The sequence below is a fragment of the Kitasatospora sp. NPDC059599 genome, from assembly GCF_042735125.1.
GTDB lineage: Bacteria > Actinomycetota > Actinomycetes > Streptomycetales > Streptomycetaceae > Kitasatospora.
The window spans coordinates 57672-114605 of sequence record NZ_JBHWCL010000011.1; the positions used below are offsets into that span (position 1 = coordinate 57672).

Genomic DNA, 56934 nt, shown 5'->3' on the forward strand with positions numbered 1-56934 from the left:
AGGCGAAGGCAGCGTCCGAGCTCGAGTTCGGTCTTGTAGAAGTTGGTCTTGAGCCAGTCCAGGGCGTCCTGGTCGAGCTGTCCGGAGCGCAGAGTGTCGGCGAGCGGGCCGGCGATGACCGCGCCGGGTGTCAGAACGGCTTGGTAGTCGGCCAGGACCGTGGGGTCGGAGATGTGGGTGTAGGTCATCGACATGCCAGGGCTCTTGTGGCCGAGAACCTTCATGATGGTCTGCACACGGGCGCCTCTCTCGGCGAGTTGGGTGCCCAGGGTGTGCCGGAAGCGATGTGGGTGGATGGCGGGGGCTTACCGACGCCGTTGAGGATGCCGAGCTCCTGGCAGATTGCGCGGAGCGGGTTGGCGAACAGGTAATCGGGCCCGGCGAGGCCGCCATTGCGCAGGAACAGGTAGCGCACCGGGCGTCCGAGGTCGGAGTCGTGGATGCCTCGGTCGTGCTGCACTTGCCACAGCGCGACAAGCGCACGGATGGCGTCGGCGGCTTCCTCGTGGAGTGGGACGGTGCGTTCCTTGAGGGCCTTGCCGGCAGCGAGCCGCAGTCGTGGTGTGCCGTCCGGGTAGGCGTCGAGACAGTCGAGGTGGAGCTTGCGGATCTCGGTGCGGCGGGCGCCGTTCCACCGGGCGACCAGCAGCGCACACCGTTGCAACGGGCATTCCAGAGACCGGACTTGGTCCATGACTGGTCCAAGCTGGTCTTCGGGGATGAACCGGGGGACGCGTTCGACCACGCGGGGCACGTCGGCATGCGTGATCAGGGGGCGAGCCGGGACGTCGTCCCATTCGGCGACGGCGGCGTGCCGGAAGAACACAGCGACGGTCGAGATGATGCCGGCCCGGTAGGCCCGGCTGAGTGGCTCGTCGGGCTGCTTGATCTTGCGAAGCCGGTGGACCGACTCCATAAACGCGACCAGGTCAGCGCGGTTGAGCTGGTCGAGGCGGTCGATATGTGGGCGCTCGGTGTCCAGCCAGAGTCCAAAGCGCCGCAGCCCGCCGCGGACGCTGGACATGGTCTCGGGCCGCAGGACCAGAGCACGTTCGGCAAGGAAGCGTTCGGCCTGGTCGTCACCTCCCGCCCCTCCCGTGCCTGGACGCCGGCGGAGTTCACCGAAGCGGTGCACTGGACGGGTCCGCTGCGCGTGCCGGGGCTTCGGGTGCTGTTCGCCGCGCTGATCGGCACCGGCGTCGCGCTCGGCGCGGTCAACGTCCTGGCGCTGTCTGCCGCCGAGCGCCACCACGCCGGGTGGCTGGCCGGGGTGATGCCGGCCGCGCTGTCCCTGGGCAGCATGCTCGGCGGCCTCGCCTACGGCCGCCACGCCTGGCCCGGCGCCCCCTCCCGGCACCTGGTCGCCGCCTCCATCGGCTTCGCGGCCGGATGGCTGCCGCTGCTGCCCGACCCCGCGCCCGCCGTCGCCGTCCTGGGCGCCGTGCTGCCCGGCACCTTCCTTGCGCCGCTGCTGACCGCCGCGTTCCTCACCGTCGACCGCCTCGCCCCCGAGGGGGAATCGACCGAGGCGTTCGCCTGGCTGATCGCCTGCATCGGCGTCGGCCAGGCCGCCGGCACCGCCCTGGCCGCCCTCGCGGACACGACCGGCCCGCTGCTCGTCGCCGCCGTCCCGCTCGCCGGCGCCGCCTTCGCGCTGTGGCTACTGCGCCGCTTCAACGGCCTCCTCTCCTCCTGACCACCACGCCCATCCCGAAGGACACCGCCGTGAACACCACCCTCTTCGCCGCCGCAACTCCCGCCATCCGCATGCACGTGGTCTGGGACTGGAACGGAACGGTCAAGGACGACCTCGACGCCCACGTCGCCGCGCTCAACGCGACCCTGCCCGCCCTCGGCGGCGAGCTGGTCGACCGGGAGACCTACCGGGCCAAGCACACCGTGCCGATCCCCAACTTCTACGCCCGTCTGCTCGGCCGCACCATCACCGGACAGGAGTGGATCTCCAGCGACAACGCCTTCCTGGAGCACCTGCGCGCCCAGCCGGTGCGCGTGCGCGAGGGCGCCGTCGAGCTGATGACCGCCCTGCGCGAGGCCGGCCACACCCAGTCGCTCCTGTCGCTGTGCCCGCACGACACCCTCGTGCGCGAGGTCGAACAGGCCGACATCGGCCACTTCTTCACCCGGATCGACGGCCGCACCGGGCCCTCCGGCGGCACCAAGGCCGCCCCGCTCACCGCCCACCTCGAAGCCCTCGGCCTCGCCGAGCAGGCGCACCGGGTGCTGCTGGTCGGCGACGCCGTCGACGACGCCGACGCTGCCCACGCCAACGGCGCCCACGCGGTGCTGCACACCGGCGGGCTGCACCACCCCGCCAAGCTCGCCGCCACCGGCCACCCGCTCACCGACACCCTCACCAGCGCCGTCGCCCTCGGCCTGCGCCTCGTACAGGACCGTGGCACGCAACTGGCTTGCGCCTAGGGGCTGTTCAAGGTTCGGATCGTGTGGTTGAGGCCAGGGACTTCAATCACATGATTAATACGCGGAGGTGCAGGCCTGCCGTGTAGCTTTCCGGGCTCTTGTCGTATCGGGTGGCCAGGCCAGGGTGCCGGGTCGCACCGGCGTCTCGCGCAGCGGCTCGCCGACGTGCAGCGGGATGCCCGAGAACACCTCCGCCAGCCCCACCCTCGACACGAAACCGGACATCGTACCCCGCCGAGCCCGGCGGCAGCAGCCTGGTGGCGAACGCGAGCATCTCGTCGGGCCCGGTCACGTCCAGCGCGTCGATCCCCTCGAAGACCGGGATCACCACGAGGCGCGGGAGGAGTGGGAGCTGGCTCATGCCCCCGCCTCGCCTGCGAATGGCCGGGGCGACAATGACGGGACCGCGCCGGAGCCGGGCACCGGGGCAACGGCGCTCCGAAGATCCCGCCCGGTCCGGGACGAGGACGGCGGTCAGGGGCAGGTCTGGCGGTAGGACACGCCGGCGGGGACGTACTGGTGCCACTCCTCGCGGGTCATCGAGCGGCCGGCGATGGCACAGGCCCTGCCGATGAGGGCGTCGAGGTCGGTGTACATCCCGGTGTCCCACAGGCGCACCGTCGTGTCTTCGCCGTTCGTGGCCAGGCGTTTTCCGTCCGGGCTGAACAGCGCGGACCACACGTTGCCCGTGTGGCCGGTGAGGAGCGCCACCTGGCTCCGCGTCCGGACGTCCCACAGCCGCACGGTGGCGTCCTGGCTGCTGCTGGCTAGCGTGTTTCCGTCCGGGCTGAACGACACGGACCACACGATGTCGGCGTGACCCGTCAGGACGGCCACCTGGCTCCGCGTCCGCACGTCCCACAGCCGCACCGTGGCGTCCCGGCCGCCGCTCGCGAGGGTGCTGCCGTCCGGGCTGAACGCCACCGACTGGGTAAGACCGGTGTGGCCGGTGAGGACGGCTACCTGGTCGTGGGTGCGCACGTCCCACAGCCGCACCGTGCCGTCCCAGCTGCCAGTGGCCAGGAGGGTTCCGTCCGGGCTGAACGCCACCGAGCCCACCAGGCCCTTGTGGCCGCCGAGGACGGCCAGCTGGTCGTGGGTACGCACGTCCCACAACTTCGCCGTCGACGCGGTGGTGCCGCCTCCCGTGGCGAGGGTGTTGCCGTCCGGACTGAAGACCACGGGACTCGACGTGCCCGTGAGGGTCGCCAGCGGGCTGTGGGACACCACGCCCCACAGCCGCACCGTCTGGTCGACGTAGCTGGCGGTGGCGAGCGTTCGTCCGTTCGGGCTGAAGGCCAACGCGCCCACCAGCCCGGTGTGGCCGGTGAGGGTGGCGAGTTCGCGGTGGGTCGCGGTGTCCCACAGCGACGCCGTCCCGTCGTCGCTCGCGGTGGCCAGGGTCTTCCCGTCCGGACTGAACGCCAACGTGAGCAGCGTGCCTCCCCGGCCCGTGAGGACGGCCGACTGGCGGTGCGTCTGCACGTCCCACAGCCGCGCCGCCTGGTCATGGCCCCCGGTGGCCAGCGTCCGGCCGTCCGGGCTGAACGCCACCGGGCGCATCGCACCGCCCTGCCCGGCGAACATGGCCAGCGGACGGCCTGCGCGCATGTCCCACAGCCGTACCGTGCTGTCCTCACCGGCGCTCGCCAGGGTGCTTCCGTCCGGGCTGAACGCCACCGCATTGACGTCGCGCGTATGGCCGTTGAGCGTCACCAGAGCCCGGCGTGTCGGCACGTCCCACAGGCGCACCGTCCAGTCCCGACCGGCGGTGGCCAAGGTCTGCCCGTCCGGACTGAACGCCGCCGCCTGCACCGCACCCCTGTGGCCGGTGAGAGTCGCCAGCGCCTGGCGGCTCCGCACGTCCCACAGCCGCACTGTGGCATCACCGCCGGTGCTGACGAGGGTGCTGCCGTCGGGGCTGAAGGCCACGGACGTCACCTGGCCCGTGTGGCCGGTGAGGACGGCCAGCTGGTCGTGGGTCCGCACGTCCCACAACCGCACCTCCTGGTCGGCGCCGCCGCCGACGGCGAGCGTCGTCCCGTCCGGGCTGAACGCCGCCGAGATCGGCCACGAACCGTTGACACCTGTGAGTGTGGCCAGCTGATGGCGGGTCTCCACGTCCCACAGCTGCACCGACCCAAGGGCGTCGCCGAGACCTCCGGTGGCCAGGATCCGTCCGTCGGGGCTGAAGCCCAGGGGTTGCGCCGCACCGGCGAGATCACCGACCGGGCCGAGTGTGCGGGCGTTCCACAGCCGCCCCCCTTGGTCCGGGTAGTCGAAGGTCGCCAAGGTCCCGCCGTCCGGGCTGAACACCACCGTGTCGAGATTCCGGCCGGGCAGGGTGCTCACCTCGCGGCGTGCGGCCACGTCCCACAACCGCGCCGTTTCGTCCTCGCTGCCAGTGACCAGGCCCTTCCCGTCCGGACTGAACACCACCGATCTGACCGGGCCGGTATGCCCGATGAGCGTGCTGATCAAGGGTGAGCCGGCGGCGGAGAGTAGCCGCGCCCGGGTGTCTGCCGTCGGGTGGATGCGCTGCGCGGCCAGGGCCAGACGGGCGGCCATGGCGGGGTCGGCGGCGGTCAGGCTCGCGCTCCGGGCGGTCAGCTGCCGGCTCGCGGCCAGGTCCCGCTGCTCGCTGCCCGCCCGGGCGTTGACGAGGGCGAGGCCGGAGGCGATGAGGACAAGGACGGCGAGGAGGGCGAAGCCGCCCCGGACGATCCGGCGTCGACGGGCAAGACGTTGCTGGGCCCGGGCGCCGGCGGCGACGAAGTCGGCCTCCTCGGAAGGGACTTCGTCCGCCCGCTCGGCGATCCACCGCTTCGCCTCCTCGACCTCGCGTCGCCCGAGGAGGAGTTCGGCCGGTCGTCCCTGTTCCTGCCAGGCACGGAGCGCACGGCGCAGCCGCTCCTGCCAGGTGCGGAAGGCCCGGTTGGCCTCGACCCAGCGCCGCAGCCGCGGCCAGCTCCCCACCAGCGCCTGGTGGGCGAGTTCGACCGTGTCCGGTCCGTTCGGGCGGCGGGTCACGACGACCAGCCGGGTGCTGGCCAGCCGGTGGAGCAACGACCAGTCCCGGTCGGAGAACTGGGTGCGGTCGGCGACCCTGCGGGTGTCGGGGCCACGCTCCCCCGCGTCCAGCTGCTCGGCCGGGCGGACCAGTTGGATGAAGATCCGTTCCAACGCCTCGCGTTCGGACTCGTCCGCCCATCCCCAAAGGGTGCGCTCCGCGTTGCCGACCAGCGCTCCTTCGACCCCGCCGAGCTCCTGATAGGCGACGGCGGTGAGGATGCCGTGGGCCTGCTGCTCCCACAGCTGGCTCAGGGTGTACTCCAGCATCGGCAGTGCGGCCGCGCCGAGCGGTGTGTCGCGGAGCAGCTGCTCGACCAGGCCGTCGGCGAAGCGGACTCCGCCGTGCGCCTCCAGGGGTCGGGTGATGGCCGCATGCAGCTGGTCGCGGGTCATCGGCGGCACGACGACGTGCGTCGCTTCCCAGGCCGCGCGCAGGACGGGAAGCTGCTCGATCTGGGAGAGGAAGTCGATCCGGGCGACGACGACGGCCTGAGCCGGCCTACTGCCGTCGGTGCGCCGCGCGGTCAGGACACCCAGCATCGCGTCCAGCTTGCGTGCCGTTTCGGGCGCATCCGCGAGCAGGGTCTCGAACTGGTCGACGACGAGGAGGAGTTTGGCGTGTCTGCCGTGGCCGGCCAAGGTCTGTTCGAGTGCCGTGCGCAGTCCGTCTTCGCCGCCGGCCAGCTGACGGGCCAGGGCGGTCCATCGGTCGTGCCACTGGGCCGTGCTCGGGTCCGCGTCACCGACCGAGGCGAGCGCCCAGGCGAGGAGTTCCTCGGCGGTGAGCCGCAGCCCGTGGGGCACGCGGGCGATCATGTGGGCCCGGTCATCGAGCCCGGCCAGGAGGCCGGCGCTGACAAGTGAGGACTTGCCGACCCCGGAGGCACCGAGCACCGGCAGCACCGGCACCTGCTGCTCTCCGAGGAGTTCGAGCAGTCGGCGCGTCTCGTGACCGCGCCCGTGGAACACCGCCTCGTCCTGTTCGGTGAACGCCAGCAGCTCGCGGAAGGGACTGTCGGCCAGCAGTCGGACGCGTAGTTCCGGCCATTCACGGGCCAGCGACTCGACGGTCAGCGCATAGCCCGTGCGCCGCCGCTGGTCCCCTTCGACGGCGACTACGACACCGACGACGCCCTGGAACTCCTCGTCCCACACCGGCGCCCCGCTGAACCCGCCGGCCAGCGGGAACCCGGCGTGCTCGTCACAGGTCAGCTGCCACCAGCCAGTGCCCTCGCGGCCCTCGATCGTGCCGGTGGTCCAGATTCCGGCGTCCTTGCTGCCACCCGGCCCGGCGTACCGGGGGAACCCGAACGCCCGCCAACGGTGTCCGGCCAGCTGGTCCGACTCCAGAATCCGCAGGGGAACGGCGCCCTCCGGCGGCGTGTCGGAAAGGCGCAGGACAGCGACGTCACCACTGTTGTCGGCCGCCACCGGAACGCTGACGTGGACCGTGGCCGATGCCGTAGGGCAGCCGGGAAGCAGCGGAAAGTCGACGGTCACGGGGAAGTCCGCCGGGAGGGGATGGTCGTCCGGGATGCCCGCGACGGCGGCGACGACGTGCGAGCAGGTGAGCATGAGCCGTCCAGGGATCAGGAACGCGGCCCCGACCGGCCGTCCGTCGTGGAGAACGCGGGCCGTCCCGCGCTCCCAGGCCGGGGGCCGGCTCATGCCTCACTCTCGTGGCGGCTCCATTCCAGCTCCAGGGTGAAATGCGCGTCGCCGGACGCCTTGGCCACGACGAGCCCCGCCTCGGCTGTGATCTTGATCCCGAACTCGGCCCGGATGTGGTCGGGTTTGCGGGGTAGGTCGGCCAGCCGCACCAACAGGGCAGCGGCGACCTGCCGTACCCGGGCCAGGCCGGACTCGAAGGTCTCGGCTGAGGACTCGACCAGCGCATCTCCCCGAGCCGCCCGGAGCACGCCGGAACCCTCCCCTTCGGACAGTTCCACGACGAACGCTTGGCCATCGTCGAAGGGAACGCTCAGGAACATGCGACCACCCCTATATCGTGTCAGTAAGTCTCTGAACTCGCCTGCCAGTTGACTGTTACGCAGCACCGCTGGTCCCGCCACGCCAGGTCGGGGCGCCGGGTCGAGCGGGAGAACAATGGAGTTGTACCCCAAATCGTGATGTGGCCATGCCGTCACTTAACAGGACTCAGCCGTTCCTCAAGGGCTCCAAGCCGAACGCAGCCGCCGACCGCCGCATCACCGCGGTGATCCCGGAGCGGGCGGACCAGATGGCGAATCGGAAACAGAAGGGCTCCGGCGGCCGCCCGGTTGCCTTCGACCCCGACCGCTGCAAGCGGCGCAACCACGTCGAACGGTGCTTCCAGAAGATCAAGTCCCGGCGCGGGTGTCCTCGCCGATCTCGCCCTCGATGAGGACGAGCTTGAGCGGGGGCTCAGTGATGGCGAAGTTCGCGTAGCCGGGGCGACGCTTGGCCGGCTCGGCGCCGAACAGCTTGGAGTAGAAGGCGATCGAGCCTTCGAGGTCGGCGACGCGCAGGGCGAGCTGAACACGGAGCATGGCGGTCTCCCCGATCCGAGGTCTTGTTTCGACCTCTGCCAATACAGCGAGCTTGGCGTGGTCCGCGAACCCTTGGGCGAGGAAGCCGCCGCCGACCTGGCGAAGATGTTCAAGGCCCTGTCGGACCCGGTGCGGCTTCGACTGCTGTCGCTGATCGCCTCGCACGAGGGCGGGGAGGCGTGCGTCTGCGACCTGACCGGGCCGTTCGACGTCTCCCAGCCGACCATCTCCCACCACCTGAAGGTGCTGCGCGAGGCCGGCCTGGTCGGCTCCGAGCGGCGCGGGACCTGGGTCTACTACTGGGTGCTGCCCGCCGCTCTGGCCCGGCTTTCCTCCCTGCTCCAGGCCCCGACCGCCGCCGCCACCCAGACCGCCGGGGAGGCGAGATGACCGCAAGAGCTCCGCTCGGGCTCCGGGCCGCGGTCGAACTCGTCGGCACCGGCGCCCTGGCGGGAGGACCTTGCAGTACCAACACGGGAGCGGCCAGGTGGCTTTCCGCCGGCGTACTCTCCACCGACGAGAGTAGGCCAGCGGGGAGTGGACGGGACCTGGACGAAGCTGCTGGGACATGTCCGGGTCCGCGACGACGCGGTGGGGCGGGTGGAGTGGACCGTCGCCGTCGACTTCACGGTCAACCGGACCCACCAGCACGCCGCGGGCGCTCACAAATAAGGGGGCACGGACGGGGACGAACTGGATGATCCGGGCCGCCCCCGGCTCGCCAGGCCCTCGGCCGATCCCGGGGCGGGCTGACCACCCAAGGTCCACCTCGCCGTCGACGGCCGGGGCCGGCCACTGTCGGCCGAACGGACAGCGGAGGCGACCGCGGCGGAGGCGACCGCGGCGGACGCACCTGCGGCCTGGTGTTCCTCCTGTTGAACCCGAGCTCAGCGGTGCGAGGTGGTTCGCGAATTGCCGCCGCCGATGGAAGCGTCGTGCCCGCGACCCCGGTGTCGGGGGCGCGGGCACCAGGGCTCACACGTACGGCGGGTAGGTCGGCTGACCTCCGTCGCCGCCGCCGATGGCGTCCAGGTCCCCGTCGCTGATCTCCTCGTCGACCTCCGTGCCCGCCACGACGGCGGTGTCCTCGGTGCCGGTGTTCCGGAAGGTGTCGTCCTTCATGGTGGTGAACTCCTCTGGTGGTGTTTCGTGGCTGTGCCTGGCAGTGGTCAACTGACAGCTGTGGGAACCTCGTTGTAGCCGATGACCTGGACCTTCGACCCCGAGGCGGCGGTCGGGACGTACGTCAGGAACATCTGCAGCCGGCTGATGGTGAACCGGCTCGCCGTCGCGCCGCCGGGCTTGCCCAACTGCGCGGCGTCACTGCTCTTCGGGCCCAGGGAGACGGTGCCGTCAGCCTGGACCGGGGTCAGCGTGTCGGTGACGACGTCGGAGGTGAACGCGAGCACGCCGCCGTCCTCGGTCCGCAGGGCGTAGGTCTCGGGGAGCGTTCGAGTCAGCGCCCGGGACAGGGTCGTGCCGCGACCGCTCAGAGCCTTCGTGCCGGCGGCGAACCCGTTGGAGAGGTTGTCGTCCAGCGGGGTGCTGTAGGAGAACTTGTCCTTGCCGGCGAGGTTCTGCTGGTAGTGGGCGAGGATCTCGGCCGCCAGGGAGTCCGGGGGCGTCAGCAGACCGTCCGGGCTCGCGACGGCGGTGGCGGTGCCCGCAGCGTCGACGGCGACCTTCGGCACCGGCCCGCTGGCCGTGAGCGAGTACGCGGCCAGGTAGGGCGCTCCGGGCCCCGCCTGCACGAAGACGCGGTACGTCGGGCCGGGGAAGGGCATGCCTCCCTGTGCCCGGCTGGACACGGCCAGGAACCAGTGGGGGTAGGCCGAGCCCGCCGTGGCGTGGATGGTGATGCCCTGGTCGCTGATCGGGGCGACCGCCTGGTTCAGTTCCTTGCTGATGCGCATCCAGGCGACGTCCGCGGTGAGCAGCGGCTCGGTCTCGATGCCGGGCAGGCCCGTGCTGTCGAGGGCCCCGTTCACCTGGTTGTTCGCGTCGTCGTAGCGGCTGACCGCGGCCGACGCGTCCGCCTGGGAGATGACCGCCTCCGGCGCCGACGCCTGGGCGGCGGTGTCGCCGCTGCGCGCCGTACCGCAGCCGGCCGTACCGCCGAGCCCCAGCAGGATGGTTGCCGCGGCGGCCTGCAGACGGAGTCTTCTCCTCCTGCGATTCATGTCATCGCTCCTTCTGATTCGTGCATCTGCCTGCGCACCAACTGGTGGAAGAGGCTCGTGGGGTCGCCGAGCAGGTCGAAGGGAGGTCCGCATTCGGCGACCCGGCCCTCGGCGAGGACGACGACCTTGTCGGCGTCGAGGACGGTGGAGAGCCGGTGCGCGATGACGACCCGGGTCGCGTTCAGGCGCTGGGTGCTCTCCGTGACGATCCGTTGGGTCTCGTTGTCCAACGCGCTGGTGGCCTCGTCGAAGAACAGGATCCTGGGGCGGCGGATCAGGGCATGCGCGATGGCGAGGCGCTGCCGCTGGCCGCCGGAGAAGGTGCCGCTGTCGCTCACCAGCGTGTGCATCCCCATGGGCATGGCGCGGATGTCCGCAGCGATGCCCGCCAGTTCGGCGGCGGCCCACGCGTCGTCGTGGCTGTAGTTGAGGGTGCCGGTGATGGCTTGGAAGACGGTGCCGGCGAACGGCTTCGTCTGCTGCAGGACGACGCCGCACTGCCTGCGCACCGCGGCGCTGTCCATTGTCGCCAGGTCCTGACCGTCGTACAGGACGTTGCCGCTGGACGGGCGTTCGAAGCCCAGTAGCAATCGCAGCAGGGTGGACTTGCCGCATCCGCTGGGGCCGACGATCGCCACGAACTCGCCCGGCCGCATGCTCAGGGACACGTTGTCGAGGACCGGTGGGCTGTTCTCGTCGTAACGGAACGTCACCCGGTTGACCTCGATCTCCCCCGTCAGTTCGCCGGGAACCGTGTGCGCTTCCGAGGCCTCCGGCAACTCGGCGAGCAGCGGCTTCATGCGTTTGAACATGGGGATCACGGCGAAGGCCGAGGAAAGGGAGTTGGTCACCTGGATCACGGCCGCGAGGACGATGCCCAGGGCCGCGTTGAACGACAGGAACCGGGTCATCGACAGCGTTCCGCGAGCCGGCCCGCTGATGACCGCGAAGGTGAGCAGCACGCAGATGAGCGGGTAGACGGCGTTGAACGTGGCTGCCGCGTTCTGGTACCTGCCGATGCGCTTCTGGAGCTCCTTCTGCTGCGCGAACTCGTTGGCCCAGGCCGCGAAGGCGCGGTTCTCGGCGCCCGCCACCCGCAGCTTGGGGAGCCCCCGCAACCTCTGGTACACCCGGTTCGCGAGCTTGTGCTCCAGGTCCAGCGACTGGGTCTGCCACTTCATCTGCCGCGCGCCCAGCACGAGGAAGAACACCAAGCCGACCAGCACGTAGAGCCCGGTCAGCAGGGCCAGCGGCACGCTGAACCAGAACATCACGGCGAAGTTCACCACCGCGACCACGCTGGAGTAGAGCACCACGTAGCCCACGTTCGTCAGCACCGTGCGGATGTTCTTCACCCCCAGTGCCGCACTGGCCAGTTCACCCGTGGAGTAGCGGCGGAAGAACGGTGCCGGCAGGCGCAGCAGCCGGTCCCAGACGGCGGCCTGCAGGGTGGCCTCGAAGCGACCCCCGACACGCAGCAGCGCCAGGTTCTCCAACACCGCGAAGACTGCCGACGCGAGGGCGGCCACCAGGGTCAGGACGCACACCTGCACGATGAGGCTCGTCTCGGCGTACGGGACGAACGTGCCCAGGACCAGCCCGGTGCTGATGGGCACCGTGGTGCCGACGGCCACCGCGATCAGGGTGAAGGCGATCAGGTTGCGGATGTCCCGTCCGCTGCCCTTCAGGCCGAACAGGATCAGCCGTCCCGTTCCGATCGGCCGTTCCGGCAGGGGCGGGTAGAACAGCACCCCCGTGTCGTCGAACTCCCCCGCCGTCCGCTCCCGCACCGGGCTCTGCTCGCCGGTGACGGGGTCCCAGGCCACGTACCGTCCGCGCCGCCAGACGAAGGCCACCGGCTCGCCGGACTCGGCGCGGCGCCCGACGAACGGCCCGATGTTGGTGCGCCACCAGCGCGCGTCCAGGTCCACCGCGCGGATGCGGAAGCGCGAGCGCACCGCGATCGCCTCGATCGGGCCCGTCCGGCCGCCGGCGGCGGAGCCGCGCGCGGGCAGGACGGGGATGCCCAGTTCGTCGGCCACGATCCGGCAGGCCGCCTCGGTGGCGTCCTCGCTGTGGACGGGGCCGCTGCGCGAGACGTGCTCGGCCGGCTGGAGCACCGCCTGGAGGACCCGGTTGGCCTTGTCGGTGAGCGCGTCCTCCATGTCGCGCACCGCCCGGATCCGGGACTCGACCTGCTCCGCCTCGGCGGCGATGACCCGGTCGGCCATCCGCAGCAGGCGCCCGTTCACCTCGGCCAGGCGGTCCCACCACCGGCCGTCGGCCAGCAGGTCACCGGTCGAGCAGGTGGTGAACGAGGCCGTGGGGTCGCCCTGGACGGTGCTGCCCTCGGTGACCACGAACGTGTCGCCGCGGGAGAGCCACTCGCCGCTGTCGGGCGTTCCGACCCGCAGCCGACCGGCGAGGACCTCGATCCAGACCAGTCCCCCGGCCGCGCGCCCGGATTCCCCTTCCGCCAGTTCGCCCCGGCTTCCGGCGCTCAGGAGCACGTGCTCACGGGCGCCCGGTTGCTCGGCGACGAAGGCGAGGAGGCCGTCGAGCCCGGCGTCGATCCCCCGGGCGAGGGCCGCACGCCGATCGGAGGTGTCGCCGGTGTCCCCGGAGCCGGCGTCCCCGAAGCTGGTGTCGGCGAGCAGGAGTCCTGCCGGGTCCGCCGCGTCCACCCGCAGGACACGGGCGCCGAGGACGGCTCGCAGGACCGGCACGCCGACCGCGCCCGACGGGGGCACGGCGAGGACGGCACCCGGCGTGAAGCGGTTGACGTAGTGCCACGGGCCGCCCTCGGCAGCCTCCATGACGAACAGGTCGACGGCTCCTTCGGTCACCACCCACAGCGCGTCCGCATCCGTCAGCCGGACGTGTCCCTCGCCGAAGTCGACCTCGGTCCCGATCCCGGCCGGCGGTCGCCAGGCCGCCGTGGCCACGGCCTCGGGCCCGGAGGATGTCGTGCTCATGCGTCAGTGCTCCCTGATGAGCTGGGCGTAGGCGCCGCCGGCCGCGGACAGGGCCTCGTGCGTCCCCCGCTCGACCACGTCGCCCCGGCTCAGCACGACGATCTCGTCGCTGTCGCGGATGGTGCTCAGCCGGTGGGCCACGACGACCGTGGCGCAGCCGTGGCGGCGGATGTTGTTCATGATCAGGAGTTCCGTCTCGGCGTCCAGGGCACTGGTCGCCTCGTCCAGGACGAGCAGGCGCGGGTTGCGGACGAGCGCCCGGGCGATCTCCAGCCGCTGGCGCTGTCCGCCCGAGAAGTTGCGGCCGTCCTCCTCCACCTGGGCGTAGATGCCGCCCGGACGCGAGGACACGACGTCGTACACCGCGGCGTCGCGGAGCGCGGCGATGACCTGGTCGTCGGGGATGGAGGTGTCCCAGAGCGTGATGTTGTCCCGCACCGTCCCCTCGAACAGGAAGACGTCCTGGTCGACGAAGCCCACCGAGGCGCTGAGCACTTCCGGCGCGATGCCCTCGCGCGGGAGGCCGTCGATGTCCACCGAGCCCTCCCAGGGCCGGTAGAGGCCCGAGATCAGGCGCACCGCGGTGGACTTGCCGCTCCCCGAGCCGCCGACCAGCGCGACCTGCCGGCCGGGGCCCACCGAGAAGGAGAACTCGCTGACGAGCGGAGCGTCCAGCGGGTTGTAGCCGAAGGTGACCCGGTCGAAGGTCAGGTTGCCGGCGAGCCGCCCGGACGGGGCGTCGGACGCGTCCGCGCGTGACTCCGGCCGGTAGTTCTCCACGTCGCGCAGCCGGGTCACCTGGACGGCGAAGTCCTGGACCCGCTGGGCCACCGCGATCAGCTGCGCGATGGGACTGACGAAGGCCGACACCAGGGCCTGGAAGGCGACGAGCAGACCGACCGTCAGGTCTCCCTTCACCGCCTCCAAGCCGCCGATCAGCAGCAACAGCGAGGTGGTGACGGAGGCCAGGGTGGGTGCGACCACCGCCATGACGGCACTCGGCACGCCGATCTTCTGCTGCCCGGTGACAACGGCGGACTGTTCCTTGGCCCAGCGCCGGAAGAAGGTGTTCTCGCCGCCGGTGGCCTTCATCGTCTCGATGAGCTGCAGGCCGCTGTACGAGGTGTTCAGCAGCTGCGCCTCGTCCGTGGCCAGTCGGCTGACCCCGCCGGCCCTGATCCGGGCCACCGTGCGCAGGGCTACGACGTTGAGCAGGGACAGCGACACGCTCAGCACCGTCAGCCAGGGGTCGTAGGCCCACAGCAGGCAGGCGTACAGCACGACGACCAGCGCGTTGACCAGGGTGCTCGACAGGTCGTTGGACAGGGTCACGGCGACCTGGTCGTTGGACTGCACCCGACTGCTGATGTCCGCCGGACTTCGCTGGACGAAGAAATTGATGGGCAGTCTGAACACGTGGCGCAGGAAGCGGCTGCTGTTGATCGTCGCGTTGGAGATGCGCAGCCGCAGCAGGAAGGCCTGGCGCAGGAAGGTGAGCACGCCCGTCGCCATGACGGTCGCGCCCATCAGGCCGAAGAACGACATCAGGAACGAGCGGTCGCCGCCCAGCAGGATGGAGTTGACGAACGCCCGGGTGAGGGCGGGGTACGCCACCCCGACCACCGCGAGCAGCACGCTGACGTAGGTGCTCAGGGCGAGCAGGCCCCAACTCCCGCGCAGCCGGGTCGGCATGCTCGCGAGGACGCCGGGGCGCCGGCCGCCGGGGCGGAACTCCTCGCCCGGCGACATGGTGAGCACCACGCCGGTGAAGCTCTCGTCGAAGTCCGCGAGGTTGACGACCCGCGGCCCGCTGCCGGGGTCGTTGAGGTAGACGACGTCCTTGCCCAGGCGTCGGCCGAACCCGTTGAGGACCACGAAGTGGTTGAACTCCCAGAACAGGATCGCCGGGGGCGCCAGCTTCGACAGCGCCTCGGTGTCCATTCGTCGTCCGGTCGCCGTCAGACCGTAACGCCGGGCCGCCTTGAGGACGTTCGAGGCCTTCGAGCCGTCCCGCGAGACCCCGCAGGCGACCCGCAGTTCCTCCAGCGGCACGTAGCGCTTGTAGTGGGCGAGGATCATGGCGAGGCTGGCGGCCCCGCACTCCAGTGCTTCCATCTGGAAGATCACCGGTGGCTTGACCCGGCGGGCCGGGCGGCGCCTCGGCCAGGCCCGCGCCTTCGGAGTTCCGCCGGTGGTGGTGAGTACGGACATCTACGACAACACCCAGCTAATCGGTCTGACCGATGGCAAGTGCACGGAGGCGCTCACCAGCGTGCGGGAATCAATCAGGTACGGCGGGCCGGTTCGGGTGGACCACCGGAACCCACTCGTCGTGCCCGGTTCTGTCAGCAACCTCACGACCACTTGCATCGGTTGACCCTGGCCGGAGAACTGGCCGGCCAGTTGGGCATCGCCGAGGAAGCTCGCGATCTGCTTCTGGGTCTGGGAGAACTGGCTGACCGACTGGACGACGCCGCGCAGCACTCCGTACTCCTGGGCCGGAGCGGACCGCAGGTCGAGGTCCACGGTGCTGCCCTGGGTGATGAGCCCGGCGCTGCTCGTCGGCGCGTACAGCACCGCGATCAACGGATCGGTCGGCCCGCTGACGCGCTCGACGACGGCGAGGTTCGTGCCCGCCGTGACCACTTGGCCGACCTGCGCCAGGATCGCCGTGGTGCGTCCGCCGCTGAAGGCGCGGACGGTCTGCTGGGTCGAGTCGACCTGGACGGTGAACAGCGGGGCCTGCGCCGGGAAGGTCGTGCCCTGCTGGGCGAAGACCCCGGTGATCTGCCCGGAGACGGGGCTGTCCAGGGTGTAGCTGCCCTGACCGTAGGTGAGGATGCCGGGCACGGTGACCTGGCGCGGTATCGCCCCGGTGAACGCCCACAGCGCGCCGAAGGCGACGAGCACCGTGACCATGAGCAGCGCGACCAGGCTGCGCGGCTTGGCCAGCGTGGCCGCTGTCCCGAGGTCGGTGGTGGACTGGAGCTTGGCGAGTGCCTGCTCACGGAACTGCACGGTTGGGCTTCCTTCCTGCGGTTGAGGCTCTGCTCGCCGGTCAGACAGCCTGGAGAGTGCCGGCCGCCGAGTACGCCTCGCCCAGCGCCTTCTCCGCGCGCAGGAGCGCCCGGACCGCGTCACCGACCGTGGAGTTCAGGTCGCCGCGCACCGGGAGGTCCGGACGGATCAGCCGCAGCTGGGCCCCCACGTCCTCGCGGCGCGCGTAGCCGGGCTCGGTGCCGACGGCGATGGGCTTGAACGTCGCGGCGGCGACACCGAGTTCGTAGAGCGCGATCGGCTGCTCGGGCGCCTTCTCGTTGCCCCGGGGGAACCAGAAGAGGACCACGTCGCAGGCTCGGAGGGCGTCGTGCTCCCAGCGCACCAGCTCCTGGCTGAACGAGCGGCCGGAGACGACCCGGCTGGGGCTGAACACCGTGACGGGGCGGTCGGCCCCCGCCCGCTGCCACCGGTCGGCGAGCGACTCGATCGCCCAGTGCCGCCAGTCGGGGCAGTCGCGCATGCCGCCGGCCAGGAACACCGTCAGTGCCTCGGGTGCGGAGGGGACTTCCTCCAGCGATCCCACGACCCGGAGCGTCGATCCGTTCACGGCACAATCTCCTCTACGGGGCGGAAGGGCTCTGTGCCACCGGGCCGGCGTACGCCGGGCTTCGGACGCCGGACCTCAGGTAGCCGGTGCCCTCCACCGCGCCGGGGGCGACGTCGAGCCGCTGGACGACGGGGTTGCGCTTGCCCCGGCCGCTGAGGACGAAGCTGCCCGTCGCGGCCAGCCGGAGGCGGAAGCCCCGGCCCTCGCGGAAGTACGCGGCAAGGTCACGGTTGAGGTGCTCGACGCACCTGCGGGCCTCCTCGCTCGCCTCCGGCACGATGAGCTGCAGGATTCCGGGGCTTTCCTGGAGGACCTGGAAGTCCGCCAGTCCCGCGTCGGACAGTGCGGCCAGCAGGGCGTAGGGCGAGTAGACGAGGCCGTCGGCGCCCACCAGCGTCGCCTTCGACCGGCCGACCAGTGAGCGGACCACGGTTCCGGGCAGCCCGCACCCACAGGCCGTCGCCGGGGAGCACAGGTCGCCCGTGACGTAGCGGATCACCGGCATCGCCCGGGTGAGGAGCCCGGTCAGGACGATGCTCCTCAGCGTCTCGTCGCCCTCGTACGGCAACAGTTCCGGGGTGACGAAGTCGTCCTGGAAGTGCAGGTTCCCCTGGCGGCACTCCCAGGCGGCGGACCCGGTCTCGGAGGTCGCGTAGACCATCGTGACCGGGCACCGGAAGGCCTCCTCGACCATCCGGCGGCCCTCCTCGACCAGGTGCTCGTAGGAGGCCACCACGGCCCGGGGCCGCAGGTGGATTCCCCTGTCCAGGCAGTACCGCGCCAGGCCGACCAGCCGACTCGACGTGCCGATGATCCGGTCGACGGGGAAGGCCCCGACGACGGAGGCGTAGGTCTCCACGATGGAGGGGGAGGACGGATCGAAGCCCCGCAGGTTGCACCGGACGTACGGGCGGGGCAGGAAGCCGGCCTCGACCAGCGGGGTTCCCTCGTAGTGGAGCCCCAGGTTCAGTTCGGTTCCGGTGTCGGGCAGGTCGAGGTGGCGGCAGAGCCGTTCGGCGATCACCAGGCTGGACAGTCCGCCGGTCTCCGCGGTCGTCAGCAGCCGCACCGGCTGGCCGGTGCTGCCGCTGGTCTCGTGGATGAAGTAGTGGCCCGGTTCCATCCGGCCGGTCTCGTCCCGGCTGATCAGGTCGATGAACCGGTCGCGCAGATCCGCCTTCAGGGTCAGCGGGAAATCCGCGAGCACTGGCTTCGCGTGGTCCTGCAAGGACCGGTAGCGGGGCACCCGGTCCCGGGCGTGGGCCAGGATTCCGGAAAGTCGGTCGGCGGCCGTCGCGCGGTCGAATTCGACGAGCTTCTCGATTTCCACCCGCTTCTCCGCATAACGGGCCGACCGGAGGAAGCGGTTCAGCTTCTCGCCGGTTTCCGCCACCGCGATTCTCGGGTCGGACAAATGATTCTGCATCACGGGCACCCCCTTCTGACCGGTTGCCGAGGACCTCGCCTGCCGCGGGCCGCGTTCCGGACGGGAGACCGGAACGCGGCGGCGGATGACCATCCGTCACATGCCCTGCGGTTACAGACCGTTCCGGTGCACCACCGGTCGAGCGAGACCGCGGACGGGAGTGTCAGATCAGGTAGCGGTGCGACTCGCCGCCGGCGATGCCCTCCAGGTCCTCGTCCCGGAACTCGTCGTTCTCGTTGACCTCGACCTGCGGGTTCTGCTTCTCGTTCTCGCCCATGGAAAATCCTCCTGCTCGTTGTCGACACCGAGAAAAGATTCGGACGGAACGCTCGGCTCCGCTCGGTGGTGGTGCAGACGCTATTTCCGGGCGCCGCCGGCCGACAAGCCTTCCGCGGAATTGCCACCAAGGCGCGCAGGGAAGCGCTCCACCGTGACAGCGATCCGTGTCATCGACCGCGGCTCACCGGCGTCCGGCGGTGTTCCGGCAGGCCGAGGTGGCCCCGAAGCGTGCCGGACTCGTACTCCGCGGGGAGTACTCCGCGGGACTGGAGCTCGGGCACCACGTGCTCCACGAACTCGTCCAGCCCGCCGGGTGCCTGGTCCGGGACGATGATGTAACCGTCGCAGCCGCCGGCTTCGACGTAGTCGATCATCTCGGTCGCGATGTCGGACGGGGTGCCCGCCAACGCCTTCGTGTGCGTGACGAGCGCGACGAGTTGCCGGATCGACAGCTTCCTGGACTCCGCGACCTGCCGCAGGAACGCCACCCGGTCCGCTCGCCGCTGTGCGTCCATGCCGGTCGGCCTTCCGGTGACGAACGCCCCGCCGTCCGGGTCCGGGGCGATGTCGGGCAACGGGCCTTCCGGGTCGTAGACGGACAGGTCACACCCCCAGAGCCCCTCCAGGTAGTAGATCGCCATCTGCGGCGTCACGATGTCCAGCCGTCTCGCTCGCGCCAGTTCCTCGGCGTCCGCCCGTGACTGCCCGACCACATAGGTGATGGCCGGCATGATCCTCAACTGCCCCGGGTCGCGGCCGTGGCGCGCCAGCCTGCCCTTGACGTCGGCGTAGAACTCGCGGCCCGCGCGGCCCCTCTTCCTGCTGTAGATGACCTCTGCGTGGGCGGCGGCGAACTCCCTCCCCTGCTCCGAGTCCCCCGCCTGCATCAGGACCGGCTCGACGCCGTCGTACGCGGTGGCGGCGGGCCCCTCGGCGCGGAAGTGGTGTCCCTCGTGGGCCAGCGGCTCGCCGCCCCCGGGCCCGCCGGCGCTCCAGATCGAGCCGCACAACTCGACGAACTCCGCCGCCCGCTCGTAGCGTTGGGCGTGCGGGAGGAAGCCGCCGCGCCGGAAGTTCTCGCCGACCCAGGCGTCCGGCGTCGTCACCGCGTTCCATCCCAGCCTCCCGCCCGAGAGGTGGTTGACGGTGGCGAGCTGACGGGCCAGGTCGTAGGGCTCGTTGAAGGTGGTGTTGACAGTGGCCACCAGACCCAGCTTCTCCGTGACCGCCGCAACGGCGGAGACGATCGTCAGCAGATCGTGCCGGCCGGCCACCCCGATCTCGGTCACCTCGCCGTTCCGCTCGGGCATGCGGAGGTCGTCGGCGAGCAGCAGGTAGTCGAACCGGCCGCGCTCTGCGGTCCGGGCCAACCGGGCGATCGCGTCGAAGTCGATCTGGCTGCCCTGCCGGCCGCCCTTCCACACCGTCGTGGTGGGGTTGACCGGGAAGAGAACGCCCAGGTGGAGTCGGCGCCGTCCAAGGTTCACTGCGGGCTTCCTAGGGTGTAGACGGGCCCGGCGACTCCGGCCGTCCCGTGGTCGGGGGCGGATCGCGCGGACGCAGTGGCGGGATCCCCCTACGGGACCATGCTGTTGGGCGCCCGGTGCGGCAGCCCCAGGCGCTCGCGGAAACTGCGGCAGCCCTCGCCCCAGGGCGAGACGAGTCGACGCCTGCGCAGTTCGGGGACGGCTTCGTCCACGAAGCGGGCCAGTTCCGTGCCCACCTCGGCGAACACGAGACGGAACCCGTCCACCAGGCCCGTCTGTGCGCGCAGTTGGAGGAAGTCCGCGAACTCGCGGACGCCACCGGTCTCGACCGCGCCGCCGGTCCCCCACGCCCACCGACCGGCCGGCAGCCCGCGGCAGTCCACGAAGAGGTCCGCGATCGTCCTGGTTCCGCCCCCGAGCCGCGGACGAGCGCCGACGACCCGTTCGAGGCGGCCGAAGGCCAGGTCCGCGCGGGCCGCGAGCGGCAGGTCCTCCTCCGAGGTGATCCGCACGGCCGTCACCGGATGCCCTTGAGGCGGGCGCGGGACGATCCCGGGGCCCTTCACCCGGAAGTAGCGGCCCTCGTGGTTCACGGCGCGGACCCTGGTGCCGTCCAGGAACCGTCCGGTGGTGGCGTCTCGGATCTCCGCGCCGTCCTCCCAGCTGTCCCAGAGCAGCGAGACCACCTCGACGAACTCGGCGGCCTCCCCGTACAGCTCGGAGGGGTCCCGGGCAGTGCGCTCCCCGAAGAGCCGGGCTTCCTCGGCGCTCCCGGACACCCGCACGCACCAGCCGGCCCGTCCGGCGCTGACGTGGTCCAGCGTCGCCAGGGCCTTCGACACGTGGAAGGGTTCGAGATGGGTCACGGTCACCGTGGCGACGAGCCCGATCGAGGTGGTCTGCGGGGCGACGTGCGCGAGGGCGGCCACCGGGTTCAACCGGCTCTGGACGATCCGCTGCCGGGCGGGCACGGAGTCCGCCGGGGACGTGAGGGCCTCGTCCAGCGTCACGAAGACCAACGATCCCCGCTCGGCCAGTTGCGCGGCACGTGCACTGCCGGACGCCGCAGGCCGCGCGGATTCCGGTTCGCCGATCTCCACACCCAGGAACACGGGCAACTCCAAGTTCACGTATTTCCGCCGACGAACCGGGCGGCGCTCGCACAATTGAAACGGGACGCGGCGTGAAAACCCGGACCGCCCGTCTTTTTGTGCCACCCTAGTGCGACCGCCCGAGCGGCCACAAGAAATCGGCCCGGCAGCACGGATTCATGAAGGAATTTCCCCGGGGATTGCATCGATCGATGTCAGCGAGGTCTCCCCGGCCAGCGCGGTCACCACCTGGTCCGGGTGTCCGGACCACCAGGAGAACCGCGGAGGTCCAGAAAGGCGGTGGGATCGGAAAACGGCGGCGGCACGATTCGATGGAACGGTCCGGATTCACCCGTGCCCGCACCCGAGCAAGTGTCGGAGAATTCTTGCGCCGCCCGTTCGGCGGGCCTTAGATTCGGCGCCCGTGAGCTCGTTCCCGCTACGGAAGGCCACTCCCCCGAATGGAAACTCTCCGCTCCCTCGTGGGCGACCCCGCACCGTTCCTGGAAACGGTGTGGCGTCGCCGGGCCTGTCTGCTGCGCCCGCCCGCACCGCTCACCGCGCCGGTCACCCTGGCGGACGTCGATGACGTCCTGGCCTCGGGCCTGCTGCGCATCCCGTACCTCGAACTCGTCGCCCAGGGCAAGGCACTGGAGCAGGGGGAGTACACCAGCGCCCATCACCTGATCGACCGCAGCTTCCGCGGCTACGCCGACGTCGCGAAGGTGATGCGCCACGTCGATGCCGGCGCCACCTTGCTGATGCGCAACATCGAGCACTGGCACTCCGGGGCGGCGGCGCTCGTCGGCCGCCTCGGTGCCGAGCTGAGCCGGGGTGTCGAAGCCTTTCTCTTCGTGACCCCGCCCGGCCGGAAGGGGTTCGACTCCCACCGGGACGACGCAGACGTCTTCGTGCTCCAACTGCACGGCAGCAAGCGGTGGCAGGTCCACGCGGTCCCCGCGGACGGGTGCTGGCGGACCGGGCCCGAGCCGGAGCCGGGGCCCGTACAGCTGGAGACCACGGTGCACGCGGGCGAGGTACTCTACGTCCCGCGCGGGGCACCGCACTCGGCCGTCGGTCACAGCGACGGCCTGTCCTTCCACCTGTCGCTGACCGTCCGGCAGCCCGGCACCGCCGACCTGCGCTCGGCCCTCACCCGCCGCTTCGAGGACGGGCTCGACCTCCCTCCGCTCCCGGTGGACCCGGCGGAACTGCGCCGGACCGCGGCGGAGTTGCTCGACCACTACCGGAAGCGGCTGGCCGACCTCACCCCGGAGGAGCTGTGCGCCGCCGTGGAGACCGTCTCGTCCTCGAAGACCGGCGCCGCCTCGACCGAACCACACCGCACCCTGGCGAACCTGGCGGCGGCGCCGGGCGGCTGAGGCCGTGGTGGTGAGCCCCGGGGGACGGGTCCGCAACGCCCGGCCCCGGGCGTTCACCGTCTCGAACTCCGCTGGCCCGGCAGATCAGTAGGGCATCGCCGGAAAGCCCTGAACGCCCACGCCGGCCACCAGCGCGTCCAGTTCCTCCTCCGAGAGGTCCCGCTCCTCGAACCGGTCAGGGCGGGGCACGAACAGCGTGAGCCGCCCGCTGACCGTCGCCTCCTCCCAGGACCGGATCTGCGCGTCCAGTACGTCCGGTGTCGCAGGCCGGTCGCGGTCGACGATCACAGTCGTTCCCGCCGGCACCCGGATGCCGTGCTCGGCCAGCAGCACGCACGGATCCTGGGCCAGGAGCCGTTCCTGGCCCGGATCGGACCAGACGGCGGCCACCGCCGCGCTGTAGCCGGAGGCGAAAGCGGTGCGTTCGGTGGAGTGCATGGCGCGGTCCTCTGCTCTCGGGTGCGATGGGGGTGCGTGCTTCCGCCGGGTCGGGACTTCTCGCGCACGGAGACTCATGCCGGCTGCCGGCCGTCGGGCGGGCAGGCGCCGAGGGCGAACTCGGCGACGGCCGGCTCGGCCAGCGTGTCCAGGCCGGCCAGTGCGGAGAAGGAGGCCGTGTCCCCCGCGCCGAGGGCACAGGGGGCGAGGCCCATGTCGGTGGCGACCAGGTACATCCAGGCGGTCAGGATCCCGGCGTCCTTGAGCGCCAGCGTGTACGGGATCCCCTCGTACTTGCGCATCAGCGGTCCGACCCGGGCCGTGATCACGAACAGGACCTGCGGCGGGCCCGGCATGGTGGCCGTCGCCCGGGCGAAGGACAGCATCCGTTCGGTCTCCGGCCCGGGCGCGGCCACCGGCGCGAGCCGGTGGTGCACCGAGTCGTAGTGGTAAAGGCCGCCGGGCAGGCCCGCACACCGCGAGACCAGCGGGTAGACCTCCAGCTCACCGAGGCCGCCCGCGCCCGGATAGGGCCGGACTCCGGTCGTCTCGCCGTCGCGGTCGCGAAGTTCGAGGCGCTGCACCCGGTGGAGGAACTCGCCGAGCTGGGCCACGGTCACCGGCCGGCTGTCGTCGTGCCCCCGCACGCTGCGGCGCCGTGCCATGACCGTCGACAACGAACCGGACTCCCGGGTCGCGTACGGGGGTGCGGGCAGGGCGATCGAGGAGCGGCCCTCGGCGGCGGCCGTCCGCCCGAGGTCCGCCGCCGGCAGACCGCGGAAGCGGTCGGTGGCGCCGATCGGGGCCGCGTGGCGCTCCGGGCGGGAGCGGTCGTGCAGCCAGAGTTCCTCCGCCGACCAGAGGGCCATCGGTGCCGCACAGGTCTCGGCCTCGGCTTCCTCCGGGGTCAGCAGGAGACGAGCGGAGAGCAACTCGTCCAGCAGGACCCCCGCTGCCGACTCGTCGCCCCCCGCCTCCTCTGCTACCTCGCCGAGGCCGATCTCCTCCGCACAGGCGCGGGCCAGGACAGCGGCCAGCCGGAACCAGGGGCAGCTGATCCCGACGGTGCCGAGCGGCGAGTACGCCACCATCCGGCCCTGCTCGGCCCGCAGCACCGCAAACCTGGACATCCGGTAGACCGCTCCGGGCCGGTGGCGGCGCTGCGGCGGAACGCTCTGGGCGCCGATGCGGCGGGGCACGACGTCCAGCAGGGCGCGGGCTCCGACGGAGACCCGGCGTTCCAGCCAGGAGTGCAGCAGCAGCCGGCGCACCAGCAACTGGGTCGACAGCAGCCGTGATTCGCCCTCCAACCCCGTGACGAGTTGGGCGATCTGAAGATCGCTCAGCCAATTCTCCACCATCCGCAGCAGCACCGCGCGGCGCCCTGCCTCCAGCCCGGGAAGACGCAGCCGGTAGCGGGACTGTTCGAGGACGAGCGAGCCGCCCGGCTCCTCGGTCAGCCGAGCGTCGCTGCGGAGCCGGTAGCTCTCGGTCTTCACCGTGCCCGGCAGGGGAGTTATTCGGTTCACTGGTTCTTCGTGCTTCCGGTACTGGGACGGCCGTACGGCACGTCGGCAGGGCTTGTGGTGATCGATGACTCGCGGCCGTCGAACCGCAACTCTGCTGGTGGCGACGCACCCTGACGGAGTGCCTGCGATGCGACCGCTCACAGAGAGGAACAGGATCGGGCCCACCATCGGCTCACGATTGCACGAAACCCTGCCACCGACCGGACGCTGCGGCCCCGGCCGAGGCCGCGTTCACCCGTTCTCGACCACCAGGTGCTCCTCGACCCAACTGTCGGAACCGTCGGCCTCCATGAGCAACTCGGTGACGAGCTCACGGCCCCGCTCCTCCGCGGCGGCCCGGAACGTGCTGACCAGCAGTTCCACCAGTCCCTCGGTCACTCGCGCGATCCGCGGCCCACCAGCCGGACCCGGCGCCGCCACGGGCGCCGCCGCACCCTGCTCCTCGGCGGCGCCGACAAGGAGTTCCGCGCTCGACGAGGCGACCAACTCCTCGGCGGCGCCGACGATCCGGTCCAGCGAGCGGGCCAGGCACCGCAGGGCGGCCATCGGCGGGACGCCCGTTCGGACGAGCTCCATCGTCGCCCGGTGCACTGCCGGCCGTGCGACGGTCACGGTGCCGTCCGCCTCCCATCCGAGCATGCCGTGCCGGTTCAGGGAGTAGAACACCGCAGGCTGGTCGCGCACCGCGCAGTTGACCGCGGAGGCGAGCCGGGCCTCCTCGTCGCCGCGGTCCCCCACCCCGAGGAAGGCCGCGATGGACACCAGGTTGAAGCCCTGGCGCTGCAGGTGGACGATGTGCCGCAGCCGGCGGACGTGAGTCTCGTCGTAGTACCCGACCCGCCCCCGGCGGGCCGGCGGCGGGAGCAGCTTGCGGGACTGGTGGGCCCGGATGTTGCGCGGCGACATCCCGACCAGTCTGGAGATCTCCTCGACCGCGTAGGACGCGTCCGAACGATCCGAGTGGGGCGCGGCCTGCGGCGGAGTCGGTTCCATCTGTTACTCCTCGGTGGTGCCATGGCGCGCTGGGGCTGCGTCGAAATCCGCGAAGATCACGCCTCGGTAGTGTGTTTCACGGCCCACGACACCCCCGGGTTCACCGGCCCCGGCACGGCAGTGAACCCGTGGAGGTAGGCGAGCATCGGCAGCGCAAGACCTCCGGGGTTCGGATGCTTCCGGTGGACGGGAAGGCCAAGTCGTGGACGACGGCCCTTGGGCCGGCTGGCCAGAACGGTGGGCCGGCGCGGACTGCGACGTGCGGACGGCCGTGGGCGCGATCCCGTCGGAGGTCAAGGACGAGTTCAGGTACGACGAGGTCCCCTGGCGGCGATTCCGACGCTTCTACGGCCCGGGCGAGAAGATCCCCGGCCTGCTCGCCACGCTCGCGTCCGGGGATGCCGAAGCCGCTGACAGGGCCGCCGCCGGTGTCGGGGGCGGTGGTGGGGGTGGGGGTGTTGGTGCTCTTGGCGGCTCCGAAGGTCTGGGGGGTCGTGGTGTCGTTGAGGCTGTTGCCGGTGATGTCGTGCTGGACGGTTCCGGTCCGGTTGCCGGTCGCGTCGTAGGTGTAGGTGTTCCAGCAGGGTGCCGGGCCGCCGACGCTTCGGCCGCCGCCCCGGACCACCCGAGATCCCGAAGAGAGCGTGGGTCGACGACCCCGCCAAGCGCAGGGAACCCACACCACAAACCTCATGGCGTCACGGCCGTCTCACCGGACTTGAAATCTTCCGCGACGTCAACTGTGCTTGCAGTCGCCCTGTGGGCTGGCTGCCGGCGGAACGCACTGGTAGTGAGTGTCTGCGGCGTGATGGCTCAGGAAGCGGCCGATGCACTGGTCCTTGCCGGTACGGCCGTGCGTCGCGCAGAAGGCGAGTGCTGCATCTCCGTCGCTGAAGGGGCCCGGATCGTAGATGACCCAGTACCCGGGGCGCAGTGAGGCGAAGTCGCCGCTCCGCAGGACCTGGGCCCCGGGTACGTCGGCCCGGACCTGTGCCAGCCGTTGGTCCAGTCCGGCGGCACCAGTGGAGACCGGCTCGGAGTAGAGCTGGGCGATCCAGCTGTCCACACTGTCCTCTCCTGCCCCCGCAACTGTTCTGGCAGCCGCCGACGGTGACGCCGGGGGCGGACTTGACGGCAGATCCGGGGCCGGCGCGGGAACCGGAGTCGAAGTTGCCTGCACTGGAGCACTCCCCGGTGGATCCGGGGCCGGCGCGGGAACCGCAGCCGAGGCTGCCTGCGCTGGAGCACTCCCTGGCGGCTCAGCCCCCGATGGGGATGGACGAAGCCAGGGCCCGACGACTCCGATCACTGCCGCGATGATGGCGGCTGCGGCACCGATGAGGGCCACCGTGATCCTCGGCGACGGCGTAGGCGGTGTGCCACTGGTCATCATCACTCCCGTGCGCATCCCGTTGGCAGAAACTGACTGGGAATCACGATGCTGGCGGGTTGGGTAGAGCCGCCCTGCGACTGCCGCCTTTGCTGCCTTATCGTTACGAACGACACACAACGGTGCCCGCGCCGGGCGCCATGGCCCGCGGTGTCCTGCTGGTTGCGGATCTGCTCGACCTCATCTGCGCGCGGAACGGCGGACGGACCAGGCCGACCTTGGCCGCCGTCCGGACGCGGGCGTTGACGTGACGGAAACGGCCGTCGTCGCCTGGATTGAACCTGCGGGACGTGTACGGGGGCGAGCCTGTCCCGCTGAACACGTCGCCCACCTCGGGGCCACCTTGCCGGCGGCCGCGCACCAGCGGAGGAACATCAGGCGGTACCTGCCCCGGCTTTGCCGGTCCTCCCCCGACAGCAGTCAGCTGGTGCGCGGATCCGTGGGCTGCTCGGCCTGGAACGTGTAGCGGACCGTCGCCACCAAGGAGACGACGCGCCCCCGGCCCCAGGTGGTGGCAACGTCAGCGGCCACGTTCGTCCTCCCAGGTCAGGGTGTGCAGGCGCCCGGAGACATTCCAGCCGCGGTCGATCGCGGGGCCGGCAATGGCGCGCAGGACGGCGATGACGGCCGCGGCGGTGGTGGCCTTCGGCATGACCCACACCTGCTCCAATCCGTGCTCGTCCTGGAGGGCGAGCCGTCATCGACACACCGCCGTTGCGATACCAACCGGTGCTGCAAGAGCTCACCGACATTCCCCACGCGCACAGACGACCAGCGCTCTCCAGACCAGCCGACAAGTGGTCACGGTGCCCACCTATGCAGCCACCTCGGCCGATGTTGCATCCGCCGCAATACCGCTCGTCAGTCCAAGTAGACGCCGGCGAAGGTCCCGTCGAAGCCGAGGGTCACCCGCGCGGCGTCGGTCGAAGGGTGGTGGGTCCAGGTCGGGCTGGCGATCAGGGCGTCGAAGTCCTTGCGGGTGATCTCCGACTCCAGCCACTCGTTTCCGCAGCGGCACCGCACCCAGACGTTACGGCGGTGGTTGAGCAGCAGCCAGTCCCGGCGGGCCTGGCAGGCCGAGCACGCTACCGGCATCCCGCGCAGCGCCAGTTCGGCCGGGTGCAGGAGGCCGCGGACGGCCTCCGAACCGCTGGGGGTCTGGGTCTCGTACTCCAGTTGCAGGAGCGGGTCGGAGGCGGCCGGGACCGGGGTGCTGATCGGGGCCGGGGCGGTGGTGGTGTGCTCGGTGGTTCTGGTCACGGACTCTCCGTTCGCGGTGCTCGGGTACTTGCGTAACACCTGGTGGAACCGGGTGTCGAGGGGTTTCGGCAGGATCAGGTGATGGGCCGACCGCAGGGGCCGGCGGGTTGTCGGTTCAGCGGCGTGGTGCCGGGCGGCGCGGGTCGGTCGAAGGCTGTGCCGCTGTCGGCTGGGTGGCGCGTTCCTGCGTCGGCCCGGTCCTGGCCCGGGTGCCGGGCGCCGTACGGGTGCGGGAGTGCCCGGGGTGGGCGGGCAGGTCGGCGAGGCGGCAGATGCGCCAGACGAGGACATCGGTGGTGTCGCGGGCGGTTTCCAACTCCCGCCGCTCGACGGCCTTCTCCAGGAGGGCCTTGGGGTCGTGGCCGGCCTTCTCGGCTTCCGCCAGGACGGCGGCCAGGGCGTCGTGCTCGCGGGCTGGGCCCTTTGGGCTCTCGGCGGCGCCGAGGACGGTGCGGATGGTGGCGTCGTGGCGGAGGCGCTCGCCCTCCGGGAGGGCGCGGCCGATCTCGCGCATCGTTCGCTTGGGGGTGGCTGCGGCCTGCCGGTAGGCGGCGCGCAGGTGGTCGGCGGCCTGGCGGCAGGCGGCGGCCTGCTGGGCGTGGCCTCGGGCGGAGTGCCAGCGGGCGGCAGCCAGGGTGACCAGGACGAGGGTGGACAGGACCATAGCGGTGGCGCCGCCGTCCTCTCCACGTCCGAGCGCGTTGCCGGCCTGGACGATTCCGCGGGCGGCCGAGCGCAGCGCACGGATATCGGCGTTCTCGGCGCGGATGTGGCTGCGGGTGGCGCGTTCGAAGGCGCGGGCGGCGTCTCGGAGTTCGGCGCGGGTGGCGGCCGGGGAGGTCTGGGCGAGGGCGTCGAGGAGTTCGCCGGCGCCGACGAGCTGGGCGGCGGCTTCGTCGTCGTCCTGGTCGAGGACGGCGGCGGCGTGCTCGGCGGCGTGAGCGGCGTCCCGGCGGCGCCCGGGAGCGGAGCGGCCGGTGCGGGCCGGGTGGTTGTCCGGCTCCGGGGTGGCGGGTGCGGCGTCGAGGCGGAGGCGGATACGGGGCAGGGAGACCAGCTTCCGCCAGTGGAACCCGAACGCCCTCGCCGAGCTGCACCAGTGCCTCGACCTGCTGGTCGACGACGGCGCCCTGCCCGGCGGGGTCATCCTCCACGGCACCCGGGACGACCGACCCGAGTTCGCCTCCTCCGGGATCGCCGCGCCGGAATGCGGGGACACCCTCCCCGGCCCGAACACCGTGTACGACGTCGCCTCGCTGACGAAGGTGCTCGCCACCTGGCCGCTGATCGGGGTCGCGAACGGCATCACCGTGGACACCCCGGTACGCGAGCTACTGCCCGACGTACCGGACCAGGCGCCCGGTGGGCGGGTGACGGTCGGGCAGATCCTCGCCCACACCTCCGGCCTGCGGGCCGACACGCGCCTCGACCAGTACCGGGGCCGCACCGAACCGCTCGCCACGCTGATCTGCGGCGAGCCGCTCATCGCCGAGCCCGGCGCAGGCCACCGGTACATCAACCGCGGATTCATCCTCCTCGGCCTCGCCCTCACCGCCGTCCACGGCGGTCGCCTGGACCGACTCGCCACCGACCTCTGGCAGTCGCTCAGCATGACCGGTACCACCTACGGGCCCGTCGGCCGCTCCCCCGAGGTCGCCCCGACCGAGCAGCGCATCCCCGGCAGCCCGCGCCTGTGGGGCATCCCGCACGACGACAACGCCACCCTGCTCGGCGGCGTCGCCGGCCACGCCGGTGTCTTCACCACCCCGGCCGACCTGGCCGCGTTCGCCGGCTGGCTCCTCACCGCCTACGCCCTCGACGTGGGCCTCGGCAGCTGGCTGCGCACCAGCATGGAACCGAAGGCCGAGATCGAACCCGGGCTCCATCGCGGCCTGGCCTGGATCCTCGCCGACGACGGCCGGGTCGCCTACCACCACGGCTTCACCGGCACCAGCCTCTACCTCGCCCCGAGCACCGGCCGCTACCTGGCCATCTGCACCAACGCCGTCTACCACCACCAGGACAACCGCACCCGGCTCGCCCCGCTCCGCAACCTGGCGCTCAAGGCCATCACCACCGATTGAAAGGCCGCTGCCGTGGCCCAGGCCACGCTCGCGACGCTCACCGCCCTCCGGCTCGGCGGGCCCGCCGGCGCCGTCCCCAAACCTCTCCGACCCCGGGGGCCGGCTCGACGCCGCCCGGGCGATCGGCGCCCAGGAGCAGAACGGGTGCCGCAAATCCCGATACAGGGCGATACCTTGCTTGCTTCTGGCGCCAACCGGCACCGCCGCAGCCTCCTCGTGGAGCAGAGCGGCCCCGCCGTCCGGCAGGCCGGGTCGGTCTCAATCCACGGGTCACCGCCGCCCCGGCCACTCACTGGTCCGTCCTCGGCTGCCCGGTTCACCGGGACAGCGGTGATGACTCTAGCGGCGATGATCCTTCAGGCGGTGGCGGTGCACAGTGAGTGGCCCGGCTGGCTCGGGGCCGCAGGAGCCGCTACGCCGCAGGTTGGCGGCTCGCGTCACACGAGGGCATAGGCCTCGGCCTGGCGGTCGATGAGGTGCGGGGTGATGCCGGCGAGGACCAGTCGCCGGTAGGGCACGCTCTCGCGGTGGGCGGCCAGCGCGTTCTCGTCCTCGTACTCGGCGAAGACGACGAAGGCGCCCTGGTCCCGCAGGGAGCGGACCACCCGGAAGGAGAGCACGCCGGGCTCGGTGAGCGCGGCCTCGGTGACGGCGGGGAGCAGGTCGGCGACGTGCTGCTCGGCGCCGGTGTCGGCGAGCCAGTCGGTGATCACGACGAGGGACACGGCGGGTCCTTCCGGGGTGGTGCGGGACGGTCCTGGTGATGGGGGCGGTTCGGGCGGAGGGTCAGGGGATGGTGACGACGATCTTGCCGCGGGTGTGGCCGGCGGCGTTGAGGCGGTGGGCGTCGGCGGCCTGCTCCAGGGGGAAGGTCGCCGCGACCTCGACGGTGAGCCGACCGCTCTCGGCGAACTCGGTCAGGGCGGTGAGGTCGGCTGCGTCGGGGCGCACGAAGACGTAGCGCCCGCCGAGGTCGAGGACCGCGCCGTCGGCGACGGAGGCGAGACGGCCGCCTTCCGCCAGCAGCGCCGGCGAGATCCGGAGGGCTTCGCCGCCCACCAGGTCGAGTACGGCGTCGACGCCGCCCGGCGCCAGCGCGCGGACGCGCTCGGCCAGGCCGTCGCCGTAGGCCACCGGCTCGGCACCGAGACTGCGAAGGTAGTCGTGGTTGCGATCGCTGGCGGTGCCGATCACCCGGGCGCCGAGGGCGACAGCGATCTGGACGGCGAGTGAGCCGACCCCGCCGGCGGCCGCATGGACCAGTACGGTCTCGCCCGGCTTGAGTTCCAGGGCTCGGGTCAGCGCCTGGTAGGCGGTGAGACCCGCCAGCGGCAGGCCGGCGGCCTGGACGAAGTCGAGGTTGGCGGGCTTGCGGGCGAGGGTTCGCACGGGCGCGGCGACGTACTCGGCAAAGGTGCCGCGGCGGACCATGTCCTCGCGGACGTAGCCGATCACCTCGTCGCCCGGCGCGAACTCGGTGACTCCGACGCCCACCCGCTCCACGACCCCGGCGACGTCCCACCCCGGGATCACGGGGAAGACCACGTCCAGCACGCCGTCGAGGTAACCGGCCTGGATCTTCCAGTCGACCGGGTTGACCGACGCCGCCACCACGCGGACCAGGACGGAGTCCGGGCCGAGCTTGGGCTCGGGCACGTCCCCGTATTCCAGGACGTCCGGTCCGCCGTAGCTGCGGTAGGTGATGGCCTTCATGGGTGGTGCTCCTCGCAAGAAGTGTTGACTCACTCGATGGTTCATCCCATTAAGTAATGCCGAAACGGTAGGACTAGACAGTTGAGGATGTCAAGTAATTCTCCGCTCCTGCCCGCGGGTCTGCCGACGCGCGCGAGGGGGCGGCGATCGCGGGCGCCGAAGTTCATCGCGCCGCACTTGCGGTTACGCTCGGCCTTGCTCTGGCCCCAGGGGTTCTCGCACTTTGCCTGGCACACCTCGATGAGCCGGTCGATCGCCTTGCCCTGGGTCGCGAAGCCGGACTCCTCGGTCTGCCGTCCGGAGGCGTTGCGGAAGCGGATCACGTAGGCGTGCGGGCACGTCGACCACCGCGACTGCGGGTGCTCACAGGTCCTGAAGAAGGTGCCCATGCCGTGCGCCAGGGTCCTGGTTGCCATCGTGTGCGGTCTCCATCGCGTCCACTGCTGACGATGTGCTGACCGCAGATGGTCCTCCACACCCCCGGCCTGGGAAGAAACGCAAATCACGTGGTACGTGGCGGAACTTCATCGGGCGGCCCCACGCGGACGTCGTCCGGGCGCGGGACGAGTGGCAGGCCGCCTCCGACCGCTTCGGCGAGGTCCAGGGCTACCCCCGCGACCGCCTGCCGGCCCCCGAACTCCCCGGCACCCCCTCAAGCCCCGCGGACGAGTACGCCGACCTGGCTGTTCATCGGCATGGACCAGCCGGATGGACCGGCGGTCCACACCACCCTCACGACGACAGCACGACCTCGATCCGGCCCGCGCGGGCATCATCCTGCGTGGGTCGACGCCTCACGGACTCCGACCACCCGTGCCCATGCCCGGTCGGACCGATGCCGACTCAATGCCGGCTTGCCGACGGCTCGCCAATTGACGCGCGATCAGGCACGCGGAGCGCCACCGTCCGCCGCCAGGCGCGTGAGCCACTCACGCAGCAGGCGCTGCTCCGCGTCGCTCAGGACATCGGAGTCGTCGGGGAGGGCGGCGCGCAGCGCGCGGGCCGCCGCGGCGGGACCGGACTCGGCGGCGGGAATCGCGGGCTCGGCGCGAGTGACGGCAGCGACCATGGACTCGCGCAGGACGGTCAACAGCGCCGGGTTGCGGCGGTCCGCGGGCGTGGAGTGCCAGGTGGTGACTGCGCCCTCGCCGGTTGCCCGGATGATCTGGGCGGCCAGTTCCTCGTCGACGCGCAGCCATCCCCCGGCCGCCAGCCGGCGCACCCGCCCGTGGAGGATCTCCAGGCCCGAGCGGTGTGCTGCGTCCGATCCCGGGCTGGTGGCCCGGCTCATCACCGCGAACAGCTCGGGGCGGGAGACCCCGAACTCGACCACCACGTCCCAGCCGCGCCGCAGCTCCTCCACCGGGTCCTGTGAGGCGGGGTCGAGCTGCGCGCGCTTCCTCTCCAGGAACTGCGCGTAGCCGTGCTCGGCGACGGCCTCGAGGAGCCCCTCCTTGTCGCCGAAGAGGCGATAGATGGCCGGCGGCTGCGTTCCGGCCGCGGCGGCGACCGCGCGGGTGCTCACCGCGTCAGGGCCGCCGTTCTCCAGCAGCTCGACGGCTGCCTCGACGATGCGGCGCCGAGGGTTGTCGGTTGAGTCACGCGTAGCCATGAACCGATGGTACCGAAGATCTGTTCCCATCGGAATTTCCAGTGTTACCATTGAAATGATTCCACTGGAAGCATCGTCGGGAGAACCTCGTGATCATCGTTACCGGAGCCACCGGAAAGCTCGGCCGCCGCACCGTCGAGCGCCTCCTGGAGCGCGTCCCCGCCGACCGCGTCGGCGTCAGCGTCCGCGACCCCCGCAAGGCCCAGGACCTCGCCGACCGCGGCGTCCGTGTCCGGCAGGGCAGTTTCGACGACCCCGACACGCTCGTGCACGCCTTCGAAGGAGCCGAGCAGCTGCTCCTCGTCTCCCTCGACCGCACGGGCGAGGAGTGCGTCAGCGGCCACCGTGCCGCCATCGACGCCGCCGTGAAGGCCGAGGTCGGCCGCATCCTCTACACCAGCCAGACGGGCGCCGCCCACGACTCCCGCTTCCCGGCCTGCCGGGACCACGCCAGGACCGAGGACCTGCTGCGTGCCACCGGCCTGCCCTGGACCGCGCTGCGCAACGGCTTCTACGCGGCCAGCGCCCTGCAGTTCCTGGAGTCCGCCCGCCACACCGGCGATATCGCCCTTCCCGCCGACGGCCCTGTCGCCTGGACCGGCCACGACGACCTCGCCGAGGCCACCGCGGCGATCATCCTCGATGAGGGCCGCTTCGACGGGCCCACCCCGCCGCTCACCGGCCCGGCGGCACTCGACTTCGACACCGTCGCCGAGATCGCGTCACAGGCCACCGGGCGCCCCTTCACCCGCACCGTCGTCCCCGACGACGCCTTCCGCGAGCAGGTCCTGGCGCACGGCGTCCCGGCCCCGATCGCCGACCTGCTGCTGGGCATCTTCGACGCAGCGCGGAATGGCGAGTTCACCACGGTCGACCCGACGCTCGCCGAGCTGATCGGACGGGAACCCGCCACCTTCCGCTCCCAGTTGGACCATGCCTGGGCCGAATAGATCCAGCGGGGCACACAGACGGCCCGGCCTGACTCGGCGCCCACGAAGGCTCGTTCTCCGTCGCCCGGGGCCGTCGATCGCAAGATCGGCGGCCCCGGGCACAGACCCCGGGCTCCGCACCGGATTCCGCACCATCCCGAAGGTTCCCGTGCGCCACCCCCAATCGGTGCTGGTCACAGGATGTCGCCGGGTCTGCCGAGGGTGGCGCGCCGGGCCCGTGCCGGGTTGCGGCAGTCTCGGCATCGGGGCGTCATGGCAGGAGAGACGCGCCAACCGCTGTACCGGGCGTGGGACCTTCCGTGGCAGCTCAAGAGTGCAGGAGACCTTCATGCAGACCGTGCGCACCTCGCAACAGATCAGCCAGGACGTCATCGCCTACATGGAACCCGCCCTCCGCGCGGCCGTGGCCAGGCTCGACGAGCCGGTGCGGCGGATGACGGAGTACCACTTCGGGTGGGTGGACGCCGGAGGCGGTCCGACGTCACCGGTCGGATTCCGGCGGCGGCCCGCGCTGCTCGCCCTGCTGTGTGCGGGGAGCAGCCCACAGGCATGGGACGCGGTCCGCACGGCGGCCGTCGCCGGCACACTGATGTCGGCCGGTGGGACGGTCCACGACGACATCATCGACCGCGAGATGCTCCGCAAGGGCCGGCCGACCCTCTGGGCGGAGTTCGGTGAGCCGGCCGCGATCCAGGTCGGGGTCGCGCTGCACTGTCTCGCCTTCGAGCTCCTTGCGGAGACGGGGGACCGGGTCTCCGTGGAGCTGATCGCCCGGGCCGCGCGCGCGATCCGGGAGTGCTGCTCGGGGCAGGTCAGCGACCTGGAGTCCGAGGGCACCTCCACGATGAGCCTGGACCTCTCACTGGAGCTGCTGGAAAGCACCATCGCCCGGCCCACCGCCGGTGTCTGTCTTGCCGGTGCGCTGGTGCGGGGCGCGGGCGAGGAGGAACTGGTCGCCTCCGAGCGGTTCGGCCACCACGCCGGGATGGCGATGGCCTTCTTCGACGACTGGGAGGGTGTCTGGGGCACTTCGCGCGACGCCCTCGAAGATCCGCTGGCCGACCTGCGGCGACGCAAGTCCCGGGCCTTCGCCGCGGTGGCCCTCGGCAACGCCGGCCCGGCCCGTGACCAGCTCGCCGCCTTCTACGACGACGCCTCCGAACCGACCCTCGACCGGCTCCGGCACGTCGCCGGCCTGATCGAGGAGTGCGGAGGCCGCGCCTGGGTGGAGGCGCAGATCCGTGAGCACATCGGGCTGGCCCTCGCCGTCCTGCCGCGGGCTGTCCCGGACCCGGTGGCGCAGGCGGAACTCGCCGCGTTCGTCAGCGCCATCGCGGACGAGCTGCGCTGACGGAGGTCGCGAAGGGCGCGAGCCTCCGGGGACGGGCGGCCCCGCTCCCGACCGCCCCCGCAGCGCTGCGCCGGGGGGTGTCCGGAGCTCGTGGGCGGCCCCTCCACCGCCGCGCCCGCATCCGGCTGCGCCGCTGGACCAACGCCCGGTGAAGCGTCGCCCCGGCTCGTCCACCCATGCGCACCGGCCTGACCGGACCGGACCGGGGTCCGCTGTCGCTTCCGCCGACCGCAGCCACCGCGTGACCGCGGGTGGGCGGGCCGCCGACGTGCGAGGACGGACACACAGGCTTCCGTGTCGTCCGGGTGAGAGTTCCGGAGCCGGGGCGTGCCCCGCCACCCCGGCGGCACGCACAGGCTATGCCTGTCGGGACGAGCGGAGCCGGCGGATAGGACAGGAGCGGACGGTGCTGTCCAGGACGAGGGCCCGGATGCGGGAGGGAGCCGGGCGGGCGACGGAGGCGACCGCGGTCGCGCTGGACCGGCGCCTGCCCCTGTTCGACGGCGCGAAGGGAGTGGTCCGGAAGATCTTCCCTGACCACTGGTCCTTCCTGCTGGGCGAACTCGCGCTCTACAGCTTCGTGCTGCTGCTCCTGACCGGCGTGTTCCTCACGTTCTTCTTCGATCCCTCCATGGCGGAGGTGGTGTACCGCGGCCGCTACGCACCGCTGGAGGGGATCCGGGTGAGTCAGGCCTACTCCTCGACCCTCGCGATCAGCTTCGATGTCCGCGGCGGCCTGCTGGTCCGCCAGATGCACCACTGGGCGGCCCTGCTCTTCACCTCCGCCATCGGCGTCCACCTGCTGCGGGTGTTCTTCACCGGGGCCTTCCGTCGCCCCCGCGAGGTGAACTGGCTGATCGGCCTGACCCTCTTCCAGGTCGCCCTCCTGGAGGGCTTCGCCGGCTACTCCCTGCCGGACGACCTGCTCTCCGGCACCGGCCTGCGCACCGCGCAGGGCTTCGTGCTGTCCGTCCCGCTGGTCGGCAGCTACCTGGCCTCCTTCCTGTGGGGCGGCGACTACCCGGGGCAGGACATCGTCCCGCGGCTCTACACCACCCACATCCTGCTGCTGCCCGGCCTGCTGGTCGCGCTGATCACCGCGCACCTGATCCTGGTCTTCCACCTGACCCACACCCAGTGGGCCGGGCCGGGGCGCACCAACCGGAACGTGGTCGGCAAGCCGCTGTTCGCGACGTTCACCGTCAAGACGGTCGCCCTGATGATGGCGGTCTTCGGCGTCCTGACGCTCGCCGCCGCGATCGCCCAGATCAACCCGATCTGGCAGTACGGGCCGTACCGCCCGGACCAGGCGTCCACGGACGCGCAGCCCGACTGGTACATGGGGTTCATCGAGGGGGCGCTGCGGCTGATGCCGGGTGCCGAGACGAGCCTGTGGGGCCACACCGTCTCCTGGAACCCGCTGATCCCGGCCGTCCTGTTCCCGCTGCTCTTCTTCGCCTGCCTCTACGCGTACCCGTTCCTGGAGCAGTGGGTCACCGGGGAGCACGGTGAGCAGCACCTGTGCGACCGGCCGCGCAACCGGCCCACCCGGACCGCGCTGGGGGTGGCCGGGACGGTGTTCTACGCGGTCCTGCTGGTGGCGGGTGGTCAGGACGTGGTGGCGCGGCTCCTGGACGTGTCGGTGGAGGGCCTGGACCGGGTGCTGCGGGTGCTGGTGTTCGTCGGTCCGGTCGTGGCGTTCTGGCTGGCCAAGCGACTGGCGCTGGCGCTGCAGGCGCACGAGCGGGAGCTGCTCGTGGAGGGGGCGGAGTCCGGGTTCGTCCGGCAGGGCATCGAGGGCGGCTTCCACGAGGGGAACCGACCGCTGCCGCGCGGCCGCCGGTACGCGCTGACCGTGCGGAACATGCCCCGTCCGCTGCCCGCACCGGCGCGGGGTGCGTCGCGGCGGGAACGGCTGCGGGTGCGGGTGAGCCGCTGGTTCTACCGGGACCGGGTGGAGCTGCCGACGCCCGCGGAGATCGCCGGGGCCGCGCCGGAGGAGGGCGTGACGCCCGACCGGGCCGGCGTGCCGGGCGACTGAACCCCGGGGGCGACCTCGCCCGCCGACGGGCGACCGGTGGCGGTGGGCGACCGCGTGTCAGTCCTCCCGGCCCGCGTACTGGAAGTACGCCCCGAAGACTCCGGCGGCCGTCACTCCGGCGCCGATCAGGACGATCCACAGCGCGTAGACCACCCCGAGGCCGAGCAGGGCCAGCCCCGCCGCGGTGAGCGCCGGGTAGTAGCTGCGGGGCCCGAAGAACTCCAGCGGGCCGGCGCCCTCGACGATCTGCGCGTCGGTGCGGTCCTGGGGGCGTCCGCTGTGCCGGGTGTGCTGGACCCAGAAGAAGAACGCGACCAACGTCGACATCAGGAAGGCGATGGTGAGCGCGGCCTTGCCGGCGGGCTCGCTCGCGAAGTAGCCGTAGACGACGGCGGCGGCGCCGAAGAACGCGGCGATGCCACCGAACAGGCAGGACTCGCCCTTCACCGGCTCTCCTCCAGGGCGTCCATGGCCTGCCGTGAGTAGTCGGGGTGGTGGAGGTCGAAGGCCGGGCCCTCGGACCGGATGCGCGGCAGCGCGTGGAAGTTGTGGCGCGGCGGCGGGCAGGAGGTGGCCCATTCGAGGGAGCGCCCGTAGCCCCACGGATCGTCCTCGGTGACCTTCGGCGCATACCTGGCCGTGTGCCAGACGTTGTAGAGGAACGGCAGGGTGGACGCGCCGAGCAGGAACGCGCCGATCGAGGAGACGGTGTTGAGGGTGGTGAAGCCGTCCGAGGCGAGGTAGTCGGCGTAGCGGCGGGGCATGCCCTGGGCGCCGAGCCAGTGCTGGACCAGGAAGGTGGCCTGGAACGCGGGCAGCAGCAGCCAGAAGTGGATCCGCCCGAGCCGTTCGTCCAGCATCTTCCCGGTGATCTTGGGCCACCAGAAGTAGAACCCGGCGAAGGTCGCGAACACGACCGTGCCGAACAGCACGTAGTGCAGGTGGGCGACGACGAAGTAGCTGTCGGTCACGTGGAAGTCGATGGGCGGCGCGGCCAGCAGCACCCCGGTCAGCCCGCCGAGGAGGAAGGTGACCAGGAACCCGAGGGAGAAGAGCATCGGTGTCTCGAAGGACAGCGAGCCGTTCCACAGGGTGCCGACCCAGTTGAAGAACTTCACCCCGGTCGGCACCGCGATGAGGAAGGACGCGAGGGAGAAGAACGGCAGCAGCACCTGGCCGGTGGCGAACATGTGGTGCGCCCACACCACGGCGGAGAGTGCGGTGATGGCGATCGTCGCACCGATCAGGCCGTAGTAGCCGAAGACCGGCTTGCGGCTGAAGACCGGCAGGATCTCGGTGACGATGCCGAAGAAGGGCAGCGCCACGATGTAGACCTCGGGGTGGCCGAAGAACCAGAACAGGTGCTGCCAGAGCAGCGCGCCGCCGTTCGCCGCGTCGAAGACGTGCGCGCCGAACTTGCGGTCCGCCTCCAGGCAGAGCAGCGCCGCGGTGAGCACCGGGAACGCGAACAGCGCCAGGATCGAGGTGAACAGCACGTTCCAGGTGAAGATCGGCATCCGGAAGAGGGTCATCCCGGGGGCGCGCAGGCACGCGATGGTGGTGATGAAGTTGACGGCGCCCAGGATCGTGCTGACGCCCGCCACCGCCAGGCCCATCGTCCACAGGTCGGCGCCGGTGCCGGGGCTGTGGACGGGCCCGTTGAGCGGCGCGTAGGCGAACCAGCCGAACGCGGCGGCGCCGTCGGTGGTCAGGTACCCGCCGACGACCATCAACCCGCCCAGCAGGTAGACCCAGTACGTGAAGGCGTTCAGACGGGGGAAGGCGACGTCCGGCGACCCGATCTGCAGCGGCATCACCGCGTTGGCGAACCCAGCGAACGTCGGCGTCGCGAAGAGCAGCATCATGATCGTGCCGTGGATGGTGAACAGCTGGTTGTACTCCTGGTTGCTCATCAACTGCATTCCGGGGCGAGCGAGTTCGGCGCGCATCAGCATGGCGAGCAGGCCGGCGAACAGGAAGAAGCCGAACGCGGTGGTGAGGTACAGGTTCCCGATCACCTTGTGGTCCGTGGTGCTCAGCCAGCGCAGGACCGCCCGGCCGCGCCTGAGCCTGGTGGCGGATCCGGCCGGAGGGGCGGCGACGGTGCCGGTCATGCGGCGGCTCCTCGGTGAACGGGCGGACCGACGGGTGCGTGTTCATGGAACCACCTACCGTGACGACCGCACGGCAGACCCGCCCGGCGCCGCCCGGCCCACGCCGCGCGGCCGGCGCGGAGGACGGCTCCGTTCCCGCAGGTCTGGTCAGGGCCGCGCCGGCGACCGCCTCGCCGCCCCCGAAGGCGGGCGGCGGGGAGTCCACACGGCACTCACGGTGAGTGATCAGCGCGGGGCAGTGCGCGAAGGCCGACCCCGACGATTCCCGGGCGACCCGGCTTGTAGGCTCTCGTGGAACAGCTCTGATTCTTGAAGGGGGAGCCCGGTGCGCGCCCGTCGGTGGACAACTGTGGTCGCTGGAGTCGTCGCGCTGAGTAGCCCGACGGTCGCGTACGCCCGCGGCGGGGGCGGTAGTCACGGCCACGGGTCCGGGGGCAGCGGGGGCGGCGGCAGCAGCCACGGCAGTGGCTTCCACGGGTCGGGCGGCGGCGGCTTCGGTTACGGATTCGGCTCCGGTGTCGGAGCCGGTGGCGGTGGGCTCGTCGCCCTGTTGGTGATCGTGGCCGTGGTCCTCCTGATCCTGTGGTTCGCGCACCGGCGCCGGAAGGCGGCGCAGGCGGTCGGTCTGAACACGGTGTCGGACCGTACGGCGCACCGCGCGGACGCGCAGGCGCGCGAGCGCGCCGCCCGGGTCGGGGCCCGGGTCGACGCCATCGCCGACACGGATGCGACCTTCGACCGCGCCGAGCTCGAGAGCCGGGCCGTCTGGCTGTACGTGACCGCCCAACATGCCTGGACCCACCACGATCACGCCACGTTGCAGCAGATCCTGTCCCCGGTGCTCTACGGCAAGTGGGCCGACGAGCTGCGGGACTACGAGTCACGCGGCGAGGTCAACGTCGTGGAGATCGTCTCCGGCCCGGTGGTCGAGCTGGTCGACGTCGCGAACCGCGCGGGCGAGGTGAACGACACCGTCACCTTCCGGATCACCGCGACGCTCAAGGACTACGTACGCCGCAGCCACGGCCCGGACGCCGTGCGCAAGGACGGCTCGACGCGCCCGGTCGAGTACTGGACGCTGCGCAAGAGCCGGGCCGGAGAGTGGATCGTGTCGTCGGTGGAGCAGGCGGCCGAGGGTGCGCACCACCTGACCAGCGCCATCGAGACGGACGGCTGGGACCAGAAGGAGGTCGCTCGCGAGGCGGTGCTGGAGGTGGCCGGGAAGACCGCGGTCAAGGGTGCGAGTGACATCCTGTCGCTCACCAACATCTCGTGGAGCACGGATGCCGACACCGCCGTCGGCGATCTGAGCGTGCTCGACGGCCGGTTCGACAAGGCGGTCTTCGAGGTCGCCGTCGAGCGGTTCCTCGAAGAGTGGGTCATGAACGACGGCAGCCTGGACTTCACGTCCGTGCGCACGGTCGACCGGACCGTCATGCGTAACGCCGTCGTCAGGTCCGTCACGGTGCGCTCGCTGGTCTCACGCGACCCGATCGTCCTCCGTGTCGCGGTCGACGCGGAGGGCGTCTACTACGAGGTCGACCGGCGCACCGAGCAGGTGCTCCGTGGCGACGCACACAAGCGCAGGCCGCTCACCTTCGCGTTCGATCTCCGGCTGGACGACACGTCGACCGAGGCGTGGACCGTGATCGCCACCGACGTGGAGTAGCTGGAGCCCGCGCCGGGGCCGCGCCGTACGTGCGGTCGCGCCCGGCCCTGCTCCGGCCCCAGGGATTCTCGCGCTTCGCCCGGTGGATCCCGGTGAGCCCGGCACTGGACCCTCCCACCGTAGGGGAGTCCACCATGACGGCGTGCGCGACGAACTTCTCACCATCGGGCGCGTGGCCCGATGACCGCCAGGCACCGGTCGTTCGTTCTCACCGTTCCGAGGGACCTGCCGCCCCGCACGAACGGATCGTCCCCGCCGTCACGGCCTGCGCCGACGCCTTCCTCGACCCGCCCATCGCCAGCCTCGGTCACCGCGGCATCGAGAAGGCCGGGAAGCTGGTGGGCACATGGCTCCGGCGCACCGACGACCCCAGTCGGCCCTGCGCCGGCCCGTCGGGTCCGCCTGGCCGTCTGGTCCGCCAGTCCGCGGGCTCCGCAACCGCCGGCCCGTCGGCGGGTGCCCGTACGGGTACCCGAAGGGGCACCCGGGTCTGCCCTTCGGTCCCTGGCGCCGCGGCCACCGCGCGCGTTATGCAGGAAGGGTTGCTGTTCCACCGCCGGAAGAGGCCCCCCTTGCATGCCCCCTTGCACGCCCGACACACCAGGGCCCAGACCTCCGGACGCACCGGAACGCCGGTCCGTACGCCGCGCGCGGGCGGCCGGGCACCGGGGCCGGACCTGATGGCGCTGCAGGCGACCGCCGGGAACCGGGCCGTCGTCCAGATGCTCCGTCAGGCGGCGGGCCCGGCCGGGCGGACCGGCGCGGCGGTGCAGCGCTCCGCCGTCCACGACGTCCTGAGCACGCCCGGCCGGCCGCTGGAGGCCGCCGTCCGCTCCGAGATGGAGGGCCGGATGGGCGCCGACTTCTCCGCCGTCCGCATCCACGACGACAGCGCCGCCCAGGCCTCCGCCGCCGAGGTCGGCGCCCGCGCCTACACCTCCGGCAACCACGTCGTCATCGGGGCGGGCGGCGGCGACCGGCACACCCTGGCCCACGAGCTCACCCACGTCCTCCAGCAGCGCCGGGGCCCCGTCGCGGGTAGCGACAACGGCTCCGGGCTCAAGGTCTCCGACCCGTCCGACCGCTTCGAGCGCGAGGCCGAGGCCAACGCCGTCCGGGTGATGCGCAAGGCGGTTCCCGGGTCCGCCGCCGCCGACCGGGCCGCCGGGGAACGGGCCGGGCAGCACGCGCACGAGGACGAGCACTGTGCCGGCCACGGCGCGGGCCCCCTGGCCGGGGAAGCGGTCCTGCAACGGGCGGCCGCCTTCCAGCCGTTCAGCAACATGACGGCCGGCAACACGGCGATCGGCGGCATCCAGACCGACGTGCTGGGCGAGGCCGGCCTCGTCTACGCGGGCGGCGGAACCCTCGGCAACTGGGTCTACCTGGAACGGATGCTCAGCAACACCGGGGGCGGATCGTCGCCCGGCGAACCCGCGGACATCACCGCCATCAGGACCGTCGACAGCGGCCTGGTGCGCGCCAACGGGCAGCAGAACGCGGCCACCGCGATGCACGCGATCAACGGCGACTTCACCGCCGGCGCCAACGACACCGCCACGAACATCTTCATGGGCTCGGCCAAGTCGAACACCCAGGAGCACTTCAACAAGGTCGAACGTCCCATCCGCGCCTCGATGCAGAGCGGCACCCACGGACTCGCCGCGGGCTACGAGCAGTGGATCGCCGCCAACCAGCCGATCGACCTCGGCGACGGCAAGATCGGCTTCACCGCCCCGGGGCAGACCGTCCAGGGCACCCAGTCGAGCGCGACGGCCCTGGCGCCCTACCAGCAGTCGCACCCGACCGTCACCCACGTCCTGGACCCGGCCGCCCCCATCAAGAACCCCAACGCCAGGTGGCCCAAGATGATCCACTACCGGGTGACACCGCACTACACGTACAGCAGCGATCCGGCACAGTGGCCCCAGTTCCTGAAGGACAACCTCGCGGCGGCCCAGCAGCTCGTGGACGACGAGCAGCTCAAGCCGGTGAACCAGCAGGACCAGCAGGCACTGGCCAACGAGATCGCGGCCATCAACCTCCTGAAGCTGCGCGCGCACCAGCTGTTCCCCGCGACGTACACCTGCGAGGCCGACTACTACCTCGCCTCCTACAACCCGCAGGCGCCCTGGTACCACGGCCACGACCTGGACACGTACGACGCGGAGGTCTGAGGTAGCCCATGCACGACGACCAGCACGACGACCGACCCGGCGGCGAGCACGACGGCGAGCACGACGGCCCCGGCCGGACGGCGCGCCCCGGGGTCTTCCTCGCCCACGCGCCCGCGGACGCCGACCGGGCCGCCGCCCTGGACACCCGGCTGCGCGCCGGCGGCCTCCGGACCGCCCTGGACGAGTCCCGCGACCTCTCCGACGAGCTGCCGGCCGAACCGGTCCTGCAGGAACTGGGCGCCTGCGGGCTGTTCCTGCTCGTCTGGTCCCGGGCCGCGGCCGACGACCCCCACGTCCTGGAACAGCGCCGGTACGCGGCCTCGTTCGACAAGCCCTGCCTGGTCTGGCCGCTCGACGCGACGGCCCTGCCGCCCGGGGAGGGCCCGGTCGAACGGCTGCCGGCCGGCAGTGACGACCGGGCAGTGGACGCCGCGGTCCACCGGCTGCTCGGCACCCGGCCCTCCGACGCCCGGCCCGCCGACGCGCCCGGGGCGGGCCCGGCGGGCTCCGGGGCCGTGGAGCCCGGCCACTGGACGATCGAGAGTGACGACCCGTCCGGGGAGTCCCTGGACGTCGACCTCACCGCCTCGGCGGACGCGGCCGTGCCGGACGACTCCGTCGAGGGCGGCCACCTGACGGGCACCCACCACCGGGCGGGACTGCGGGGAGAGGTCACCGGCCGCTGGTGGTTCGCCCCGGAGGAGGGCCGGCTCGACCTGGAGCTGTCGTCCTCCTTCGGGCTGCGCCCGCTGCGCGAACGACGGCACCTCCGGATCCTGGACGTCGACGGCCACACCCTCACCGCCGAGGACCTGCACGGCATCGCCGACCCTCGGCACTACCGGCTCACCCGCGACCACTGACCCGGCCCCTCGACGGGCGGGGAGTCACCGGCGAACACCCGCCCCGCTCCCCGCCGTGACACCGCACCGACCCACCGCCGCGCCGCCACACCGGACCCACCACCGCCCCGCCCGTCGCGACGGGTTGCAGTCGCGACGGGTTGCAACCGATCGGGTGCACTGGACGCACGTTCAGACGAAGGCGCCCACCGATCGCAAGCGCCCGGTCCTCCGGCCCAGAAGACTTCAAGGGCTCCACTGTCCACATGGGTGAGAGGACCAAGGTGAAGTCCAGTCAGAATCCGGTGACCGCCGTCCGCTGGAGACGCCGGCTCGCCAGGGCGGCGGGTACCGCCCTGACGTTGACGCTCGTGCCCTTCGGCATGTCGCTCGTCGCACCGCAGGCCGCGAGCGCGGCCACGCTTCCGGGCGGGCTCGGGCCGTGCCTGGGCGCGAACTGCCCGGCAACGTTCCCGCCGGTGAACAACGGCCCCTTCGCGGGCCGCGACGCCGGTGTCAGCATCTTCGTCGGCGGCGACTTCAACGTCCGGGGTTCGGCCGCGGAGGCCGAGGGCCACGTGGTGACCCTCGGCAACTTCGACATGAACAAGGCCGCCGGAGCCAGCGCCGCGTACAACGTCGGCATCGCCGGCGTCGGCTCACGCGTCCCCCCGCCCGACGGCGCCGACTTCCTCACCGCCGGTGGCAACGTCACCGTGGCACCGGGCCAGCGGCTCCTGGCGGACGGCGGCGTCGTCCGCTACGCGGGCACGGCCACCGGCACCATCACCGGCACCAAGACCCAGGACGCGCAGGCCGTCGCGGCCTACGCTCCGCTGCGCGGCCGGCTGCAGACCGCCAGCGAGTGCTACGCCGGGACCGCAACGCCCCGCCCCGCCACGGGCACCGCCGTCAACCAGGGCTACCAGACCCTGTTCACCGGTGACGACACCTCCGCGCTGCAGGTCTTCAACGTCGACTTCGACATCGCCGGCCGCGGCGGCTCGACGCAGGGCATCGCCTTCGCCGGCATCCCCTCGACCGCGACGGTGCTCGTCAACCTCGTGGGCGGTGCCCGCACCATCAACACCTACAGCGGCAGCCTCCAGGACACCGACCCCTGGAACCAGCTCCGCGAGCGCCTCCTGTGGAACTTCCCCACCGCGACGTCCGTCACCCTCACCGGGTCGGGCCAGTTCCAGGGCAGCGTGCTGGTCGGCAACCCGGCCAGCTCCACCACGGTGAACCTGCCCGGCACCGCCGGACGGTTCTTCACCACCGGCTCCCTGCTGCACAACTCCGGTTCGGGCATGACCGGCACCGAGTTCCACGCCTACCCCTTCAACGGCAACCTGCCGGACTGCGGCAACGCCCCGGCACCCACCGCCGCGACCAGCGTGACGAAGGCCGACTCCGCCACCTCGCAGCCGCTGGCCGGCGCCACCTTCCAGCTCTGGCGCGAGACCAACGGCATCCCCGGCCTGCAGACCACCGGCGTCAACCCGGACACCGCCGTCGGCTCCCCCTGCACCACCCCCGCCAACGGCGTCTGCACCGCCGACGGCCTCCCCCTCGGCACCTACTACTGGCAGGAGACCGCCGCACCCCCCGGCTACGACCTGCCCGAACTCAACGTCTCCACCGTCATCCTGAACACCGACGGCCAGGACGTCCCGGTCACCGTCGCCGACACCCCGACCACGGCCCCGACCGGCTCCACCACGGTCACCAAGACCGACTCCGCCACCTCGCAGCCGCTGGCCGGCGCCACCTTCCAGCTCTGGCGCGAGACCAACGGCATCCCCGGTCTGCAGACCACCGGGGCCAACCCGGACACCGCCGTCGGCTCCCCCTGCACCACCCCCGCCAACGGCGTCTGCACCGCCGACGGCCTCCCCCTCGGCACCTACTACTGGCAGGAGACGGCCGCGCCCCCCGGCTACGACCTGCCGCAGCCCGCGGTGAGCACCGTCGTCCTCGACACCGGCGGGCAGAGCATCCCGGTCACCGTCAAGGACACCAAGCTCAGCACGGAGACCGGGTCCACCACCGTCACCAAGGTCGACGCCGACACCGGCCGTCCGCTGGCCGGCGCCACCTTCCAGCTCTGGCGCGAGACCAACGGCATCCCCGGCTTGCAGACCACCGGGGCCAACCCGGACACCGCCGTCGGCTCCCCCTGCACCACCCCCGCCAACGGCGTGTGCAGCGCGAACAACCTCCCCCTCGGCACCTACTACTGGCAGGAGACCGCCGCGCCCGACGGCTACGACCTGCCGCAATCCGCCGTGTCCACGGTCGAGTTGACGAAGGACTGCCCGTTCGTGGAGATCACGGTCCAGGACAGCCCGACGTGCCCCCCGGAGCCGTGCCCGCCCGACCCCTGCCCGCCGGACCCGTGCGACCCGGAGCACCCCGAGCCTCAACCGCATCCACATCCGTATCCACATCCGCACGGCACGTAGCCGCCCGCGCCACAGCCGCATGAGTGCCCGAACCCGGCCGGAGGAGCCCCGCTGTGGCTCCTCCGGCCGCGTGCCGACCGGCCTCGGTCACGGACCGGGCCCCGCCGACGGTGCGGACGGGCTTCTGCGGACCCGGCGCGGTGGCAGCGGCACGAAGCCGCTGGTCCGGGCGGCGTAGTCGGCCCAGCCGGGTCGCTGAGCTCCCAACTGCCGCTCCAGCATGGGCTTTCCGCTACCGAACGCGAGCAGCCAGGTCATCAGGAGCGGGCTCGGGACGAAGGCCCAGCCGACGGGGGTGTCCGCGGCGAGCAGGAACAGCCCCCACCACACGCAGGCGTCGCCGAAGTAGTTGGGGTGACGGGTGTAGCGCCAGAGGCCGCGGTCCATGACCCGGCCCCGGTTGGCCGGGTCGGCCTTGAACCGGGCGAGCTGACGGTCCCCCACGGCCTCGAAGAAGAGGCCGACCGCCCACAGTGCGGTGCCCGTCCAGGCGAGCGCACCGAGCGGGTGCGGAACGTACTGGGCGGCCTGGACGGGGAGGGAGACGAACCAGACGAGGGCCGCCTGGAGCAGGTAGACGATCCGCAGCGCGTACCGGGTGCGGGGCGGGCCCTCGGGGGCTCGGGCGAGCATGCGGGCGTAGCGCGGGTCCTCGGGCGCGCCCCGGGCGCGCCACCAGATGTGCGCGGACAGCCGCAGGCCCCAGACCGTGACGAGCACCGTGGCCAGCAGCCGGCGTCCCGGGTCCCCGGAGCCGTCGGAGAGCGCGTAGCCGGTCAGTGCCACGGCGGTGAACGCCAGTCCCCAGGCGACGTCCACGCCGCGGTGGCGCCCGGTGCGCACCCCGACGGCGAAGGCGGCGAGCAGGACGGCGAGGGCGACGGCGGCGGTGACCGCGAGGTTGACGGCGAAGGCAGTGGCGTTCACGGCCGCGCCCCGGATCCGCCGGGCCGGACGGCGGGCGTGCGGAGCGGGCCCGCCGCGCTCATGCCGTCACCTCCTCACGGGTCAGCACCACCTGCCGGACGTCCAGGTAGCCGGTGCGGAAGCCCGCCTCCGAGTAGGCGAGGTACAGCTCCCACGTGCGCCGGAACACCTCGTCGAACCCGAGGGCCGCGACCTGCTCCGACCGCTCGGTGAAGCGTTCGCGCCACAGGCGCAGCGTCTCCGCGTAGTGCGGCCCGTAGGAGTCGACACCGGTGACGCGCAGGCCGGTGCGGTGGGCGGCGGTCTCGGTGATCGCCTGCAGGGAGGGGATGAGGCCGCCGGGGAAGACGTACTTGAGGATCCAGGTGTAGGTGCGGCTGGCGGCGAGCATCCGGTCGTGGGGCATGGTGATCGCCTGCAGGGCGACCCGGCCGCCCGGGGCCAGGACCCGGTCCAGGGTGGCGAAGTACTCCGGCCAGAACGGCCGTCCGACGGCCTCGATCATCTCCACGCTGACCACGGCGTCGTACGTGCCTTCGGCGGCCCGGTAGTCGCACAGCCGGACCTCGGCCCGGCCGTCCTGCCCCGCGTCGGCGATCCGGCGGCGGGCGAGGAGGAGTTGCTCCTCGGAGAGGGTGAGGCTGACCACGCGGGCCCCGCGGGCGGCGGCGCGCACGGCGAGTTCGCCCCAGCCGGTGCCGATCTCCAGCAGCCGGGTCCCGGTGCCGACGCCGGCCAGGTCGAGCAGGCGGTCGATCTTGCGGTGCTGGGCGGCGGGCAGGTCCTCCCGGGTCGCGGCGGGCAGCGGGCCGGGAGCGGCCGGGAAGAGTGCCGAGGAGTAGGTCATCGTCGGGTCGAGGAACAGGGCGAACAGGTCGTTGGACAGGTCGTAGTGGCGGCGGATGTTGTGCCGCGCGTTCGTGGTGGTGGCGAGTTCCTCGGCCGGCGGACGCTTGACGCAGAGCCGGCGCAGCCACTGCGTCCCGGTCGGCACCAGTGTCTCGGGGGCGGCAGCCAGCCGGGTGAGCAGCGCGACCAGGTCGGGGCTGTCCCAGTCGCCGGCCTGGTAGGCCTCGCCGAATCCGATCAGGCCGCTCTCGCCGACCCGGTGCAGGAAGTCCTCGGGGCGGTGCAGCCGCAGGACCGGCGCTCCGGCCGGGGCGCGCCGTAGGGTCCGGCCGTCGGGGAGTTCGACGCGCACGCCGCGCTGTGCCGCCACCCGGTGCAGCAGCCGCCCGGCCACGGCGGCGCGCAGCGGTGCGTGCGGCACCCGGGCGACGTCCGGCCAGCGGGCGGGGTCGACGACGGGCACCGGCCGTGCCGCCGGGGGGACCGTGGTGGTCATGGGGTGGGCACCTCTTCCGTGGGCGTGGGCGTGGGCGGGGGCGGGGCATTGTCGGCACGCCGGGGCGGACGGTCGGGCGAACCCTGGCGGTCGGGCGGGCGCGGGTGGACGGGCGAACCCTGGCGGTCGGGCGGGCGCGGGTGGACGGGCAGGCCGCTGAGCCACAGCCGGATCCCCCGGTAGCGGATGTGCAGGCTGACGGCCCAGGTCGCGAACGGGTGGGTCAGCGCGGCGCGCAGCAGAGCGGCGGGGCCGGCCGGTCGCGCGGTGCCGTGGACGGTGGCGGTGAAGGCGCGGCCGCCGTCGCGTTCCAGGTGGACGGTCAGGCGCAGGCGCTCGCCCGGCTCGGGCAGCACCATCCGGTAGTGGCCGTCGACGGGGAAGAACGGCGAGACGGGGAAGTCCTTGGGGGTCTCGCCCTGCCCTTCGGGGTCGGGCGGCAGCAGGTAGCGGTGCCGTCCGCCGTACGTGTTGTGGACCTCGGCGACCGTGCACAGCGGGCGACCGGCGCCGTCGCGGCACCAGTACACGGTCAGCGGGTTGAACACGTACCCCAGCGAGCGGGCCTGGGTCAGCATCAGCACCCGGCCGTCGCCGAGCCGGACGTCGTGCCCGGCGAGGTAGCGCTCCAGCTCCTGACGGATCGTCAATTCCTCGCCGGAGGGCTCCAGTGCGTGGTCCTGCGGCCGGAACCTGGCCAGTGGCCGCAGCGGCCGGGGCACCGGCGGGAGGTGGTCGAGGTCCACCAGCCACAGGCAGCCGCGGTGCCGGAAGGCGGGACGTCGGGGTGCGGTGCGCACATGGGTGGTGGTGGTGTCGTAGAGGACCGCGCCCCACGGGCCCGGGAGGGTGGTCACGGTGCGCCCACCCCCAGCAGGGACCGTGCGGCCTCGATGCCGGAGCGGCAGCCGTCCTCGTGGAACCCCCAGCCGTGGTAGGCGCCGGCGAACGCCGTTCGCGTGGTGGTGAGTTCGGGCAGTCGGCGCTGCGCGGCGACCGTGTGCGCGGTGTAGATCGGGTGCTCGTACACGGTCCGCGAGACGACCAGGTCCTCGGGGACCGGGCGCTGCCGGTCCTCGTTGAGGGTGACCAGGTAGTCCTCGGCGGTGTCCAGGCGCAGCAGCCGGTTGAGGTGGTAGCTGACCCGCACCCGGTCCGAGGGCGCGTCGCAGTGGGGCATCCGGTAGTTCCAGGAACCGCGGGCCCACCGCGCGGCGGGCAGGACGGAGGGATCGCGGTGCAGCACGGTCGGGTTTCGCGAGTAGGCGAACGCGCCGAGCACCTCCAGTTCGGCGTCGGTCGGGTCGACGAGCAGCTGCAGTGCCTGGTCGGCGTGGGTGGCGATCACCACGGCGTCGGCCACGGTGCGGCGGCCGTCCCCGGAGATCACGGTGACGCCGTCCGGGTGGCGGCGCACCGCCCGCACGGGGGCGGACCGGTGGACGGCGGTGAGCCGCTCGGCGATCTTCTCGACGTACGTGCGCGAGCCGCCGACGACGGTGCGCCAGGTCGGCGAGCCGGTCACGGAGAGCATGCCGTGGTTGTCGAGGAACGCGAACAGGTAGCGCGCCGGGTAGTCGCCCGCCAGATCGGGGGCGCAGGACCACACGGCGGCGACCACCGGGGTCACGAAGTGGCTGACGAAGTACGGCGAGAAACCCTCGGCTGCGAGGAAGTCGCGCAAGCTGGGGTCACCCGCCGCCGGGGCGGCGAGGAGGCGGCGGGCGGCCCGGTGGAAGCGGGGCACCTCGGCGAGCATCCGCAGGTACCGGCCGCGCGCCAGGGCGTCGGGCTTGGCGAACAGACCGGCCGGCCCACGGGCGCCCGCGTACTCCAGACCGCACCCGTCGCACCGCACCGACAGGCTCATCTCGCTGTCCCGGGTGCGGACGCCGAGTTCCTCGAACAGCCGGACCAGGTGCGGGTAGGTCCGCTCGTTGTGGACCAGGAACCCGGTGTCCAGGGCCAGGGCCCGGCCGTCCGACCCGGTGGCCTCCTGGGTGTGGGCGTGGCCGCCGAGCCGGGCGTCCGCCTCGAACAGCTCGACCTCCGTCCCCGCCCGGGACAGCTCGTACGCCGCGGTGAGACCGGCCACGCCGGAGCCCACGACCGCGACCCTGCGCACCCGCGCACCGCCGCCGGCGGCGGACGGGACGACCTGCGTGGTGGAGACGGTGCCGGACATCGTCACAGGAGCCCTCCTGACGGGGCCGCACCCGCGGCCCGTTCTGTCGTTGCACCGAAGGTTCGGAACCGCCAGGGCTACGGATTGGCCCGACCTCCGGCCGGCACCGGCCGGCACCGGCGGGGCTCCCCGGGGCGGTGGCCCCGTCCCTCACCGTGCCGCCCTCGCCGCCCTCGCCGCTCGGCCGGCGCCGGGGCCCGCTGCCGCGACCGTCCTCGCAGCGCTCGGTCCGGCGGGGGCGGACGGCCGGGCGGGGCCGGACGATCGGGCAGGGCCGGACGATCGGGCAGGGGCGGACGGTCCGACGGGGCCGGACGATCGGGCAGGGGCGGACGCGAACGCGGTTCGGAGCCGGCCCAGGCCGTCCCGGATCCGCGTCTTGACCGTGCCGAGCGGAAGGTCCAGCAGGTGCGCGATCTCCCGCTGTGAGTAGCCGCCGTAGTAGGCCAGCACCACGGCCTCGCGCTGTGCTCCGCTCAGGTCAGCGAGTGCGGACCGCACCCGCAGGCGGTCCAGCGAGCGGACCGCCTGCTCGTCCGGCGGATCGGACCCCACCGCCTCCGGGAGGGCGGTCCGCTGCTCCCGGTCGGCGGCCGCCCGGGCGGAGCGCACGCGGTCCACGGCGCGGTGGTGGGCGATGGTCAGCACCCAGGTGGTCACCGTTCCGCGCTCGGGCCGGTAGGCCGCGGCGGTGCGCCACACCTCCAGCAGGACCTCCTGCGCCACCTCCTCCGCGTGGACCGGGCTGCGCAGGATCCGGAGCGCGACCCCGTACACGGGCCCGGCCACCGCGCGGTACAGCAGCTCGAACGCCGTGTCGTCGCCCCTCGCCGAGCGGGCCAGGAGGGCACGCAGGTCGTCGGCCGCCGCCCCGGGCCGCCCGGAGGCGTCGGCAGCACGACGAGTCCGTGCCGGTGTTCGCGAAGCCACAGACCCACCGTGCGACGTCCGACCCGAGGGGCCCACTCGCGGCGTTTGTGCACCGTTTCCCTCGCAGGCGACGTCGGGCCGCAGGCCGGTCCCCGCAACGGATCGCGAACCCGGGCCGCGCAGCGGATCGCACGCCGGTCCCCGCAGCGGCGCGCGCGCCGGGCCGCGCCGAACCCGGCGGCGGGCCGTGTCCCGGGCCGCGCGCCGCGCGCCCGATCCGTACGGTCACCGCCGCGAGCCCGCCAGATCCGCCGACACCTCCCGGGCCGCCCGCGCACCCGAGGCCAGCGCTCCCTGCACCGCGGCCGTCGCCCGGTGGTCCCCGCACACGTACCGGCCCGGCGCGAACCGCGTACTGCGGCTGAGCGGCAGCGGCGCCGGCCCGGCCGGCAGCGCCTCGGCGATCCGGTAGTCGGCCAGCGGGCGCCACGCCGAGGAGTCCACGCCGTACAGCTCACCGGCCCGGCGCCGGGCCGCCCGCTCGTCCGCCTCCGCACCCAGCACCGAGGTCGACACCAGTGCCCGGCCGTCCGGCGCGCAGCCCGGTACGACCTCCGACAGCACCACCGTGTTCAGCACCCGCCGCTGCGCGTCCACCACGAGCACCGGCTCGCGCAGCGGGCTGACCGACGCCACGTGGTAGAAGGTCGTCACCGCCCGCGCCGTCGGCACCTCCAGGCCGGGCAGCAACCGGGCCGCCGCCGCCATCCCGGTGGCCACCACCACGGCGCGCCCGCGCAGCACAGCGCCGTCGGCGAGCACCACCCCGTCGGCCGTCAGCCGTTCCACCGGCGCCCGGCACACCAGCCGCCCCTCCGGCAACCGCGCGGCCAGCTGCCGCGGCACCGCCCCGATCCCCTCCCCCGGCAGACACAGACTCCCGCGCACCATGCTGCGCCACACCAGGTGGAACATCCGGCTCGACGTCTCCAGCCCGTCCTCCAGGAACACCCCGGCCAGGAACGGGCGCAGCACGCCGTCGACGGTGCGCCGCGACACGCCGGCCCGCCGCAGCGCCCGTTCGGTGGTCGTCTCCGGCGCCCGTTTGAGCACGGCGGCGGGCAGCGCCGCGTCGCACAGCCCCAGCAGACCGACGGTCGCCAGGTCGCGCAGCGGCAGCGGCCCGTCGGGCAGCAGGCCCAGCGCCTGGGCCGGGCGACGGGTCGGGTCCAGCAGCCGGCGGGAGCGCCGCCCGTCGGCGAGCAGGAAGCCGGGCGTGAACGGGCGCAGTCGCAGCGCGCCGAGATCCACCCGGCGTCTGACCTGCGGATAGGAGGTGTTGAACACCTGGAAGCCGCGGTCGAGGCGGAACCCCTCCACCACGTCGGTGCGCATCCGCCCGCCCACGTCGTCGGAGGCCTCCAGGACCAGCACCTCCCGGCCCGCCGCGGTGAGGTCCAGCGCGCAGGCCAGCCCGGCCGGCCCCGCCCCCACCACGATCACCTCCACTGCCGTCTGCCGTGACATCGCGGCCTCCTCGTTCGGCTCGGCGCCGGTCCCGGCCCGGGTGGTCGTCCCGGACCGGCCACGTGCGATTCGGAGACCGGCGGTGGAACGGATTGGATCCGGGGCGGGCCGACTGCCGGCCGGCCCGCCGGGCGCAGCACCCTGGGCGGCGACAGCGGCGGCCGCGCATCGCGGTATCCGCGGACGCATCCACGGGCGCATCCACGGACGCGTCCGCGACGAAGAAGGGGCGTGACGGCCCGCGCCCTCGGCGGGCCGCAGCCGAGAGGAGTCCCGATGATCAACGTGGAACGCGCCATGGTGGTCGACCGGCCGGCCGAGGAGGTCCTGCGCTACCTGGCGGACTTCGGGAACACGCCCGGGTGGGACCCGGGCACCGAGAGCTGCGTCCGCCTGGACACCGGGCCGGTGGCCGAAGGGGCGCAGTGGCGCAACACCTCGCGCTTCAGGGGGCGGCGCACCGAACTCGTCTACCGCTTGGAGCAGTACCGGCCCGACCGGCTGGTGTTCGTCGGGCACAACCGCACCGTCCGGGCCACCGACGACATCACGGTCCGCGCCTCCCGGGGACGCACGCTCCTGGTCTACCGCGCCTCGCTGCGGTTCAACGGCCTCGCGCGCCTCGCCGCGCCCCTCCTCCGGGCCGAGTTCGAACGCCTCGCGGACGCGGTCGCGGATCGGCTGCCCCGGGTGCTGGCGGAGCGGTGACCGACGGACGGTGGCATGCCTCCGCGGCAGGCGGGGCTTGTGAGGTACGCGAGGCCTTGCGAGGTACGCGGGGCTTTGCGAGGTACGCGGGGCGTCCGGGGCCTGCGGGGCTTGCCGGAGCGATGCGTGCCGTGACCGAATCCGGCCCACCCGCAAGGGAGTTGCCGTCTGGCCACGGGGGCGACGGGCTGCCAGGCTCTCAGGCCTACCACTCCGGGCACTGAGGAGGAATCGCACGGTGGGTCCACGGCAGACGCTCTCCCGCCGGTCGACGGCCGCCGCCCTGCCGCCGGGCGGCGCGGCCCCGGCCCGCGCCCCGACCCGCGCCCCGACCCGCGCCCTGGCCGGCGCCCCGACCGCACAGCCGGCCGAACCGGCGCGGCGTCCGCAGGCGGCACCGCGGCCACCTCGGCGTGCACGGCCGGCACCGCCGCCGGTCCCGGTACCACCTCGACCGCCTCCGATCGGCTGACCGGTGGACTTTGCCGCCACACACCGTCAGCGCGCCAGCGGCTACCGAGAAGTACGCCGCCCGGGTTCCTACGATCCGCCCCATGAGCAGCCGGTCCGCACCAGCCTGCGACGGGTCTGCCGAACCCCAGAGACGACGGGACGCACACATGAGACGAACGATCCGCGGCCGCCTGCTGGCCTGGGCCGCCGCCGGCGCGACACTGGCCGCCGTGGCGGGCGCGACCGCCGCGCCCCCGGCGGCGGCGCACGACGACGACCTCGGGCCCGCCATCGAGGCGATCATGCACAAGCCCGGTTACGAGCACGCGCAGTGGGGCGTGCTGGAGACCGATCCGGCGACCGGCCAGGTGTTCCACTCCCGGTACGCGAACCAGTTCTTCGTCCCCGGCTCGACCGCGAAGCTCGTCACCATCTCGGGCGCCTGGCACGCGCTGGGCCCCGACCACCGCTTCTCGACCCCGGTCTTCGCCACCGGCTCGCGCACCGGCTCAACCCTCACCGGCAACCTGGCGATGGTCGCCCAGGGCGACCTCACGATGGGCGGCCGGACCAGGCCCGACGGGACGGTCGACTACACCTCGATCGACCACACCAGCGCCAACGACCTGCCCGGCGCGACCCTCACCCCCGAGAACCCGCTCGCCGGCCTGGACATGATCGCCCACCAGGTGCGGGCCACGGGGATCACGCGCGTCAACGGTGACGTCGTGGTGGACCCGCGGCTGTTCGCGCCCCCGGCGCTGGACCCACAGCCGACCCCGCTCATCATCAACGACAACGTGATCGACCTGCTGACCACCCCCAGCGCCCCCGGCGAGACCGCGCAGCTCATGTGGCGCCCGCAGGTCGCGCCCTACCAGGTCACCTCCACCGTGCAGACGGTGGCGGCGGGCGGCACCACGGACATCCGGGTCTCGGCCTCCCCCGACGGCACACGGATCACGCTGAGCGGCACCATCGCCGCCGACGCGCAGCCCGTGCTGCGCATCTCGAACGTCCAGGACCCGAACGCCTTCGGCCGCACCGCGCTGATCGAGGCGCTGGCGCGCGCGGGCGTGACCGTCTCCGCCGACCCCACCGGCCCGAACCCGGACGGCAAGCTACCGGCCTCGTACGACGGCGACCCGCAGGTGGCCGCGTACGTCTCCCCGCCGTACAGCCAGTACGCCAAGCTGATCCTGAAGGTCAGCCACAACCTCGGCGCCAACCTGGCCCTGTGCAACATGGCCGTGACGCGCGGGAGCAAGGACTGCTTCGACGGTTTCGGCGTCGAGCGCGACTTCCTCACCGACGTGGCGCACGTCGACCCGACCCAGTTCCAGCTCGCCGACGGACGCGGCGGCGTCTTCCAGGACCGCGCCACGCCCATCGGCCTCGACCAGGTGCTCGCCTACTGGCTGCGCACCCCCGACGCGGACGCCTTCCGCCACGCCCTGCCGATCCTCGGCGTGGACGGCTCGCTGGCGATCTCCTGCACCACCGACTGCCCGGCCCGGGGCAAGGTCTTCGCCAAGCCGGGGACCATCGTCGGCGCGGACGACCTCAACCAGCGGATCGCGTACAACGCCCAGGACCTGGCCGGCTACCTGGAGACGGACGACGGCTGTCTGCACCTGTTCTTCATCGGCGTGAACGGTGCCTCGGCCACCGACATCAACGACGTCATCCGCATCTTCGACGACGTCAGCCAGATCGCCGCGCTGCTCCAGGAGCAGGCTTCGGCCGGGCACCGCGCCCCGGAGCACGGGGCCGCCTCCTGATCCTGGGGGTCACGGCGTCCGGGAGGCGCGCGGTCGGCATCGAC

General features: G+C 72.3%; 47 protein-coding genes and 3 pseudogenes (1 of these 50 cut by a window edge). 16 read left to right on the forward strand and 34 right to left on the reverse strand.

Annotated features, from left to right (window positions below):
• Both ACFV04_RS06295 and ACFV04_RS06300 read right to left on the reverse strand, forming a co-directional pair.
• Positions 1-296: the 5' portion of a tyrosine-type recombinase/integrase gene (locus ACFV04_RS06295; RefSeq protein WP_380527218.1), read on the reverse strand. It extends 232 nt beyond the left edge of the window; the window shows 296 of its 528 coding nt (coding positions 1-296); the start codon lies at positions 294-296; its stop codon lies off the left edge, out of view.
• Entirely contained in the window at positions 221-916 is a 696-nt protein-coding gene (locus ACFV04_RS06300; protein ID WP_380527156.1) for a tyrosine-type recombinase/integrase, read from the reverse strand. The genes ACFV04_RS06295 and ACFV04_RS06300 overlap by 76 nt, the downstream gene beginning before the upstream one ends.
• Here ACFV04_RS06300 and ACFV04_RS06305 point away from each other — a divergent pair.
• Positions 902-1696 (forward strand): hypothetical protein, encoded by a 795-nt coding sequence (locus ACFV04_RS06305; protein ID WP_380527158.1) that lies wholly within the window; start codon positions 902-904, stop codon positions 1694-1696. The genes ACFV04_RS06300 and ACFV04_RS06305 overlap by 15 nt on opposite strands.
• A 29-nt stretch (positions 1697-1725) precedes the next feature.
• Positions 1726-2439, forward strand: coding sequence for an HAD family hydrolase (locus ACFV04_RS06310; RefSeq protein WP_380527159.1), 714 nt, complete (start codon positions 1726-1728; stop codon positions 2437-2439).
• A gap of 46 nt (positions 2440-2485) precedes the next feature.
• On the opposite strand, the gene ACFV04_RS06315 is transcribed toward ACFV04_RS06310, so the two are convergent.
• From ACFV04_RS06315 to ACFV04_RS06325, 3 genes are all read right to left on the reverse strand, one after another.
• Positions 2486-2800 carry a hypothetical protein gene (locus ACFV04_RS06315; protein WP_380527161.1) on the reverse strand — a complete coding sequence of 105 codons (315 nt, stop codon included), beginning with the start codon at positions 2798-2800 and terminating at the stop codon, positions 2486-2488.
• Positions 2801-2913: 113 nt separating this feature from the next.
• The gene (locus ACFV04_RS06320) at positions 2914-7179 is read right to left on the reverse strand and encodes a hypothetical protein (RefSeq protein WP_380527163.1); all 4266 of its coding nucleotides are present in this window, start codon (positions 7177-7179) and stop codon (positions 2914-2916) included.
• Entirely contained in the window at positions 7176-7502 is a 327-nt protein-coding gene (locus ACFV04_RS06325; protein ID WP_380527165.1) for a CU044_2847 family protein, read from the reverse strand. Before ACFV04_RS06325 ends, ACFV04_RS06320 begins: the two co-directional genes overlap by 4 nt.
• A 209-nt stretch (positions 7503-7711) precedes the next feature.
• Between ACFV04_RS06325 and ACFV04_RS06330 the strand changes: the two are divergent.
• Positions 7712-7879 (forward strand): annotated as a pseudogene (locus ACFV04_RS06330) (IS5/IS1182 family transposase); the annotation flags it as partial.
• Here the strand turns inward: ACFV04_RS06330 and ACFV04_RS06335 are convergent.
• A pseudogene (locus ACFV04_RS06335) lies at positions 7863-8039 on the reverse strand (VOC family protein); the annotation flags it as partial. The pseudogenes ACFV04_RS06330 and ACFV04_RS06335 sit on opposite strands and share 17 nt — an antisense overlap.
• A gap of 57 nt (positions 8040-8096) precedes the next feature.
• On the opposite strand from ACFV04_RS06335, the gene ACFV04_RS06340 reads away from it, so the two are divergent.
• Both ACFV04_RS06340 and ACFV04_RS06345 read left to right on the forward strand, forming a co-directional pair.
• Entirely contained in the window at positions 8097-8429 is a 333-nt protein-coding gene (locus ACFV04_RS06340; RefSeq protein WP_380527167.1) for an ArsR/SmtB family transcription factor, read from the forward strand.
• A gap of 147 nt (positions 8430-8576) precedes the next feature.
• A pseudogene (locus tag ACFV04_RS06345) lies at positions 8577-8840 on the forward strand (IS5/IS1182 family transposase); the annotation flags it as partial.
• A 174-nt stretch (positions 8841-9014) separates the two neighbouring features.
• Here ACFV04_RS06345 and ACFV04_RS06350 read toward each other — a convergent pair.
• The 9 genes from ACFV04_RS06350 to ACFV04_RS06390 form a co-directional block, all read right to left on the reverse strand.
• Positions 9015-9161: a hypothetical protein gene (locus tag ACFV04_RS06350; protein ID WP_380527168.1), complete on the reverse strand. Its 147-nt coding sequence runs from the start codon at positions 9159-9161 to the stop codon at positions 9015-9017.
• A 47-nt stretch (positions 9162-9208) separates the two neighbouring features.
• On the reverse strand, positions 9209-10219 hold the full coding sequence (locus tag ACFV04_RS06355; RefSeq protein WP_380527170.1) for a hypothetical protein: 1011 nt from the start codon (positions 10217-10219) through the stop codon (positions 9209-9211).
• On the reverse strand, positions 10216-13194 hold the full coding sequence (locus ACFV04_RS06360) for an NHLP bacteriocin export ABC transporter permease/ATPase subunit (protein WP_380527171.1): 2979 nt from the start codon (positions 13192-13194) through the stop codon (positions 10216-10218). Before ACFV04_RS06360 ends, ACFV04_RS06355 begins: the two co-directional genes overlap by 4 nt.
• Before the next feature lie 3 nt (positions 13195-13197).
• Positions 13198-15405: an NHLP family bacteriocin export ABC transporter peptidase/permease/ATPase subunit gene (locus ACFV04_RS06365; protein WP_380527173.1), complete on the reverse strand. Its 2208-nt coding sequence runs from the start codon at positions 15403-15405 to the stop codon at positions 13198-13200.
• Complete coding sequence (locus ACFV04_RS06370; protein WP_380343400.1) at positions 15406-16212, reverse strand: HlyD family efflux transporter periplasmic adaptor subunit; 807 nt, start codon at positions 16210-16212, stop codon at positions 15406-15408. It abuts the gene before it with no gap.
• Positions 16213-16252: 40 nt separating this feature from the next.
• Positions 16253-16801 (reverse strand): nucleoside 2-deoxyribosyltransferase domain-containing protein, encoded by a 549-nt coding sequence (locus ACFV04_RS06375; protein WP_380343402.1) that lies wholly within the window; start codon positions 16799-16801, stop codon positions 16253-16255.
• 13 nt (positions 16802-16814) lie between these two features.
• Positions 16815-18227: a hypothetical protein gene (locus ACFV04_RS06380; RefSeq protein ID WP_380527175.1), complete on the reverse strand. Its 1413-nt coding sequence runs from the start codon at positions 18225-18227 to the stop codon at positions 16815-16817.
• A gap of 446 nt (positions 18228-18673) precedes the next feature.
• Positions 18674-19993 (reverse strand): LLM class flavin-dependent oxidoreductase, encoded by a 1320-nt coding sequence (locus tag ACFV04_RS06385; protein WP_380527177.1) that lies wholly within the window; start codon positions 19991-19993, stop codon positions 18674-18676.
• Positions 19994-20082: 89 nt separating this feature from the next.
• Positions 20083-21210: an LLM class flavin-dependent oxidoreductase gene (locus ACFV04_RS06390; protein ID WP_380527179.1), complete on the reverse strand. Its 1128-nt coding sequence runs from the start codon at positions 21208-21210 to the stop codon at positions 20083-20085.
• Between the two features lie 335 nt (positions 21211-21545).
• Between ACFV04_RS06390 and ACFV04_RS06395 the strand changes: the two genes are divergently transcribed.
• Positions 21546-22466: a JmjC domain-containing protein gene (locus tag ACFV04_RS06395; RefSeq protein ID WP_380527181.1), complete on the forward strand. Its 921-nt coding sequence runs from the start codon at positions 21546-21548 to the stop codon at positions 22464-22466.
• Positions 22467-22550: 84 nt separating this feature from the next.
• Here the strand turns inward: ACFV04_RS06395 and ACFV04_RS06400 are convergent, their stop codons facing one another.
• From ACFV04_RS06400 to ACFV04_RS06430, 7 genes are all read right to left on the reverse strand, one after another.
• Positions 22551-22904, reverse strand: a complete 354-nt coding sequence (locus tag ACFV04_RS06400) for a hypothetical protein (RefSeq protein ID WP_380343416.1) — start codon at positions 22902-22904, stop codon at positions 22551-22553.
• A gap of 74 nt (positions 22905-22978) precedes the next feature.
• Positions 22979-24433, reverse strand: coding sequence for a SagB family peptide dehydrogenase (locus tag ACFV04_RS06405; protein ID WP_380343419.1), 1455 nt, complete (start codon positions 24431-24433; stop codon positions 22979-22981).
• A 231-nt stretch (positions 24434-24664) separates the two neighbouring features.
• A complete protein-coding gene (locus ACFV04_RS06410; protein ID WP_380527183.1) occupies positions 24665-25426 on the reverse strand; it encodes a MerR family transcriptional regulator in 762 nt (253 codons plus the stop codon).
• 736 nt (positions 25427-26162) lie between these two features.
• Positions 26163-26492, reverse strand: coding sequence for a hypothetical protein (locus ACFV04_RS06415; protein WP_380527184.1), 330 nt, complete (start codon positions 26490-26492; stop codon positions 26163-26165).
• An 844-nt stretch (positions 26493-27336) separates the two neighbouring features.
• Positions 27337-27468: a hypothetical protein gene (locus ACFV04_RS06420; protein WP_380527186.1), complete on the reverse strand. Its 132-nt coding sequence runs from the start codon at positions 27466-27468 to the stop codon at positions 27337-27339.
• Positions 27469-27677: 209 nt separating this feature from the next.
• On the reverse strand, positions 27678-28076 hold the full coding sequence (locus tag ACFV04_RS06425) for a hypothetical protein (protein WP_380527188.1): 399 nt from the start codon (positions 28074-28076) through the stop codon (positions 27678-27680).
• Positions 28077-28191: 115 nt separating this feature from the next.
• On the reverse strand, positions 28192-29223 hold the full coding sequence (locus ACFV04_RS06430) for a hypothetical protein (RefSeq protein ID WP_380343429.1): 1032 nt from the start codon (positions 29221-29223) through the stop codon (positions 28192-28194).
• On the opposite strand from ACFV04_RS06430, the gene ACFV04_RS06435 reads away from it, so the two are divergent.
• Positions 29189-30160, forward strand: a complete 972-nt coding sequence (locus ACFV04_RS06435; RefSeq protein WP_380343599.1) for a serine hydrolase domain-containing protein — start codon at positions 29189-29191, stop codon at positions 30158-30160. The two genes, ACFV04_RS06430 and ACFV04_RS06435, sit on opposite strands and share 35 nt — an antisense overlap.
• Before the next feature lie 437 nt (positions 30161-30597).
• Here ACFV04_RS06435 and ACFV04_RS06440 read toward each other — a convergent pair whose 3' ends face one another.
• The 4 genes from ACFV04_RS06440 to ACFV04_RS06455 form a co-directional block, all read right to left on the reverse strand.
• Positions 30598-30885, reverse strand: coding sequence for an antibiotic biosynthesis monooxygenase family protein (locus ACFV04_RS06440; protein ID WP_380343432.1), 288 nt, complete (start codon positions 30883-30885; stop codon positions 30598-30600).
• A gap of 61 nt (positions 30886-30946) precedes the next feature.
• Positions 30947-31873, reverse strand: a complete 927-nt coding sequence (locus tag ACFV04_RS06445; RefSeq protein WP_380527190.1) for an NADP-dependent oxidoreductase — start codon at positions 31871-31873, stop codon at positions 30947-30949.
• Positions 31874-31914: 41 nt separating this feature from the next.
• Positions 31915-32289, reverse strand: coding sequence for a hypothetical protein (locus ACFV04_RS06450; protein WP_380527192.1), 375 nt, complete (start codon positions 32287-32289; stop codon positions 31915-31917).
• A 467-nt stretch (positions 32290-32756) separates the two neighbouring features.
• Positions 32757-33485 (reverse strand): TetR/AcrR family transcriptional regulator, encoded by a 729-nt coding sequence (locus ACFV04_RS06455; RefSeq protein ID WP_380527194.1) that lies wholly within the window; start codon positions 33483-33485, stop codon positions 32757-32759.
• Between the two features lie 89 nt (positions 33486-33574).
• Between ACFV04_RS06455 and ACFV04_RS06460 the strand changes: the two genes are divergently transcribed.
• From ACFV04_RS06460 to ACFV04_RS06470, 3 genes are all read left to right on the forward strand, one after another.
• Positions 33575-34435 (forward strand): SDR family oxidoreductase, encoded by an 861-nt coding sequence (locus ACFV04_RS06460; protein WP_380527196.1) that lies wholly within the window; start codon positions 33575-33577, stop codon positions 34433-34435.
• Positions 34436-34763: 328 nt separating this feature from the next.
• Positions 34764-35786, forward strand: coding sequence for a polyprenyl synthetase family protein (locus ACFV04_RS06465; protein WP_380527197.1), 1023 nt, complete (start codon positions 34764-34766; stop codon positions 35784-35786).
• A gap of 430 nt (positions 35787-36216) precedes the next feature.
• Positions 36217-37827 carry a cytochrome bc complex cytochrome b subunit gene (locus ACFV04_RS06470; protein ID WP_380527221.1) on the forward strand — a complete coding sequence of 537 codons (1611 nt, stop codon included), beginning with the start codon at positions 36217-36219 and terminating at the stop codon, positions 37825-37827.
• Between the two features lie 57 nt (positions 37828-37884).
• Here the strand turns inward: ACFV04_RS06470 and ACFV04_RS06475 are convergent, their stop codons facing one another.
• Together ACFV04_RS06475 and ctaD are read right to left on the reverse strand one after the other, a co-directional pair.
• Positions 37885-38274 carry a cytochrome c oxidase subunit 4 gene (locus tag ACFV04_RS06475; RefSeq protein ID WP_380343449.1) on the reverse strand — a complete coding sequence of 130 codons (390 nt, stop codon included), beginning with the start codon at positions 38272-38274 and terminating at the stop codon, positions 37885-37887.
• Positions 38271-39941, reverse strand: a complete 1671-nt coding sequence (gene ctaD / locus ACFV04_RS06480) for a cytochrome c oxidase subunit I (RefSeq protein WP_380343451.1) — start codon at positions 39939-39941, stop codon at positions 38271-38273. The genes ACFV04_RS06475 and ctaD overlap by 4 nt, the downstream gene beginning before the upstream one ends.
• Positions 39942-40494: 553 nt before the next feature.
• On the opposite strand from ctaD, the gene ACFV04_RS06485 reads away from it, so the two are divergent.
• From ACFV04_RS06485 to ACFV04_RS06500, 4 genes are all read left to right on the forward strand, one after another.
• Complete coding sequence (locus ACFV04_RS06485) at positions 40495-41610, forward strand: TIM44-like domain-containing protein (RefSeq protein ID WP_380527223.1); 1116 nt, start codon at positions 40495-40497, stop codon at positions 41608-41610.
• Between the two features lie 530 nt (positions 41611-42140).
• Positions 42141-43787: a DUF4157 domain-containing protein gene (locus tag ACFV04_RS06490; protein ID WP_380527200.1), complete on the forward strand. Its 1647-nt coding sequence runs from the start codon at positions 42141-42143 to the stop codon at positions 43785-43787.
• A gap of 8 nt (positions 43788-43795) precedes the next feature.
• Positions 43796-44650: a hypothetical protein gene (locus ACFV04_RS06495; RefSeq protein WP_380527202.1), complete on the forward strand. Its 855-nt coding sequence runs from the start codon at positions 43796-43798 to the stop codon at positions 44648-44650.
• 245 nt (positions 44651-44895) lie between these two features.
• Positions 44896-47094, forward strand: a complete 2199-nt coding sequence (locus ACFV04_RS06500) for a SpaA isopeptide-forming pilin-related protein (protein ID WP_380527203.1) — start codon at positions 44896-44898, stop codon at positions 47092-47094.
• 87 nt (positions 47095-47181) lie between these two features.
• On the opposite strand, the gene ACFV04_RS06505 is transcribed toward ACFV04_RS06500, so the two are convergent.
• From ACFV04_RS06505 to ACFV04_RS06530, 6 genes are all read right to left on the reverse strand, one after another.
• Positions 47182-48021: a DUF1295 domain-containing protein gene (locus ACFV04_RS06505; RefSeq protein WP_380527205.1), complete on the reverse strand. Its 840-nt coding sequence runs from the start codon at positions 48019-48021 to the stop codon at positions 47182-47184.
• Positions 48022-48079: 58 nt separating this feature from the next.
• Positions 48080-49366, reverse strand: coding sequence for a class I SAM-dependent methyltransferase (locus ACFV04_RS06510; RefSeq protein ID WP_380343465.1), 1287 nt, complete (start codon positions 49364-49366; stop codon positions 48080-48082).
• On the reverse strand, positions 49363-50223 hold the full coding sequence (locus ACFV04_RS06515; RefSeq protein WP_380527207.1) for a DUF1365 domain-containing protein: 861 nt from the start codon (positions 50221-50223) through the stop codon (positions 49363-49365). The genes ACFV04_RS06510 and ACFV04_RS06515 overlap by 4 nt, the downstream gene beginning before the upstream one ends.
• Positions 50220-51551: an NAD(P)/FAD-dependent oxidoreductase gene (locus ACFV04_RS06520; RefSeq protein WP_380527225.1), complete on the reverse strand. Its 1332-nt coding sequence runs from the start codon at positions 51549-51551 to the stop codon at positions 50220-50222. The genes ACFV04_RS06515 and ACFV04_RS06520 overlap by 4 nt, the downstream gene beginning before the upstream one ends.
• A gap of 150 nt (positions 51552-51701) precedes the next feature.
• Positions 51702-52481, reverse strand: a complete 780-nt coding sequence (locus tag ACFV04_RS06525; protein ID WP_380527209.1) for a sigma-70 family RNA polymerase sigma factor — start codon at positions 52479-52481, stop codon at positions 51702-51704.
• A 225-nt stretch (positions 52482-52706) separates the two neighbouring features.
• On the reverse strand, positions 52707-53948 hold the full coding sequence (locus ACFV04_RS06530) for an NAD(P)/FAD-dependent oxidoreductase (protein ID WP_380527211.1): 1242 nt from the start codon (positions 53946-53948) through the stop codon (positions 52707-52709).
• 276 nt (positions 53949-54224) lie between these two features.
• On the opposite strand from ACFV04_RS06530, the gene ACFV04_RS06535 reads away from it, so the two are divergent.
• Both ACFV04_RS06535 and dacB read left to right on the forward strand, forming a co-directional pair.
• The gene (locus ACFV04_RS06535; RefSeq protein WP_380343476.1) at positions 54225-54656 is read left to right on the forward strand and encodes an SRPBCC family protein; all 432 of its coding nucleotides are present in this window, start codon (positions 54225-54227) and stop codon (positions 54654-54656) included.
• Between the two features lie 620 nt (positions 54657-55276).
• On the forward strand, positions 55277-56890 hold the full coding sequence (gene dacB / locus ACFV04_RS06540) for a D-alanyl-D-alanine carboxypeptidase/D-alanyl-D-alanine-endopeptidase (protein ID WP_380343479.1): 1614 nt from the start codon (positions 55277-55279) through the stop codon (positions 56888-56890).
• The last annotated feature ends 44 nt before the right edge of the window (positions 56891-56934 follow it).

Coding starts and splice junctions, on each gene's coding strand:
- ACFV04_RS06350 (WP_380527168.1), bottom strand. CDS start 9,161: ATGAAGGACGACACCTTCCGGAACACCGGCACCGAGGACACCGCCGTC.
- dacB (WP_380343479.1), top strand. CDS start 55,277: ATGAGACGAACGATCCGCGGCCGCCTGCTGGCCTGGGCCGCCGCCGGC.
- ACFV04_RS06400 (WP_380343416.1), bottom strand. CDS start 22,904: ATGCACTCCACCGAACGCACCGCTTTCGCCTCCGGCTACAGCGCGGCG.
- ACFV04_RS06355 (WP_380527170.1), bottom strand. CDS start 10,219: ATGAATCGCAGGAGGAGAAGACTCCGTCTGCAGGCCGCCGCGGCAACC.
- ACFV04_RS06380 (WP_380527175.1), bottom strand. CDS start 18,227: ATGCAGAATCATTTGTCCGACCCGAGAATCGCGGTGGCGGAAACCGGC.
- ACFV04_RS06395 (WP_380527181.1), top strand. CDS start 21,546: ATGGAAACTCTCCGCTCCCTCGTGGGCGACCCCGCACCGTTCCTGGAA.
- ACFV04_RS06455 (WP_380527194.1), bottom strand. CDS start 33,485: ATGGCTACGCGTGACTCAACCGACAACCCTCGGCGCCGCATCGTCGAG.
- ACFV04_RS06420 (WP_380527186.1), bottom strand. CDS start 27,468: ATGCCGAAGGCCACCACCGCCGCGGCCGTCATCGCCGTCCTGCGCGCC.
- ACFV04_RS06365 (WP_380527173.1), bottom strand. CDS start 15,405: ATGTCCGTACTCACCACCACCGGCGGAACTCCGAAGGCGCGGGCCTGG.
- ACFV04_RS06325 (WP_380527165.1), bottom strand. CDS start 7,502: ATGTTCCTGAGCGTTCCCTTCGACGATGGCCAAGCGTTCGTCGTGGAA.
- ACFV04_RS06445 (WP_380527190.1), bottom strand. CDS start 31,873: ATGAAGGCCATCACCTACCGCAGCTACGGCGGACCGGACGTCCTGGAA.
- ACFV04_RS06490 (WP_380527200.1), top strand. CDS start 42,141: ATGCAGGAAGGGTTGCTGTTCCACCGCCGGAAGAGGCCCCCCTTGCAT.
- ACFV04_RS06520 (WP_380527225.1), bottom strand. CDS start 51,551: ATGTCCGGCACCGTCTCCACCACGCAGGTCGTCCCGTCCGCCGCCGGC.
- ACFV04_RS06315 (WP_380527161.1), bottom strand. CDS start 2,800: ATGAGCCAGCTCCCACTCCTCCCGCGCCTCGTGGTGATCCCGGTCTTC.
- ACFV04_RS06450 (WP_380527192.1), bottom strand. CDS start 32,289: ATGGCAACCAGGACCCTGGCGCACGGCATGGGCACCTTCTTCAGGACC.
- ACFV04_RS06530 (WP_380527211.1), bottom strand. CDS start 53,948: ATGTCACGGCAGACGGCAGTGGAGGTGATCGTGGTGGGGGCGGGGCCG.
- ACFV04_RS06320 (WP_380527163.1), bottom strand. CDS start 7,179: ATGAGCCGGCCCCCGGCCTGGGAGCGCGGGACGGCCCGCGTTCTCCAC.
- ACFV04_RS06430 (WP_380343429.1), bottom strand. CDS start 29,223: ATGACCCCGCCGGGCAGGGCGCCGTCGTCGACCAGCAGGTCGAGGCAC.
- ACFV04_RS06300 (WP_380527156.1), bottom strand. CDS start 916: ATGGAGTCGGTCCACCGGCTTCGCAAGATCAAGCAGCCCGACGAGCCA.
- ACFV04_RS06500 (WP_380527203.1), top strand. CDS start 44,896: ATGGGTGAGAGGACCAAGGTGAAGTCCAGTCAGAATCCGGTGACCGCC.
- ACFV04_RS06410 (WP_380527183.1), bottom strand. CDS start 25,426: ATGGAACCGACTCCGCCGCAGGCCGCGCCCCACTCGGATCGTTCGGAC.
- ACFV04_RS06470 (WP_380527221.1), top strand. CDS start 36,217: ATGCGGGAGGGAGCCGGGCGGGCGACGGAGGCGACCGCGGTCGCGCTG.
- ACFV04_RS06510 (WP_380343465.1), bottom strand. CDS start 49,366: ATGACCACCACGGTCCCCCCGGCGGCACGGCCGGTGCCCGTCGTCGAC.
- ACFV04_RS06360 (WP_380527171.1), bottom strand. CDS start 13,194: ATGAGCACGACATCCTCCGGGCCCGAGGCCGTGGCCACGGCGGCCTGG.
- ACFV04_RS06535 (WP_380343476.1), top strand. CDS start 54,225: ATGATCAACGTGGAACGCGCCATGGTGGTCGACCGGCCGGCCGAGGAG.
- ACFV04_RS06465 (WP_380527197.1), top strand. CDS start 34,764: ATGCAGACCGTGCGCACCTCGCAACAGATCAGCCAGGACGTCATCGCC.
- ACFV04_RS06495 (WP_380527202.1), top strand. CDS start 43,796: ATGCACGACGACCAGCACGACGACCGACCCGGCGGCGAGCACGACGGC.
- ctaD (WP_380343451.1), bottom strand. CDS start 39,941: ATGACCGGCACCGTCGCCGCCCCTCCGGCCGGATCCGCCACCAGGCTC.